General features: G+C 33.2%; 52 protein-coding genes (1 of these 52 running past the window's edge). 25 read left to right on the forward strand and 27 right to left on the reverse strand.

Annotated features, from left to right (window positions below; all coding sequences use genetic code 11):
- The 6 genes in view from AC2A1D_RS01390 to AC2A1D_RS01415 are tightly spaced (at most 56 nt apart) and all read left to right on the forward strand, a layout consistent with a single transcriptional unit that may run on beyond the window.
- Positions 1–1,103 carry the 3' portion of an ATP-grasp domain-containing protein gene (locus AC2A1D_RS01390; RefSeq protein ID WP_484041878.1) on the forward strand. The gene continues 109 nt to the left of window position 1, outside the view, so the window shows 1,103 of its 1,212 coding nt (coding positions 110–1,212); the start codon falls outside the window, past its left edge; the stop codon is at positions 1,101–1,103.
- A gap of 31 nt (positions 1,104–1,134) precedes the next feature.
- Complete coding sequence (locus AC2A1D_RS01395) at positions 1,135–1,848, forward strand: alpha/beta hydrolase-fold protein (RefSeq protein WP_484041879.1); 714 nt, start codon at positions 1,135–1,137, stop codon at positions 1,846–1,848.
- Between the two features lie 49 nt (positions 1,849–1,897).
- Complete coding sequence (locus tag AC2A1D_RS01400; RefSeq protein ID WP_484041880.1) at positions 1,898–2,851, forward strand: ATP-grasp domain-containing protein; 954 nt, start codon at positions 1,898–1,900, stop codon at positions 2,849–2,851.
- 6 nt (positions 2,852–2,857) lie between these two features.
- Complete coding sequence (locus AC2A1D_RS01405; RefSeq protein ID WP_484041881.1) at positions 2,858–3,994, forward strand: carboxylate-amine ligase; 1,137 nt, start codon at positions 2,858–2,860, stop codon at positions 3,992–3,994.
- A 31-nt stretch (positions 3,995–4,025) separates the two neighbouring features.
- The gene (locus tag AC2A1D_RS01410) at positions 4,026–4,853 is read left to right on the forward strand and encodes a type 1 glutamine amidotransferase (RefSeq protein ID WP_484041882.1); all 828 of its coding nucleotides are present in this window, start codon (positions 4,026–4,028) and stop codon (positions 4,851–4,853) included.
- A 56-nt stretch (positions 4,854–4,909) separates the two neighbouring features.
- Positions 4,910–6,094: a hypothetical protein gene (locus tag AC2A1D_RS01415; protein ID WP_484041883.1), complete on the forward strand. Its 1,185-nt coding sequence runs from the start codon at positions 4,910–4,912 to the stop codon at positions 6,092–6,094.
- A 54-nt stretch (positions 6,095–6,148) separates the two neighbouring features.
- Here the strand turns inward: AC2A1D_RS01415 and cphA are convergent, their stop codons facing one another.
- On the reverse strand, positions 6,149–8,779 hold the full coding sequence (gene cphA / locus AC2A1D_RS01420) for a cyanophycin synthetase (RefSeq protein WP_484041884.1): 2,631 nt from the start codon (positions 8,777–8,779) through the stop codon (positions 6,149–6,151).
- A 198-nt stretch (positions 8,780–8,977) separates the two neighbouring features.
- Here cphA and AC2A1D_RS01425 point away from each other — a divergent pair, with 198 nt between their 5' ends.
- From AC2A1D_RS01425 to AC2A1D_RS01435, 3 genes are all read left to right on the forward strand, one after another.
- The gene (locus tag AC2A1D_RS01425) at positions 8,978–9,862 is read left to right on the forward strand and encodes a cyanophycinase (RefSeq protein ID WP_484041885.1); all 885 of its coding nucleotides are present in this window, start codon (positions 8,978–8,980) and stop codon (positions 9,860–9,862) included.
- A gap of 40 nt (positions 9,863–9,902) precedes the next feature.
- A complete protein-coding gene (locus AC2A1D_RS01430) occupies positions 9,903–10,745 on the forward strand; it encodes an isoaspartyl peptidase/L-asparaginase (protein WP_484041886.1) in 843 nt (280 codons plus the stop codon).
- 116 nt (positions 10,746–10,861) lie between these two features.
- Positions 10,862–11,104, forward strand: a complete 243-nt coding sequence (locus AC2A1D_RS01435; protein WP_484041887.1) for a YtxH domain-containing protein — start codon at positions 10,862–10,864, stop codon at positions 11,102–11,104.
- 50 nt (positions 11,105–11,154) lie between these two features.
- On the opposite strand, the gene AC2A1D_RS01440 is transcribed toward AC2A1D_RS01435, so the two are convergent.
- On the reverse strand, positions 11,155–11,946 hold the full coding sequence (locus tag AC2A1D_RS01440; protein WP_484041888.1) for a class I SAM-dependent methyltransferase: 792 nt from the start codon (positions 11,944–11,946) through the stop codon (positions 11,155–11,157).
- A gap of 288 nt (positions 11,947–12,234) precedes the next feature.
- Here AC2A1D_RS01440 and AC2A1D_RS01445 point away from each other — a divergent pair, with 288 nt between their 5' ends.
- On the forward strand, positions 12,235–12,879 hold the full coding sequence (locus AC2A1D_RS01445) for a TerD family protein (RefSeq protein WP_484041889.1): 645 nt from the start codon (positions 12,235–12,237) through the stop codon (positions 12,877–12,879).
- A 585-nt stretch (positions 12,880–13,464) separates the two neighbouring features.
- On the opposite strand, the gene hisS is transcribed toward AC2A1D_RS01445, so the two are convergent.
- The 3 genes from hisS to AC2A1D_RS01460 form a co-directional block, all read right to left on the reverse strand.
- Positions 13,465–14,814: a histidine--tRNA ligase gene (gene hisS / locus AC2A1D_RS01450; RefSeq protein WP_484041890.1), complete on the reverse strand. Its 1,350-nt coding sequence runs from the start codon at positions 14,812–14,814 to the stop codon at positions 13,465–13,467.
- Between the two features lie 143 nt (positions 14,815–14,957).
- Positions 14,958–15,410 (reverse strand): HRDC domain-containing protein, encoded by a 453-nt coding sequence (locus AC2A1D_RS01455; RefSeq protein ID WP_484041891.1) that lies wholly within the window; start codon positions 15,408–15,410, stop codon positions 14,958–14,960.
- A 17-nt stretch (positions 15,411–15,427) separates the two neighbouring features.
- Positions 15,428–15,763: a single-stranded DNA-binding protein gene (locus AC2A1D_RS01460; RefSeq protein ID WP_484041892.1), complete on the reverse strand. Its 336-nt coding sequence runs from the start codon at positions 15,761–15,763 to the stop codon at positions 15,428–15,430.
- Positions 15,764–16,024: 261 nt separating this feature from the next.
- Between AC2A1D_RS01460 and AC2A1D_RS01465 the strand changes: the two genes are divergently transcribed.
- The 5 genes from AC2A1D_RS01465 to AC2A1D_RS01485 all read left to right on the forward strand — a co-directional run bounded on the left by AC2A1D_RS01465 (position 16,025) and on the right by AC2A1D_RS01485 (position 19,074).
- Positions 16,025–16,168, forward strand: coding sequence for a hypothetical protein (locus tag AC2A1D_RS01465; protein WP_484041893.1), 144 nt, complete (start codon positions 16,025–16,027; stop codon positions 16,166–16,168).
- Between the two features lie 4 nt (positions 16,169–16,172).
- Positions 16,173–16,559 carry a hypothetical protein gene (locus AC2A1D_RS01470; protein ID WP_484041894.1) on the forward strand — a complete coding sequence of 129 codons (387 nt, stop codon included), beginning with the start codon at positions 16,173–16,175 and terminating at the stop codon, positions 16,557–16,559.
- Between the two features lie 287 nt (positions 16,560–16,846).
- Complete coding sequence (locus AC2A1D_RS01475) at positions 16,847–17,944, forward strand: serine hydrolase domain-containing protein (protein ID WP_484041895.1); 1,098 nt, start codon at positions 16,847–16,849, stop codon at positions 17,942–17,944.
- A gap of 23 nt (positions 17,945–17,967) precedes the next feature.
- Positions 17,968–18,414: a DUF1569 domain-containing protein gene (locus AC2A1D_RS01480; RefSeq protein ID WP_484041896.1), complete on the forward strand. Its 447-nt coding sequence runs from the start codon at positions 17,968–17,970 to the stop codon at positions 18,412–18,414.
- Between the two features lie 36 nt (positions 18,415–18,450).
- A complete protein-coding gene (locus AC2A1D_RS01485; protein ID WP_484041897.1) occupies positions 18,451–19,074 on the forward strand; it encodes a hypothetical protein in 624 nt (207 codons plus the stop codon).
- Between the two features lie 508 nt (positions 19,075–19,582).
- Here AC2A1D_RS01485 and AC2A1D_RS01490 read toward each other — a convergent pair.
- Together AC2A1D_RS01490 and pnuC are read right to left on the reverse strand one after the other, a co-directional pair.
- The gene (locus AC2A1D_RS01490) at positions 19,583–20,593 is read right to left on the reverse strand and encodes an acyl-CoA dehydrogenase family protein (RefSeq protein WP_484041898.1); all 1,011 of its coding nucleotides are present in this window, start codon (positions 20,591–20,593) and stop codon (positions 19,583–19,585) included.
- Positions 20,594–20,644: 51 nt separating this feature from the next.
- On the reverse strand, positions 20,645–21,241 hold the full coding sequence (gene pnuC / locus AC2A1D_RS01495) for a nicotinamide riboside transporter PnuC (RefSeq protein ID WP_484041899.1): 597 nt from the start codon (positions 21,239–21,241) through the stop codon (positions 20,645–20,647).
- A gap of 243 nt (positions 21,242–21,484) precedes the next feature.
- On the opposite strand from pnuC, the gene AC2A1D_RS01500 reads away from it, so the two are divergent.
- From AC2A1D_RS01500 to AC2A1D_RS01515, 4 genes are all read left to right on the forward strand, one after another.
- Positions 21,485–21,823 (forward strand): hypothetical protein, encoded by a 339-nt coding sequence (locus AC2A1D_RS01500; RefSeq protein WP_484041900.1) that lies wholly within the window; start codon positions 21,485–21,487, stop codon positions 21,821–21,823.
- 5 nt (positions 21,824–21,828) lie between these two features.
- Positions 21,829–22,734, forward strand: coding sequence for a TIGR01777 family oxidoreductase (locus tag AC2A1D_RS01505; RefSeq protein WP_484041901.1), 906 nt, complete (start codon positions 21,829–21,831; stop codon positions 22,732–22,734).
- 24 nt (positions 22,735–22,758) lie between these two features.
- The gene (locus tag AC2A1D_RS01510) at positions 22,759–23,340 is read left to right on the forward strand and encodes a hypothetical protein (RefSeq protein WP_484041902.1); all 582 of its coding nucleotides are present in this window, start codon (positions 22,759–22,761) and stop codon (positions 23,338–23,340) included.
- Positions 23,341–23,565: 225 nt separating this feature from the next.
- On the forward strand, positions 23,566–24,330 hold the full coding sequence (locus tag AC2A1D_RS01515) for an Eco47II family restriction endonuclease (RefSeq protein WP_484041903.1): 765 nt from the start codon (positions 23,566–23,568) through the stop codon (positions 24,328–24,330).
- Here AC2A1D_RS01515 and dcm read toward each other — a convergent pair.
- A complete protein-coding gene (gene dcm, locus AC2A1D_RS01520) occupies positions 24,306–25,547 on the reverse strand; it encodes a DNA (cytosine-5-)-methyltransferase (protein ID WP_484042323.1) in 1,242 nt (413 codons plus the stop codon). The two genes, AC2A1D_RS01515 and dcm, sit on opposite strands and share 25 nt — an antisense overlap.
- A gap of 219 nt (positions 25,548–25,766) precedes the next feature.
- On the opposite strand from dcm, the gene AC2A1D_RS01525 reads away from it, so the two are divergent.
- A complete protein-coding gene (locus AC2A1D_RS01525) occupies positions 25,767–26,213 on the forward strand; it encodes a KTSC domain-containing protein (protein WP_484041904.1) in 447 nt (148 codons plus the stop codon).
- A gap of 203 nt (positions 26,214–26,416) precedes the next feature.
- Here AC2A1D_RS01525 and AC2A1D_RS01530 read toward each other — a convergent pair whose 3' ends face one another.
- From AC2A1D_RS01530 to recQ, 11 genes are all read right to left on the reverse strand, one after another.
- Complete coding sequence (locus AC2A1D_RS01530; RefSeq protein ID WP_484041905.1) at positions 26,417–27,793, reverse strand: hypothetical protein; 1,377 nt, start codon at positions 27,791–27,793, stop codon at positions 26,417–26,419.
- A gap of 1,396 nt (positions 27,794–29,189) precedes the next feature.
- Entirely contained in the window at positions 29,190–32,381 is a 3,192-nt protein-coding gene (locus AC2A1D_RS01535; RefSeq protein ID WP_484041906.1) for an efflux RND transporter permease subunit, read from the reverse strand.
- Positions 32,382–32,388: 7 nt separating this feature from the next.
- Positions 32,389–33,450: an efflux RND transporter periplasmic adaptor subunit gene (locus AC2A1D_RS01540; protein WP_484041907.1), complete on the reverse strand. Its 1,062-nt coding sequence runs from the start codon at positions 33,448–33,450 to the stop codon at positions 32,389–32,391.
- Positions 33,451–33,454: 4 nt separating this feature from the next.
- Positions 33,455–34,807, reverse strand: a complete 1,353-nt coding sequence (locus tag AC2A1D_RS01545) for a TolC family protein (protein WP_484041908.1) — start codon at positions 34,805–34,807, stop codon at positions 33,455–33,457.
- Positions 34,808–34,900: 93 nt separating this feature from the next.
- On the reverse strand, positions 34,901–35,425 hold the full coding sequence (locus AC2A1D_RS01550) for a TetR/AcrR family transcriptional regulator (protein ID WP_484041909.1): 525 nt from the start codon (positions 35,423–35,425) through the stop codon (positions 34,901–34,903).
- A 228-nt stretch (positions 35,426–35,653) separates the two neighbouring features.
- Positions 35,654–36,478 carry a CvfB family protein gene (locus AC2A1D_RS01555; RefSeq protein ID WP_484041910.1) on the reverse strand — a complete coding sequence of 275 codons (825 nt, stop codon included), beginning with the start codon at positions 36,476–36,478 and terminating at the stop codon, positions 35,654–35,656.
- Positions 36,479–36,700: 222 nt separating this feature from the next.
- The gene (locus AC2A1D_RS01560) at positions 36,701–37,603 is read right to left on the reverse strand and encodes a proline and serine-rich protein 1 family protein (protein ID WP_484041911.1); all 903 of its coding nucleotides are present in this window, start codon (positions 37,601–37,603) and stop codon (positions 36,701–36,703) included.
- A gap of 187 nt (positions 37,604–37,790) precedes the next feature.
- Complete coding sequence (gene lpdA, locus AC2A1D_RS01565; protein ID WP_484041912.1) at positions 37,791–39,194, reverse strand: dihydrolipoyl dehydrogenase; 1,404 nt, start codon at positions 39,192–39,194, stop codon at positions 37,791–37,793.
- Positions 39,195–39,383: 189 nt separating this feature from the next.
- Positions 39,384–39,737: a hypothetical protein gene (locus AC2A1D_RS01570; RefSeq protein WP_484041913.1), complete on the reverse strand. Its 354-nt coding sequence runs from the start codon at positions 39,735–39,737 to the stop codon at positions 39,384–39,386.
- A gap of 153 nt (positions 39,738–39,890) precedes the next feature.
- On the reverse strand, positions 39,891–40,976 hold the full coding sequence (locus AC2A1D_RS01575; RefSeq protein WP_484041914.1) for a glycosyltransferase: 1,086 nt from the start codon (positions 40,974–40,976) through the stop codon (positions 39,891–39,893).
- 42 nt (positions 40,977–41,018) lie between these two features.
- Positions 41,019–43,223 (reverse strand): DNA helicase RecQ, encoded by a 2,205-nt coding sequence (gene recQ / locus AC2A1D_RS01580; protein ID WP_484041915.1) that lies wholly within the window; start codon positions 43,221–43,223, stop codon positions 41,019–41,021.
- 147 nt (positions 43,224–43,370) lie between these two features.
- Between recQ and AC2A1D_RS01585 the strand changes: the two genes are divergently transcribed.
- The 4 genes from AC2A1D_RS01585 (at position 43,371) to AC2A1D_RS01600 (ending at position 49,032) form a co-directional block, all read left to right on the forward strand.
- On the forward strand, positions 43,371–44,330 hold the full coding sequence (locus AC2A1D_RS01585; protein ID WP_484041916.1) for a KpsF/GutQ family sugar-phosphate isomerase: 960 nt from the start codon (positions 43,371–43,373) through the stop codon (positions 44,328–44,330).
- Between the two features lie 133 nt (positions 44,331–44,463).
- On the forward strand, positions 44,464–45,288 hold the full coding sequence (gene tatC, locus AC2A1D_RS01590) for a twin-arginine translocase subunit TatC (protein WP_484041917.1): 825 nt from the start codon (positions 44,464–44,466) through the stop codon (positions 45,286–45,288).
- 136 nt (positions 45,289–45,424) lie between these two features.
- On the forward strand, positions 45,425–47,056 hold the full coding sequence (locus AC2A1D_RS01595) for a M1 family metallopeptidase (protein WP_484041918.1): 1,632 nt from the start codon (positions 45,425–45,427) through the stop codon (positions 47,054–47,056).
- A gap of 119 nt (positions 47,057–47,175) precedes the next feature.
- On the forward strand, positions 47,176–49,032 hold the full coding sequence (locus AC2A1D_RS01600) for a M61 family metallopeptidase (protein ID WP_484041919.1): 1,857 nt from the start codon (positions 47,176–47,178) through the stop codon (positions 49,030–49,032).
- A 174-nt stretch (positions 49,033–49,206) separates the two neighbouring features.
- Here AC2A1D_RS01600 and AC2A1D_RS01605 read toward each other — a convergent pair whose 3' ends face one another.
- The 7 genes from AC2A1D_RS01605 to AC2A1D_RS01635 all read right to left on the reverse strand — a co-directional run bounded on the left by AC2A1D_RS01605 (position 49,207) and on the right by AC2A1D_RS01635 (position 56,251).
- On the reverse strand, positions 49,207–49,791 hold the full coding sequence (locus AC2A1D_RS01605; RefSeq protein ID WP_484041920.1) for a DUF6624 domain-containing protein: 585 nt from the start codon (positions 49,789–49,791) through the stop codon (positions 49,207–49,209).
- Positions 49,792–50,141: 350 nt separating this feature from the next.
- Positions 50,142–50,504 carry a hypothetical protein gene (locus tag AC2A1D_RS01610; protein WP_484041921.1) on the reverse strand — a complete coding sequence of 121 codons (363 nt, stop codon included), beginning with the start codon at positions 50,502–50,504 and terminating at the stop codon, positions 50,142–50,144.
- A 146-nt stretch (positions 50,505–50,650) separates the two neighbouring features.
- Positions 50,651–51,064, reverse strand: coding sequence for a hypothetical protein (locus tag AC2A1D_RS01615; RefSeq protein WP_484041922.1), 414 nt, complete (start codon positions 51,062–51,064; stop codon positions 50,651–50,653).
- Between the two features lie 251 nt (positions 51,065–51,315).
- A complete protein-coding gene (locus AC2A1D_RS01620; RefSeq protein WP_484041923.1) occupies positions 51,316–52,218 on the reverse strand; it encodes a GLPGLI family protein in 903 nt (300 codons plus the stop codon).
- Between the two features lie 12 nt (positions 52,219–52,230).
- A complete protein-coding gene (locus AC2A1D_RS01625; protein WP_484041924.1) occupies positions 52,231–53,934 on the reverse strand; it encodes a M56 family metallopeptidase in 1,704 nt (567 codons plus the stop codon).
- 18 nt (positions 53,935–53,952) lie between these two features.
- Entirely contained in the window at positions 53,953–55,884 is a 1,932-nt protein-coding gene (locus AC2A1D_RS01630; protein ID WP_484041925.1) for a M56 family metallopeptidase, read from the reverse strand.
- Position 55,885: 1 nt separating this feature from the next.
- Complete coding sequence (locus AC2A1D_RS01635; RefSeq protein ID WP_484041926.1) at positions 55,886–56,251, reverse strand: BlaI/MecI/CopY family transcriptional regulator; 366 nt, start codon at positions 56,249–56,251, stop codon at positions 55,886–55,888.
- Between the two features lie 298 nt (positions 56,252–56,549).
- On the opposite strand from AC2A1D_RS01635, the gene AC2A1D_RS01640 reads away from it, so the two are divergent.
- Complete coding sequence (locus AC2A1D_RS01640; protein ID WP_484041927.1) at positions 56,550–57,119, forward strand: hypothetical protein; 570 nt, start codon at positions 56,550–56,552, stop codon at positions 57,117–57,119.
- Between the two features lie 95 nt (positions 57,120–57,214).
- On the opposite strand, the gene AC2A1D_RS01645 is transcribed toward AC2A1D_RS01640, so the two are convergent.
- Positions 57,215–57,619: a hypothetical protein gene (locus AC2A1D_RS01645; RefSeq protein WP_484041928.1), complete on the reverse strand. Its 405-nt coding sequence runs from the start codon at positions 57,617–57,619 to the stop codon at positions 57,215–57,217.
- Between the last annotated feature and the right edge of the window lie 52 nt (positions 57,620–57,671).

Genomic DNA, 57,671 nt, shown 5'->3' on the forward strand with positions numbered 1-57,671 from the left:
TTAAGGAAAAAGACTGGCCTTGGCATGCAATAGACGAAGTTTTCTACATGCGCGAAGTAAAACCTTCTGTCTGGAATCTAGACCATCTCGTTCAAGGATTTTCACACCTTATGAAAACACGAAAAGTAGACGCTGTAATCGCATTAGATGATTACGACGTAGAAAAAGCCGCCCTCATAAGAGAAACCTTTAGAATTCCCGGAATGGGACAAACTACACACAGATATTTCCGTGACAAACTTGCAATGAGGCAGAAAGCCAAAAGTTCTGGCATTAATGTGCCAGAATTCACCGCAGTTTTTAACGACCAAGAAGTAGCCGATTTTGCAAAAAACGTACCTGCTCCTTGGGTTTTAAAACCAAGATCAGAAGCTTCAGCTAGCGGAATAAAAAAGATAAAAACAGAAAAAGAATTATGGCAAGCCTTAGAAACTTTAGGTGAGGAAAGACATTTATTCTTGCTAGAAAGTTTCAAACCTGGAGATGTCTATCATGTTGATAGTTTAACCTTTAATCAAGAAACAATTTTCACATCGTCCTCACGATATTTAGCACCTCCAATGCAGGTTTCGCACGAAGGAGGAGTTTTCCGAACACGAACTTTAGGCAGGTATTCTGACGAATTTAAAGATTTGGAAGAAGCGAACGTTGCTCTTCTTACAAGTTTTGGATTACAAAACGGAGCAACACACACCGAATTTATTCGTGGAAAAGAAGATGGAAAATGGTATTTTTTAGAAACATCCTCAAGAGTTGGAGGAGCTCACATCCCCGATCTTGTAGAAGCTTCGAGCGGAATCAATATTTGGCGCGAATGGGCAAAAATTGAAAATGCATTACTCAAAGGTTTAGAATACAGCATCTCTAAACCAACAGGATATTACGCTGGATTAATAATCGCTTTAATTAAAGAAAAACATCCAGATTACCAACACTTTGAATCAGAGGAAACGGTGAAATTTTTGCCAATTGATTATCACGTAGGAATTGTTTACAAATCTTCAGATTCAGACACAATTCAAGCAAGATTAGATGAAACGGCAGAGAAAATACACTCTGAAATGCTGAGTATTATCCCTCCAAAAGACAAACCGACGTCGTAAATTCATTTTTAATTTTAAAAGATTTAAACTAATGCCACAGATTACGCATACAGATTATTATTCGCATATTTTAGGAACGAGCCTTAAAGTAGAAGTAACGGGACATTACGGTTATCCAATCATCATGTTTCCTACTTCGCAAGGACAATATACCCAAAACCATGATTTTCATCTTAACGGAAGCATCAATTGGTTTATTGAACAGGGAAAAGTAAAACTATACAATATTGAAACTATCGATAAATGGAGTTTTTACGACAATAATATTTCGCCAAAACAGAGAATTAGAAACTATGAATTGTACGTACAGTTTCTTTTAAAGGAATTTATTCCTTACATCCAGAAAATGCATCAAACACATCGTGTTGCTATTGCAGGAGCAAGTTTTGGAGGTTATCATGCAGCAAATTTCGCCTTTAGATTTCCAGATTTAATTTCACATTTATTTTGCTTATCGGGCGCGTTTAGCATTAGAAATTTTATGGATGGTTACAACGATGATCTTGTATATTTTAACTGTCCAAGAGAATTTGTAAAAAATGATGAAGCTTGGAAATACAAACACATGCACATTGTTCTAAGCACTTCGGATGAAGATATATGCAAAGACAAAAACGTAGAAATGGCAGAAATCTTAAGTGCAAAAGGAATTGATTTTTGGTACGACGAAAGAAAATGGATCAATCACGATTGGCCACTTTGGAGAATGGTTTTCCCAGTATTTATCGGAAGATTTTTCTCTTGATTAAAAATATAACTCTAAACAAAAATAAACACATTAAAACTTTAAAATTATGGCAAAAAAAGTAGGAATTCTATTTGGTATGGAAGACACATTTCCGTGGGCATTCATCGACAAGGTAAACGAATTGGGTAAAGGAGAAATCGTTGCTGAACCAGTAATGATCGATAAACTTGAGCAGGGTGCAGACTACGGATATGCTGTGATTATCGACAGAATTTCTCAGGATGTTCCTTTTTACAGAGCATATTTAAAAAATGCAGCATTAAACGGAACTTACGTCATCAACAACCCTTTCTGGTGGAGTGCCGATGAGAAATTTTTCAATAATGCACTCATGTCTAAACTCGGCATTCCACTTCCGAAGACCGTTTTACTTCCTTCAGCAGAAAGACCAACCAACACCTCTGAAACGTCTTTCAGAAACTTAAAATTCCCTCACGATTGGGATTATATTTTTGATTATGTTGGTTTCCCAGCTTATATGAAACCTCATGACGGAGGCGGATGGAGAAATGTTTACCGTGTAGACAGTCCGGAAGATTTATGGACAAAATTGGGAGAAACAGAACAATTGGTAATGATGGTACAAGAAGAAATTGTATTTGAAGATTATTACAGAGTATACTGTTTAGGCAAAAAATACGTGCATATTATGCCTTACGAACCGAGAAACGAGCACCATTTAAGATATGCAACAACCCATAAAACTGAAGGAGCAAAGCTAAAAAAACTCTTAAAAACAATTGAGGATTATACGATTAAAATGAATCAAGCTTTAGGATATGATTTCAACACTGTAGAATTTGCAGTAAGAGACGGAATTCCTTACGCTATCGACTTCTGTAATCCTGCTCCAGATGCTGATAAAAACTCTGTAGGAGAAGAAAATTTTGCTTGGATTGTAGAACATGCTGCAAAACTAGCAATAGAAAAAGCTAAAGAATATGTTCCAGGAAAAGCTAATATTTCTTGGGGAACTTTCGTAAAAGATTCTGCGAAATAATTGTTAATGAAAAAAAACACAAGTATGCACACATTCACCATAGGAATTGAAGAAGAGTACCAGATTATCGATGTTGAAAGTCGTGACCTCATTTCCCATGTATCAAAAATTATTGAAGGCGGAAAAGCTGTTTTAAGTGAAAACCTAAAACACGAAATGCACGAATCGATGATTGAAATGGAAACTGGAATTTGCCAAAATATCCAGCAAGCCAAAGAAGAACTTACCAGTTTGCGCAAACATCTTATTGCAACAGCTCACGAACAAGGACTTCGCGTTTCGGGAGGTGGCACACATCCTTTCTCTAATTGGGAACACAATACAATTACCAACGGAGAACGCTACCTAAAAATCGTGGATGATATGGGAGATGTTGCACGAGGAAACCTAATTTTTGGGCTTCACGTTCACATCGGAATTCCAAACCGTGAAGAAGGGGTAAGAATTCAGAATGTGATGCGTTATTTCTTGCCACATATTTATGCTTTGTCTACCAACTCTCCTTTTTGGATTGGAAGAAATACAGGTTTCAAATCTTACAGACAAGAGGTTTTTGTGAAATTCCCAAGAACCGGAATTCCAAGTTACTTCAACTCATTAGCAGAATTTGATAGCTATGTAGACCTTCTTGTAAAAACAGGAACGATAGACAATGCCAAAAAGATTTGGTGGGACTTGCGTGTGCATCCTTTTTATCCAACAATAGAGTTCAGAATTTGTGATATGCCTTTACGAATCGATGAAACGGTTTGTTTGGCAGCAATTATGCAAAGTTTGGTGGCTAAAATTTATAAGTTACATCAACAAAATTTAAGTTTCAGAAGCTACAGAAGACTCCTTCTTGCGGAAAATAAATGGAGAGCTTCAAAAGACGGTATTCATTCTAAATTGATTGATTTTGGTAAAGAAGAATCTGTACCTTATGCACAGCTTTTAAAAGAACTTCTTGAATTTATTGACGATGTAGTAGATGAATTAGGCTGCAGAAAAGAAGTAGAATACGCATGGACAATTTTAGAAAACGGAACTGGTGCAGATCGCCAATTACAAGCGTTCCGCGAAACTGGAGACCTTTCAAAAGTAGTAGATTATATGATTTCTGAAACAGAATTTGGCATCACACATAGCCAAGCAGCTTTGTAATTTTTTATAACTTTGCGCAAATTATGAAGTTATGAGTGAGATTAGAATAGCGTTGCTGGATATGAATAACAACAAGAAAAATCAAGGATTTAAAAATATCCGCGAGATTTCTGAAAACTTTAAAGCAAATTCTGAAGAAGAAATACACATTACAACCTTTGATGTAAGACACTTGAATGAAATGCCCAAAATTGAAGATTTTGACATTTTTATTTCATCAGGAGGTCCGGGAAACCCACATAAGGAAGGTCATGAATGGGAACAAAAATTTGCCAATCTTTTAGATGGAATTTTTGAACATAATAAAAACTCTGTTCAGAAAAAATTTCTATTCCTGATTTGCCATTCTTTCCAAATTGCAAGTATTCATTGGAAATTAGGCAATATATGTTTAAGAAAATCTTATTCTTTTGGAGTAATGCCTATCCACAAATCGGAAGAAGGTGAAAATGATTATCTTTTTAAAAATCTTCCAGAACCTTTTTATGCTGTAGATTCTAGAGCCTATCAATTTATAGAACCTAATCAGCAAAGGTTTGATGAATTAGGAATGACAATTGTGGCTCTTGAGAAAGTAAGGCCACACATTAATCTTGAAAGAGCGGTAATGGCAGTTCGTTTTTCAGAAGAGATTTTTGGAACCCAGTTTCATCCTGAAGCCAATCATGAAGGAATGCTAGAAAACCTGAAAGAGGAAGAGAACAAAATTGCGATGATAGAAAATTATGGTGAAGAAAAATATTTAGAAACCATCGACAGAATTGACGACGACGACAAAATAAAACTCACTCAATCGCAAATTCTACCAAGATTTCTAGCTAAAGCAAAACAAAAAATTCTACAGCCGGAAACTGTTTAGAAATACAGCAAAATCGGGCATCTTTTGCCCGATTTTTTAATTTTAAAACATCAAATATGATCAAAAAATACAGAGAAAAATTCAATAGCCAATTTTCATCAGAAAATTATGACCAGGTAAAAGAAATTCTAAAGGATAAAAGCGGAATTTACACGAGTTTTAGACTATCTGAAAGTCCTATTTTCCTAACCGCAGATTTTAAAGACAAACTTTTGGATGCGAGCAACAGTATCTTAGATCAAATTATTGGTATGCCTCCCCAAACTCTACAAAAAGCAATACCAGATAACTGTAGAGTTCCTAAAGACACGATAAAACCACATTTTTTCACTATCGATTTTGGGATTTGTAAAAATTTGAACGGAGAAATTGAACCTCAACTTATCGAGCTTCAAGCATTTCCGTCTTTATACGCATTTCAAAAAGCTTATGAAAATACTTTTTGCCAAGTGTACCCTTTTTTAGATGAGATTAAAAGCGAAATGAGTGACGACGAATACGTTATCCATTTCAAAAAATTAATTCTAGGAAACGAAAACCCCGAAAACGTAATTCTTCTTGAAATCTACCCCGAAAAACAGAAAACCGCCATAGATTTTTTAATAACAGAAAAATATCTCGGTATTAAAACTGTTTGCCTTACTAAAATTAAAAAGGAAGGAACTAAACTTCTCTATGAAAACGATGGAAAACTCATTGAAATTAAAAGAATCTACAACCGAGTAATTTTTGATGAGCTTGATAAAATTCCTGATTTAAAAACAGGATTCGACTTTAGAGAAGAGGTTGATGTAACTTGGGTAACGCATCCAAACTGGTTTTTTAAAATTTCAAAGTTCCTTTTACCATTGCTTCAACATCAATTTGTACCAAAAAGTTATTTCCTAAATGAATTTCCTGACGATGAAAACTTAGAAAATTTTGTTCTAAAACCACTCTTTTCATTTGCTGGAAGTGGTGTAAATCTTCACCCAACAAAGGAAATTACAGACAAAATTACAGACAAAGAAAATTACATTCTTCAAAGAAAGGTAGAGTATGCTCCTATTTTTGAAGATATTAATGGGGAATTTTCGAGAGCCGAAATTAGGCTTCTCTATGTTTGGCACGAAGACGAAAAAAGACCTTTTTTAGTACAAAATCTTGTAAGAATGACTAAAGCAGCGATGGTAAATGTTGATTTTAATAAAAAAGACGCAATCTGGATTGGCAGTTCGCACGCTTTTTTCGGAAAGGAATAAAAAATTTCGGGCTCGCCTTTGGCGAGCCCGAAATTTTTATCATTAAAGACTTTTTTAAAGCCTATTGTTTTCTTCAAGCAATTCTCTGGCTTGATATTCTTGCACCAAATCTATTGCATTTGAAATTACATCACTCAAAGCTGTGATAAAAGTACCTTCTTCAGCCATGCTCATTGCATGCTTCAAAGCTTCAATTTCCTTTGGGATAATTTCGTAGCTTACATCTCTACCAGACTGATGTATGCCGTCGATAATTAAACCGTTGATTTCTTCTTCGGTTCTTCCACGAAGATGTTTTTCGTTTCTGATGATAATATAATCGAACATTCTTCCTGCGATTTTTCCGCATTCGCGAATATCTTCATCACGACGATCTCCTACTCCACTAATAATACCAATTTTCTTGGTAGATTCTACATTTTTCAGATAATCCTCAATAGCTTCATAACCTGAAGGATTGTGTGCAAAATCTATTAATACTTTGAAGTTTTTAAATTTAAAAACATTCAATCTTCCTGGTGTAAGCTGTGCACTTGGTATAAAAGTTCTCAAAGAATTTGAGATATCTTCAATCGCAAAACCATAGAGATAGCAAGCCAAACTTGCAGCAAGAACATTTTCAATCATAAACTTCGCCTTTCCTTCCATCGTAATAGGGAAATCTTTGGCTTTCCCGATTCTAATTTTCCAATCTCCTTTCTTTATAGTAACGTAACCTTCTTCGTACACGCATGTTGTTTTACCCTCTTTAGCAAACTTTTTAATGAAGGGATTATTTTCATCCATACTAAAAATCGCAACATTACTATCAACATCATTTACGATTTTCATAGAATACTCATCATCGGCATTCATTACACTCCATCCGTTTTTCTTTACGCTATCAAGAATAACGCGTTTTACTCTTGTTAAATCTTTTAGTGAATGAATATCATTAATACCTAAATGATCTTCTTTAATATTCGTAAGAACACCAATATCACAATTTGAAAAACCAAGTCCAGATCTTAGAATTCCTCCACGTGCAGTTTCTAATACGGCAAATTCTACAGTAGGATCTTTCAGAATAAATTCGGCAGAAATAGGTCCTGTTGTATCACCTTTGGTAAGCATTGTATTTTGAATATAAATACCATCTGAAGTTGTAAAACCAACACGGTATCCATTATTTTTAACGATATGAGAAATTAATCTTGTCGTAGTTGTTTTCCCATTAGTACCCGTTACAGCAATAATAGGAATTGTAAATGGTTTTCCTGGTGGATAAAGCATATCTACTACGGGAGCAGCTACATTTCTTGGTAAACCTTCGCTTGGAGCCAAATGCATTCTAAAACCAGGAGCTGCATTTACCTCAATAATAGCACCTCCACTTTCTTTCAATGGTTGAGTGAGATTCTCAGCCATTATATCTATTCCGCAAACATCTAGACCGATTATCTTTGAAATCCTTTCCGCCATCGTAATATTTTCAGGATGTACCATATCGGTCACATCAATAGAAGTTCCGCCAGTAGAAAGATTTGCAGTTGATTTCAAGTATACAATTTCTCCCTTTTGAGGAACTGTTTCTAATGTATATTGAAGTTTCTCTAGAAGCTCGGTGGTGTCTTTATCAACATCAATTTCGGTCAATACATTTTCATGTCCATATCCTCTTCTAGGATCTTTATTTTCTATTGCGATTAATTGTTCAAGATTATGTTCGCCATCTCCTACAACATGTGCAGGAACTCTTCTTGCTGCTGCAACCATTTTGTTGTTGATAACCAAAACCCTAAAATCATATCCCGTAATATACTTTTCAACAATCACACGTCTTGAGTACTTCTGTGCATGCTCCAAACCAATTTTAGCAGATTCCCAATCTGTAACGTTAATCGAAGAACCCTTTCCGTGATTCCCATCCAATGGTTTAATTACAACAGGATAGCCAATTTTTCTTATTACAGACTGCAAACCTTCTTCATCTGTAATTAAATCTCCAATCGGAACTGGTATTGCGGCATCATGAAGCATTCTTTTAGTCTGCTCTTTATTACATGCAATATCAACCCCTATACAGCTTGTATTTCCTGTGATAGTTGCTTGAAACCTTTGCTGATTGACCCCATAACCCAACTGCACCAACGAATTGGTTCCTAATCTTATCCATGGAATATTTCTAGAAACCGCTTCTTCTACAATACTTCCTGTAGAAGGTCCCAATCTTACTTTTTCCCTAATTTCTTTTAGCTTTTGTATGCATGCGGGAAGATCATAATCTCTACCTTCTATTAAAGCTTCCGCAATTTTCACAGACTCTTCTGCTGCAAAAACCCCTGCATTTTCTTCCAGATAATTAAAAACTACGTTATAAACTCCTGGTGTTTTTGTTTCTCTGGTTCTTCCAAAACCTACATCCATTCCTGCTAAAGTTTGAATTTCGAGAGCAATATGTTCAATCACATGCCCCATCCAAGTACCTTCTTCAACTCTATGGAAGAAACCACCTTCAACCCCTTCAGAGCAACGATGTGAAATTAATGATGGAATCAGTTTTTCGATTCTTTCTCTGAATCCATCAATTTTGTTGGTAGGAAAATTTTCCATCTCCTGCAAATCGAGCCTCATCTGAATAAGCTTTTTTCTTCTAATGCTCCAGATGTTTGGGCCTCTCAACGCTTGTATTTTCTCAATGTTCATATAAATGGTATCAGATTTTATTTATCAAATTTATGTTCTATACTCAAAGATAATGCAAAACATTAAACGATTGCAAAATCGGGTTAAATATTTGTTAACAATTTAATTAATATCATAATCAATCTCCAATGAAAATCAATCTGTTAAATTGAGATTAACATTTCATTAACCCAGTAATATTTTTTACTTTTGCACACTATGAAACCTGTTGGAAAATTAATTATTATTGGAGGAGCTGTAAATAAAGGCAGCTTTACGGAAACTGAGTACGACCAAAATGTAGAAAAAAATCTGAATTTTTTTGAAAGAGGAATTTTAAGAAAAATCATCACAGAATCTAAACACAAAGAAGATTCGGTTATTGAAATTATTACTACAGCTTCCCAAATTCCGCATATCGTAGGAGCAGAATACAAAAAAGCTTTTGAATATCTTGGTGCTAAAAATGTAAACATTTTAGATATCCACAACCGCGAAGAAGCAAATTCTGACGCTATTGTTGCAAGAGCAAATGCAGCAGATGTCGTGATGTTTACTGGAGGGGATCAACTGAGATTAACCTCGATTCTTGGCGGTACAAGATTTCACGATACTATATTACTTAAATATCAAGAACAAGACTTTATCTATTCGGGAACTTCTGCAGGCGCTGCAGCTGCATCCGAAAATATGATTTACCAAGGAAGTAGCTCTGAAGCTTTACTAAAAGGCGAAATTAAAACCACACAAGGTTTAGGGCTTATCGATAATGTAATTGTTGATACCCACTTTGTACAACGAGGCAGAATTGGACGTCTGTTTCAGGCAGTTGTAAACAATCCTAGAACTTTAGGAATTGGTTTAGGTGAAGATACAGGTCTTTTTATTCATAATGACGTAATGACCGCGGTAGGATCTGGTCTTGTGATTTTGGTAGACGGAAGATTTATTAAAGATACCAATCTTACCAATATTAATTTAGGAGAACCCATTTCTATTGAAAATCTTACGGTACATGTAATGTCTATGAACGATCATTACGACCTTAAAACCAAGGAAATGACCATTGAAAACTCGCAATTTAACCCAATACCACAGGTTTAAATTTCACTATAGAAAATTATATACACCTTATTAAAATTTAATGAAACTAATTATCCACGGCGGATTTTTTTCTGAAAGCAGCCAAACTATAGAAGTAAAAATAGCCAAGCAAAACGCTTTAAAAGAAATTGCGGCACAATCGTTCGAATTTTTACAAAATCATTCAGCGGTAGAAACAGTAGCTTTTGCGGTATCGCTTTTAGAAAATGATGACCTTTTCAACGCGGGGATTGGATCGCAAATTCAAAGTGATGGAATCATTAGAATGAGCGCTGCCATAATGGATGGAGAAACTCAAAAAATGAGTGGAGTTATTAACATTGAAAACGTTAAAAACCCTGTTTTTGTCGCTCAAAAATTAATGTCAGAAGACGACAGAGTTTTAGGAGGAAGTGGTGCAAAAAAATTCGCTTCCGATAATGGTTTCGACGATTTTTCTACTGAAATACCACAAAGAAGAAAAGAGTACGAAGAAAAACTAAAAAACGGTGGAAAAGGAACAGTAGGATGTGTTGCCCTTGATAAATATGGCAAATTGGCTGTCGCTACCTCTACTGGCGGAAAAGGCTTTGAAATCCCAGGAAGAATCTCCGACTCTGCCACAGTGGCAGGAAATTTTGCCAACGAAATATGTGCCGTAAGCTGTACAGGCGTTGGTGAAGATATTGTGAGTAATGCAACTGCCGCAAAAATCGTCACAAGAGTTACAGATGGAATGAATATTCGGGAAGCTTTCGAAAAAACATTCACCGAACTTAAAATGATTGATGGCTTTGCAGGAGCGATTGCTATTGATAAAAACGGAAATATTTTCCATCAAGATTCTCATCCAAAAATGGTTTTCGCGAGCTATGATGGGAATGAATTCGAAATTTTCGACTAAAAACCTAAACTATTAAAATCTAATTTTAACAAAACTTTATGCAGACAAAAAATCTTTTGGCATAGATTTTACATATTTCTAAACATCAATTAATTAACAATTAAAAAATAGAAATCATGGGAAACAAAACAAAAGGTTTATTAGCCTTAATCGGATTGGGAGCTTTAGCATTTTGGAGATACAAAAAAGCAACTCCAGAAGAAAAACAAGCGGTAAAAGATAAACTAAACACAGCGAAAGATAACCTTAATAAATGGGGAAGCGAGCTGAAAGATAAAGCTAATGAAGTTGCGTCGCAGGTGCAAAGTAAAGTAGATGAGGCCAAAAATTCTGTTGAGCAAAAAGTAAATCAGAACTAGAAATTAGTTAACATTCATATACAGTAGAAAAGGTAAGTTTTTTATAAAGCTTACCTTTTCTTTGCTTTTAATGCATAAACCATCGGGATTTTATTTCCAAATTTTTCAATTCTCCACTTCCCTTCTTCAAACTCTTCAATATGGCGGAAACATGGATATGGCGAATAATTATACTCCTTAAACTTTGTAATCTCCAAACCTGCCCCTATAAGACTTTCCACTATTTCGGTAATGGCATGATTCCAAGTCATTGTATGATTTACTATAGGAGCATCAGGATTTGCATATGTTCCTTCACAAATTTCAACGATAGGTTCTTCTTTAAAATAGCTGTATTTTACCTCCTCAAAATCATCATCAAACATCCAAATTACGGGATGAAACTCAGCAAAAACAAGCTCTCCTCCAGGTTTTAAAAAATGATAGATAACTTCTGCCCATTTTTGTAAATCCGGAAGCCAGCCTACAACTCCAAAAGACGTGTAAACCATATCAAACTTCTCTTCTAAAACTTCAGGAAGACTATACACATCCGAAACCAAAAATTTAGAGTTAGAACCTATCTCATTCGCCAACTCCTGCGCTTTCAGTATCGCTTCCTCAGAGAAATCTATTCCGGTAGAATAAGCGCCTAATCTGGACAGTGAAATTGTATCCATTCCAAAATGGCACTGTAAATGAAGAATTTTTTTGCCTTCGATTGTACCCAAAATTTCCAAATCAATTTCTGTGAGAGATGATTTCCCTTCTAGAAACGACTTCACATCATAGAAATCAGAATCAACATGGGTTTGAACTTTGGAATTCCAAGACGTTTTGTTAATTTTTATATAATCATCCATGAAGTAAATATAAATTTTTTATTAAATAAAATTATCAATGACAAATAAAAAATCCGCTTACAAAATTCGTTAAAAATAATTTTTGTGAAAAAATAAACGTTTACTCATATTGATAATGTTAAAAATAATAAAAAATTAATGTAAAAATTATGAATATCGATATTTTTCTGTTTAACTTTGAACAAAAACAATTAATTACTAAGAAACGCAATATAATTCTCTATTAAAAGAATAAATTTTTAACAGAAAATGCAAACCTTGGTGATTAAAAACTAAAACTGTAAACCTATGACTTCACCCTTATTGAAAAATGAGACAATTGACCTGTCTCAAAATTTCGATGTGCCGTTAGAACAATTATCGATAGCCACCAATTGGAACCCTACAAACATCTATTACCGTAATTTTTTAGGTATTAAAACAAAAAAAGTTGTTGAAAATGTAGATCTTGATTTTACATGTTTTATGTTTAATGAAAACCAAACATTGGTGGATTCTATATACTCTCCCAAACACAACAGCTGGCTTATAAGAAATAATTTCCCACTGGGAAAAACTGCTTCAAATGATGGAGCAATACAGTATCATGACTTTGAGTCTGAGTCTGAAAACACTTTCAAAAAAGCCATGACTATTGATACTAAAAAAATTAATAACGAAATTGATTCTATCTTTTTCTACCTTACATTTGATCTTAGAAAAGTAAAATCTCCAGATTTTTCGTCTGTAAAAGAGTTACAGATGACCTTTTTCGGAGATAAAAATCTACAGAAAAAAGTTTCTGAATACAACATCAGTACAGAACAGAGCCCTTCAAAAAATGAAGGAATTTTGGTTTTGGGAAAATTGGTTCGTAAAAATGGCAACTGGAAATTTAAAACAATCGGAAAAACAATCGAAGAAAGCGATTTTATACAAACAAAAGGAATTTAGTCTTAAAAAAAAATCAAATTACGGAAAACCGTAAAAATCTTCGAACAAGCTGTTTTACATTTGCCAATGAGAATCTAAAACACAAAATCATGCCTCTTTTTTGATTAGCAGTTATGATGAAAAAATTCCGGCTCGAAGAGCCGGAATTCTTATTATATAGCTTTAAAATTGATGCCTTGAATAAAAAGAATTAAAAGCATAACTCCAAGGTAATAACAGGATTAAAAGAACTATGAGAAGAAAATTTCTGTTGCTTTTTCGCTTTTCATAGTTGTACACGTATTCATCATACTTTTTCAGATAAAAAACAGGGATATAGGAATTTACAGGATATTTTTCACAAACACCCGAGCTTAATTTTATATTATAATCTTTATGCTGAACATTTATTGTAATACTTGACTGTGATTTTGGCGAGTACCTACAAGTTTGGTTTATAACTTTTTGCAAACTTCCTACCCCAAATTCAATAGTTTCATTGTATTTATTATCCTGATACTTTGAGTATATTAAACCAATAATCACCATTCCAATAATGAAAAGGTGATTATTCGTATAATATTTTTGTCTTTGAAACTTCAAGATTTACCCCAAAAACTCATGTCTAGAAACCGTCGTTTGCTCTCCTTTTTCAAGGTTTTTAAAGGTTACTGTATTGTTTTTCAACTCTTCTTCACCTAAGAAAACTAAGTTTTTAATTCCTTTCTTTTCTGCGTAAGTAAACTGTTTTCCGATTTTTGCAGCTTCAGGATATAACTCTGCGGAAATTCCTTTTTCTCTTAATTCGCGAACTAATTTTAGAGCTTCAATCGTTTCTTCACCTCCAAAATTGGCGAAAAGATATTCTACGTTTGAACTTGCATCTTCTGGGAAAAGATTAAGCTCTTCCAACACCAAATAAATTCTATCCAAACCAAAAGAAATCCCAATTCCCGGAATGTTTTTTACGCCAAAAACCTCCGTAAGATTGTCGTAACGACCTCCTCCACCGATAGAACCCATCTGAACGCCTTCCGCTTTCACCTCGAAAATCGCTCCTGTGTAATAATCTAAACCACGAGCCAAAGTAATATCGAAAACTAAATTTTCAGATTGTACACCCAATTTCTGAGCTTGAGTTAAAACAAATTCTAATTCTTCAACACCTTTTAAACCAGTTTCGTTGCCTTCAAATTTAGATTTTAACTGTTCTAAATTTTGAAGCGCATTCTCGGTTTGACTGAAAAGGAAATCTAATTTATCAATAGATTCCTGAGAAATTTCTCTTTCTAAAAGTTCTTTTACAACTCCATCTTTTCCAATTTTATCCAGTTTGTCTAAAGCTACTGTAAAATCGATTAATTTATCGGTGATTTCTGCATATTCTGCTAAACCAGAAAGAATCTTTCTGTTGTTCATGTGGATTTTTACAGAAACTTTTAACTCTTCAAAAGACTTCAAATACAATTGAACCAAATCTACTTCCTGCCAAAGACTTTCACTACCTACAACATCGGCATCACATTGATAAAACTCTCTGAATCTACCTTTTGCGGGTCTATCTGCTCTCCAAACCGGCTGAATTTGATAACGCTTGAAAGGGAACGTGAGTTTCCCATGATTCATCGCTACAAATCTTGCAAAAGGAACTGTTAAATCATAACGAAGGGCTTTCTCAGATATTTTTTTTGTTAATGCTTGATGATTTTCAACAGTTAATTCTTCAGGAGAAACTTTATCTAAATAGTTTCCAGAATTTAAAATCTTAAAAATTAAACGGTCTCCTTCTTCACCGTATTTCCCTGTTAAAGTTGATAAGTTTTCAAAACTTGGTGTTTCCAAAGGCTGAAAACCAAAAAGTTCAAAATTCTTTTGTAGAATATTAGTGATGTATCTTCTTCTTATAACTTCCTGTGCAGTAAAATCTCTCGTTCCTCTAGCTAAGCTTGGCTTCATATTTATGAGTAATGTGTAAATTTAATGAGTAATAATTGGCAAAAATACGCATTTACAAGGGATTCTGAAAACTGAAAAGTTTGCAAAAAACTATTTGCAAACTTTTCTAAAATCATTTATTTCCATGGTTTTGTGTTTTTACCCTAAACGCTTTCCAAAATATCGATAATTTCTTCGCCGTAGTTTTCAATTTTATGTTTTCCGAAACCTTTAATTTCTAGAAGTTCTTCTTTTTTTGCGGGTTTATATTTCGCAACAGACAGCAGTTCTTTATTACTGGCGATAAAATAAGTGGGCAAATTTTGTTCTTTTGCTTTTTCTGAACGCCAAAGTTTAAGAGCATCCAAAATTTTAGCTTCGTCCAAACTCAAAGTTTCTTCTTCCGCAGAATATTTCTGTGTTTTGGCATCTTTCACAGAATTTACAAATCCTGAAAACTGTCTGTAATACAATATTACCGACCAAAACTGATCTTCCTGTACAAAAGCAGTTTCAAATTTTATAATTTCGTTTTCTACCAAAAACTGATCTACTTTTTGCTGATCTTCGTATAAAAATTCATCAGCAATTCTTACTTTAAAAACTTTTATATACATGGCGAAAGTTTTATCCGTTAAACATTTTTATTGCCCAAAAGCAACAATTCGTCTACTCTAATTTCGGTAATAAATCTCTTATTTCCGTCTTTATCGTCGTAGGATCTGTACATCAATTTTCCTTCTACGGAAATTTCTTTGCCTTTGTGTACATATTTCTCCATGATGTCTGCCAATTTCCCGTTCACAACGAGATTGTGCCATTGTGTTTCTTCTACTCTTTCGCCTTTGGCGTTGGTGTAATAATCGTTGGTAGCCAAAGAAACTTTAGCAACTTTACCATTTGCGAAGTTTACGATTTCTACTTCTTTTCCTGTGTAACCGATTAATGTTACGCGATTTCTTAGTGACATAGCTTTGTATTTTTTTTATTGAACATTTAGAAATGAGAGGCTCACTGTTTTTCTCAAATCTCTGTTGCAAAGATTCATCACCATGAGAAAATTAGTCGGTTATAAACTATTTAAATTCGTTTGTAGTCGTTTGTAAATGGATGTTGATAATAATATTTTTTTTATTACAATTATATTGTTATATTTAATTCAAATTCAATTTAAGTTAAAAAATATCCTTTCATTTTTAATTCCAGATAAAATAATTAAAAAAAAAACACTATGAAGAAAATTACGACAATGGTAATCATTATTGGGTTATCAAGTTATTATTATGGCCAAAAAAAAGTTGATTTTGATTTCAAGAAATATCCTGCAAAGGTTATATCTGTAAAAAAAAAATGCGCCATTAAAAAATTTAACTAATAGTTTGACAAAATCATACGCAACTGAATCAAAAAAGATGTACTATGGACGAAGTCCTAATTTTGGAGGCCATTATATCTTAATTGAAATTGGTGATGGTTCAGAATCTAAAGCTGTGATTGCAGACATAAACACTGGAAAAATTTATGATACTCCTGACAATTATGGTGATGACTTTCTATATTCAAATGACGTATATTACTGTATAAAACAAAACGCTATTCATTACGAAAAGTATAGCAACTTATTGGTAATAAACAAAGGTGGTTATTATAACGAGGATAAAACCGTTAATAGAAATTATTATTTATGGAATGATAAAACTAAAACATTTAAAAAAATAAAGTCAGAAAATCAAAAATGCTTAAAAGAATCAGAAATCAACTATTAATATTAAAGCTCATAAACTATGATATTAATATAATTATTATTTTGGCTACCAAAAAGTTCAAAAGCGAGAAAGGAACTATTGAATTTCTTTCACGAACAATGGCTACTCCAGAGCTTGAGCATCATGAGGAGAAAGAGGTTTTGAAATAATTAACAATATTTTTTTTCTAAACAAATGCAACAGTTTTAATTTTTTTTAAAATTTAAAACTGATTTTATTTTACAAATATTTACATATTGAAATAAAAAACTTTAATTAGTCAAATTTTCACAAACCAAAAACACAAAATGACAGACATCAAAAGAAAGGGCGCAAAATCTGCCAAAGATATTACGGATGACATTTCAGAAACATTCAACACAAAAATGATAAAACTCTTAAGCCCTTTATTCATCGGGATTTCTTTCTTAAGTTTCGGGCAATCTGCGAAACTTGCCAAAAAAATTGATAGCCTTGTGGAAACTAAAAATCCGAGACTTTTCAACGGCGTGATTCTAATTTCTAAAAACGGAAAAACAAAATATACAAAAGCACACGGTTTTGCTAATGTTAACGACAAAAAACTAGTTACGCAAGAAAATCAGTTCGAGATTATGTCGAACACCAAACTTTTTACCGCAGTTTTAATTCTAAAAGAAGTCGAAAAAGGTAAAATTAATCTAAAATCTTCCATCAAAACTTATCTTCCGGAGCTTAGTCAGAACTGGGCTGAAACGGTTACCGTTCATCAATTACTGAACCATACACACGGAATTTCAGACACAGAAAAACCTTTACTTTTCGCAGCCGGAACTCAGTTTAAATATGGCAATATTTCTAATATTCTTCTCGGAAAAATTTTAAAAAACCTTAATAAAAAGACCTATTCTGAACAGGCAAATGATTTTTTTACAACAATTGGTTTAAAAAACACGTTCTGCTATTCTGAAACCGACAAAAAGAACCTCGCAAAAGGCTATATGAACAAAAATAATATTCTTACGGCTGTTGAAAAAACCTTTATCAACGAAGAAAATATTCCTGCAGACGGCGTAATTTCTACCGCCAAAGATTTAGCTATTTGGGACGCCAAACTTCATCAAGGGAAAATTTTAAAACCAGAAACCTACCAACTTCTCATTCATCCCGATGTTTTGTCGGAGCACGATACTTTTGGAACTGAAAAACATGGATATGGTTACGGAATAAGAATTACCAAAGAAAAAGGTATCGATTATCTTGGTCACACTGGTTTAGGCGACGGTTTTTCTTCGATGAATATTTACATTCCTTCAAAAAAAATTAGTTTAATTATCCTCGAAAATCAAATGAGCGAAGACGATAAAATCTACTACTATATGGAAAAAGAAATTAAAAACTTACTTTTGGAAGATTTAAAAAACTGATATAAACAACAAAAAAAACACTCATGAAATCTATTTTTAACATTGAAACGGAAAACGAACTTATTGAAAGAATTAAAACCTTAACTCCTGAAAACAAAGCGCTTTGGGGAAAAATGAATGTGTATCAAATGGTAAAACATTGCACTTTATGTGAAGATATGTATCTTGGAAAGCTAAAAATTAAGCGAGTTTTTATCGGAAAATTAATCGGAGGAATGGTTTTAAAACAAGTTTTAAAAGACGACAAACCATTTTCTAAAGGCTCTCCTACAAGCAAACTTCTGACCACAACAGTAGACAGCGGTGATTTGGAACAACAAAAATCGGAGTGGATTAACCGAATCCGAGAGTACAAAAACTACCAAGAACAAAACTTTGTGCACCCGTTTTTCGGTCCCATGACGAAAGAGCAAATCGGCTATTTAGACTATAAACACATCGACCATCATTTGAGACAGTTTGGAGCTTAAATTTTTCGTTCCATTTTATCAAAAAACTTTTATCTCATGAGAAATATTAATATTAAAATACTTAATATTTTTACTTTAATATTTTCAAAACTCTTGTTTTCACAAATAGTTATTGGAGATGATTTTAAAAAAATTCCTGATAATTTATATAGTAAGAAAAATAATTACCAGTTTATTATTCCAAAAGAAAAATATCAGTATTGGAAAGTTTCTCAAAAAAAGGGTGAAATAAATGAGGATTTGATTTATGAAAATAAAAGTTCGAAAAACATACATTATCTCACAAAATACTCTCCTGAAGAAGGATTTTTTGGAGAATGTTTACCTGATTGGTGTTTTTCATATATAGTTGCTTACAAAAACAGAAAACCACAATACATTACCAATGAAAAAGATTTAATAGATTTTATCGGGTATGTAGATAATCTCTCTGAAGCTCTTTTAATTTCCAAAACATATGATTTCTGGATTGATAAAAGAGACAAAGTTGGAAGTTCTTACAAAATAGACAAAGACTATATATATTTATACCTTACAAGGTTTAAGAGTTGCTTAGTAACTAAAGAATCCTTTTTCATTAAAATTAACAGAAAAACCCAAGAAATATATTATGAGAGTAATGGAATATACTATAAAAGTAATGATTGTTTTTCTCATTAGCACCTACAATCAGTTGCAAAGTCAAACAGCCGAAAAAAATAGATACGAACTTGCTTACAATACAATAACAGAAAAGACAAAAGATACGAAACCTTTTTGAGAAGAGTTTCAATGCGATGCTTCAGGAACGAAAATAATTCCGAAAACGTATCAATATAAAGGCATTTATGAAAACTATATTTTTGATAATGAAAGCAAAGAATCTAAAAACTTAAAAATTTATCTAAAAAATATTCAAAATCAAACTGGCGAAAAGACAAAAAATACAAAACTCTAAAACCCAATGAAGTTAAAGATTTTCATGGTCCTTTAAATTACATCTATTTTACTGAAATTAAAAATGATACTTAAAAGCGCAAATTATCTCAAATCCATTCGGAAAATATGAAATGACAACTTGCGAAAATTATCTTTTGGTCTTTGAAAACAACAAAATAAAATCGTTAAAAAAATGGCTTGGTTATTACGAATAAACGAAACTTCATAAATTCATTACTTGAGTTATTTTTTAAAGAATTCTCCTAAAATTTGAATGTTGCGTTGCCGTAAAATAATCACAAAACACTTGATAGATTGATGAATCTGTATGTGTTGCTTTTACGCCCAACTGAAAGTAAATATCCAAAATATGATGTGATAATTTCTCCAATTCGCTTTCACAGAAATGATGAATTTCTGTTTGTTTTTCAGAAGAAATGACTTGAAAGGATTCTAAAATTGCTTCAACTTCTTCTGCAAAATTAATGATTTGATGAAAAGTTTCTTTTACCGATTCTTCAAATGTTTCCAGATTCAATTGCGGTCTTATCTGCAAAGCTTCTTCGGAAAAATGATGAGCCATACCGAGGTAATTAACCATTAAAGTAAGGTCTGCAAAAATTCTAAAAGGAACTGAATCTAAGATGTCTTCCGTAAAAAACTCGTCGTAAACGAAGCTAAAATCTGCCTGAACTTTCACCTCTTTTACCTCGAAAGAGTAAGTTCCGGTTGCTTTCATACCCATCGATTTCCAATCCCGAATCACTTTCGCATCTTTTTGTGGAATCACAAACGAACGAATCATTTCTTCGCCGTTTTCGTTCAATAAAGGCTTTCCATTTTCCGTAAGTTTAGCGTTTAAAGTAAAATGACTTAAATGTGGAGCTCCTGTTGCAAAATGCCACAATCCGTTGATGAGAAAAGTCCCGTCTTGTTGTCTTTCAGCGGTTCCGCCAATCATTCCGCTTCCTCCAAAACAGGTTTTAGAATTTGAAAAAAGCTCTTTGGCAATAGAAGGTTTCAGATTTCTTGAGAAAAAATTCGCGCCAGAACACAAAGTAAGCATCCATCCTAAACTTCCATCAATTTTCGCCCAATCATAAAGAATTTTTAACCCTTGATGAAGACGCAAACCTAAACCACCATACTTTTTCGGAACCCAAATCTGAAGCAATCTTTCCTGATGAATTTGCCTCATAATTTCAGAAGAAACCTCTGTTGCTCCTTGCATTTTTGTTCTTATTTCGTCGGGCGTAAACATTTTTATATAATTATTTTTAAAGGTATTTTTTAAAACTTTGCGTTTAAATAATTAGTCTAAAACTATTGTTTTAGATTTCAAAATTTTCCTCCATTCTAAAAACCCAGAAATTGCAACCACGAATAAAAAAGCGGTTAAACCTGCATACAAATACAATTCTTTATGAATTAACAGCGGAATAGCGATCATATTGCTGATGTTTAATAAAATCCAGTTCTCAATTTTTCTTTTTGCCATTAACCACATTCCTGCCCACGCAAAAGCACTTACCAAAGAATCGAAAATCGGAACATCTGAATCGGTAAAATGAGTAAGAAAATACCAAAATAAAGCGAAAGTTCCTGTAACAATTCCAATCGTAATCAGTTTTTCTGAGCCAGAAGTTTCAGTAATGGTAGTTTCTGTCTGTTTTTTTCCAAATTTCCAGTACAACCAACCGTAAACGCTCATCACTAAATAATAGAGATTGAGTGTAAATTCAGCATAAAGTTTTGCGAAAAACATCACGTAAAGCGAAAGCAAAATTCCCGCAATACCAAAAAGATAGTTGTTTGAATTGTTTTTTCTTGCCAATAAAACCTGTACAATCGAAAAAGAAACACCCAGCCATTCTTGCCAAGTTGTTTGCTGTAAAATTTCCTGCATCAAATTAACTTTTAAAAAATTAAATGATGAGATGATAAATCAAAAAAATCCCTACGTCGGCATTACCCGAATCAGGTGCGGAAAAATTTCCCGGGTATCATCTCAGCCGCTTTCGCAGCACCCCATTGATGGCGCAAATGTGAGACTTTTTTTTGAAAGATAAAAGCAATTAGCTCAAGTATCTTTTCGTTTAGCCGTTTACAAACGTATAAATTTTGTATCTTCCGTATACAAAACACAAAGTTTATGGAATGCCTAGAATGTGGCGAAAAAATAATCGGTCGGTCTGATAAAAAATTCTGCAATGACGCCTGTAGAAACGCTTTCAATAATAAACAGAATAAAGATTCTACCAATTTAATGCGCAATGTAAACAATAAACTGCGCAAAAACCATCGTATTTTGGAAGAGCTTAATATAGAAGGCAAAACAAAAGTTTCTAAAGCTAAATTAGATGGCTTAGGTTTTGATTTTAATTTTTTCACCAATATTAAAGTATATAAAAACGGCTCAGAATACAAATTTGTCTACGACCAAGGATATAAAATGTTGGAAGATGAATTTATTTTGCTCGTAAAAAACTAAATCTAATGAAAGAAATCGTTCTGATAACAGGCGGTGGCGGAACAATTGCCAAAAAACTCTCCGAAAAATTAAAGTCTGATTTCGAAGTAAGATTTCTTACCCGAAAGAAAAAAAATCCAAATGATTTTGAATGGGATTTAAAAGCAAAAACCATCGACGAAGCGGCTTTAGAAAAAGTTTCACACATCATTCATTTAGCCGGTGCAAATATTGCCGAAAAAAAATGGACAGATGAACGAAAAAAAGAAATTATCTCGAGCCGGGTAGATTCAGCAAAACTTCTTTTAGATACTTTAAAAAAGAAAAATTTAAAGCTAAAATCTTTCATTTCTGCTTCCGGAATTAATTATTATGGAACAGAAACTTCAGAAATAATATTCAAGGAAAATGACGCTCCAGGAAAAGATTTCCTTGCCGAAGTTGTTGTAGTTTGGGAAAAAGCTGCAGACGAATTTACAATAGAAAATATTGCTGAAAGAGTAGTAAAAATAAGAACCGCAGTAGTTCTTTCGAATGAAGAAGGTGCACTTCCCAAAATGTCGGCGCCAATAAAAATGGGTATTGGTTCTCCGATTGGAAGTGGAAAACAATTTATGCCATGGATTCACATTAATGATATTTGCAGAATTTATGAATGGGCCATTAAAGACAATTCGGTTTCAGGGGCTTACAACGCGGTAGCTCCGGAACATTGCGACAATAAAAATTTCACAAAAAAAATTGCAAAAATTCTAAAAAAACCACTATTTATGCCAAATGTTCCATCATTGGTGCTAAAATTGCTATTTGGGGAACTATCGGTTGCACTTTTGGAAGGCTCTAGAGCTTCTTCAGAAAAGATCGAAAAGGAAGGATTTCAGTTTGAGTTCCCTACTCTAGATGGTGCACTCCGGAATCTTTTAACACAATAAACGCTAAATAAACACTTTTATATTATGAAACTTCAGTATTCATTCATTCTATGTTTAATGCTTTCCACGGGAGTTTTTGCACAGAAAAATGAAACATTGTCTTCTAAAGACAAAAAGATAATTGCATATTTTGAAAAAAATTACAAGAAGAAAAATTATAAAAAATTTGATGGAAAAATTACCGTCAACAAAAATTATGTAAGTTTTGATTCTAAAACAGTAACTTTTGATACCAACGAAAAAACAATTCAGAATATTTTAAAAAATGGCTTAATCTATCCTCAACTTATTTCGGATTATCAAGCAGAGAAATATAAAGAAGAAACTACAGACCGTACCCAAAAGAGGTTTATGAAACTTCAAAAAGACTGGAAAGCGGCTTTTGATATCCAAAGTTTGAAGATGAGCCAACTTCAGGAACTTACTTATTTTAAAGGAAATGAAAAGGTGAAACGTTTTAAAGTAATTTCTAAAAACAGTAATTTACCTAATTCTGTAACGTATTTTTTCGAACTTACCAACGATAAAGCCGATGCCAAAACTTCTCTTGAAGATTTTATAAACGGTGCAAAACTTACCTATTTTGAGCAGGAATGGTATGATTAAGAAATTAGATTCTATATCTCCTTAATATTAACAGAAGCCTTTTTTAGCTTCTGTTATTTTTTTAGTTAAAATTTATGTAAATTTAAAAAAGGCATTAAAATATTTGCATTGTGAAAAATCTCAATAATATAAGTTATTTTATTTTTAGTTTACATACTATACAATAGTTTTTTAGCTTTTAACAAAATTTATTCTATTTTTGAAGAAATATTAATATCATTGATTATGTCCAATAAATATATAAGCTATGTTTCAGATGAACATCTTTTAGAATGCATTAAAAATCTTCACAATTCATATTTAAAGGCAAAAAATAATGTTTCGAAAAAAAGCTTCTACTCCAACAAAGTCGATACTATCAAACTTACTTTTGATTCAAAATTTAACAATATCAATGAAGAAAATTTAATTCAAGCTGAAATTTTAAGACAAATAGATAAGTCTATTAATAATTCTATTGGAACATTTCATGAGCAAGTTTTAGGTGGAATTGAGGGATATGAAGTTGGTAATCTAAGTGGTTTTGACATTAAAGCGAAGGATGAGACTCTTTTTGCTGATATTAAAAATAAGCACAATACTATGAATAGCAGTTCAGCTGAAGCTTTATTTCAAAAGCTGGCTCGATATGCAGATACTTACAAAAAAGCAAAATGCTATTGGGTTCAAATTTTAGCAAAAGGAAGCTTTAATGAAAGCTGGAAAGGGGAAATTAATGGTAAAGAGTATAGTCATAGCAGAGTTTTTAAAATCTCTGGTGACCAATTTTACGCACTTCTTTCAGGAGAAAAAAATGCTCTTTTCCAATTGTACAGATCTTTACCCTTCGCAATTTCCGATTATCTTCAATCTATTGAGGAGAAAGGTTCTAAAAAAGAAAATTCAGCTTTAGAAGAAATAACCTCAGAAACCGAAAAAACTAATAGAACTATCTTAGACCAAATCACCTTTGAAAATTATAGTTATTATCTAGGATTTAATGAATTATAATACGAGTTTAAAAATTTAACAATAGAATAACCGACTTCTCGTCCCAGATTAACAGGAACTGCATTTCCAATTTGTTTATATTGTTGAGCTAAAGAACCTGCAAAATCCCAATCATCCGGAAAAGTTTGAATTCTTGCGTATTCACGTACTGTAAACGGACGAGTTTCATCTGGATGACATCTTTCTGTTTGTTTTTGAGCAGGGCTACAAGTAAGTGTTAAACATGGTTCATCCCAACCAATTCTTCTAGCCATCCCTGTTTTACCGCCCCCCAAATGAAAACTTCCTCCCATGTATTCTTTTTGAATTTCAATGGGTAAATCTCTCCAATATCCTTTTGGTGGAACTAAATCTAAAACGTCTTTTTTACTTTGAGGATATTTTGCACCTCCTGAAACAGGAACATCAGTATCAAACAATTCCCCTTTTTTTAAAGCATCTCTCAAATTATAAATCTTTGAAAAAGGCTTAGGATAATTAAATTTAATTGAAATATCTTTTCTAATTCCTACCAAAATTAACCTTTCCCTTTTTTGAGGAACTTTATAATCAATAGCTCTTAAAACTTCTATAGGAACTACATTATAACCAATCTCATCAAGAATAGAAATCATTCCTTTGAGAGTATTTCCATTATCATGGTTTAAAAGTCCTTTTACATTTTCTCCGATACAAATTGGTGGATTAACTTCTTTTACAGCTCGAGCAAACTCATAAAACAATGTTCCTCTTGCATCTTCAAATCCTAATCTTTTACCGGCATAGCTAAAAGCTTGGCAAGGGAAGCCACCTGTAACCACATCAACCCTATCTTTGTACTCTAGAAAGCTAAAATTTCTAATATCTCCCTCAAGCACATTCCAATGAGGACGATTTTTTCTTAAAGTTTGACACGCAAATTTGTCAATTTCATTTAAAGCTTCACATTTCAAACCTGCTTTTTCCAAACCAATTGCTAATCCTCCTGCACCTGCAAAAAGTTCTAATACTTTATAATCCTTTTCAGCTTTATGAAAGTTATCTGTAATGTTTAAATTATTGTTTAAAAATTCGGGAAATAAATTTTCAATATCATGTCTATGATAAACACGATAATTGCTTATAGGCTCTCTTACAGCTACTAATTTCCCTTCATCATCCCATCTCCTAAGTGTTTTAGTGCTTTTATTTAATAATTCTGCTGCTTCAGAAATTGTATAAAATTCTTTAATAACCATATTAGACAACATTAGACATTGGTTACAAATTTATTTTAATTTTATTTAAATAACAATATAAATTTTAGCAAAAAAAGTTTAAGAGTAAAATTCAATCTGAAATAATATCCGATTATAAAGATCAAGAAAAACATTACAAAAAATTAATATTCAACATCTTACAATTTTTACGATAAAAAACCTTACTTTTGCACCGCGAAAAATTTAAAGGATAAAGCAATGAAAAAAATTGGTGAATACAGAAAACTTCTTGAAGTTGACCAAAAAGTAACTTTAAAAGAGTTGAAAACCATTTACAGAAATGCGATGAAAGACACGCATCCTGATAAATTCATCAATGATGAAGATGGAAAACTAGAAGCGGAAGAAAAAAGCAAATCTGTGATTGAAGCCTACCATTTTTTAGTAAGCATCAACCCAGAAACACAGGAAAAATACAAAGAAGAATATACAGAAACGATTACAAAATCTAATATTCAGGATTTTTATTTGGAGAAATCTATTCTTACGGTTCAGCATTTAAATGGGGTAAGCTACGAATACATGGGCGTTCCGAGAAATACTTATATCAAAATGATTAATTCTGATTCTCCGAGCCGTTTTGCAAGAAGACACATTTACGGAAACTTCGTATACAGAAAAGCAGGTGAAGTAATGCAGGACTAACTGTTTTCTGTTTTAAAATATCAAGAGCTTTCAAAAATTTTGGAAGCTTTTTTTGTTTCTAAAAAGAAACCTATATAAACGTCACTGCATTAAACTTAAAATGAAAGACTTTTCCCTAAACAAACAATTTGTTTAATTTCTAAAAAAAAAGCTTTCGAATCTCTTCGAAAGCTCATCGTTTAGTATTTATGAAGTAAAAAAATTTATAAGTTGAGTCGTTTTGCCAGTTCTTCATTTTCTGGCGTGTTTATTTTTTTCTTGAGTCTGTATTTTTTGCTTTCTACCGACTTTATTGAGGTATTGGTATACAAAGCAATTTCTTTTACGGTGTATTTCATGCTTAGATACATGCAGAATTTCACCTCAGAATCCGAAAGTTTGGGCAAGAAAGCCGTCAAATCTTTTATAAGTAGTGGGTTGTAATCTGAAAATTTCAAATAAAACGCATTTTCATTGTTTTTAGAAAGTTCTACCAACTCATACAAATCATCTGGTGAAAGAACATCTACAACGGGAGGAAATGAAACAGTTTCTACTTGTACTTCCGGCTTACTTCTTCGAAGTTTTTTAATTGAAAAATATAATAACACAAGCACCGCTAGAACAGACAAAACACTGATAATAAACATCTTTCTTTTTGTTTTTCCTTCTGCTTCCTTTTCTTTTGCGTTTACAAAATTGGTTGCTTCACGTTGTGTGCTTAGAATTGTATCGTTTGTCATTTTGTACTTCAACATATATTTAGCGGCAGATTGAAAATCTCCCAATTCGTTGTAAGAAGTATTTAACACTGGATAAATATTTCTTAAAAAACGGGTAGAATGGTACTTTTCAGAGATATGAATAATTTTATGGTAATATGTAAGCGCTTCATGTGGCTTTTTTTTGTTGGCAAGAATTAATCCTTGTATGTAATAGGGATAAACTTTGTAATATTCAACATTCGTAGAATCAAGATATTCTTTGGTTAAATCATTATAATATTGCGCTTTATCATAATCTTTATGATCTATAAAATATTCTGCCAAAAGATAGGTAGAACTTCCTTTTTTAAAATAATAATTGGCATCTCTATAAGCTTTATCAACATGCTCTAAAGTGTCTAAAGACTTCATCAACAGCTTCCTTAATTGCGGCTGATCTAGATTACTTGTAGCAAAAAATTTATTTTCTAAAAGACAATAATCCAGCATAATTTTTTGCGCGGGATGCTGCACAGATTGCGCAATTTTAAGCAGACGTGCATCTTCTTCCTGATAATTTTTACTATCATTAATTTCTTCAAAAAGTAAACCTTTGTAGTAAACCAAAACTCCCATATCGTAAGAGTTTTCTTTAAGTTTAGGCTCAAGATTATAAATAAGCTGAGCTAGTTTTACCAGTTTATACTGTCGATAATAAATTTGCAAACTGTCTACTTTAGCAGAATATTTTGTTCTAAAAGCAGAAACAGCTTTCTTTTGATCTTGCTTTGCTGTATTTTCGGCTTTCGAGGCATCGTTACAACTTATAATTAAAAAAATAATTACACTTATATAAATGCTAATCTTTTTAGCGAAACTAGTAGAGTTTAAAATCATATATTTTCTTTAACAAAAAGCACTTCCAACCTTATTAAGAAAACTTTATTTCTTTAAAATGAATGACCGAAGTGCGTATAAAAAACTACAAATACACAATTGACACATTAATTGCAATAATTCAAAATAAATTAATATCAAACAATAAATATTGCTTTTCATTAATTATTCAACTACTATAATTAATATTATCAAAATAAAAAAATTTTGATCGCGATAATTAAAGTTACAAAAAAAATAAACTTGAAAACTGTTTAATAATTAAGTTTATTTTTACCAATCATCAATCTTTTCCAAACCATAATTTGAGAAAATCATTATTCTATTGGAATAAAATAATTTTAATATTTAGATTTTTTTATTAAAATTCAAACAGAAATAATGACAGAATTAGGACTTATTTCTTCAGCAAAGATGTATGAAAACCGCAGCAAAAAGATAGTAACAGATCTGAAATGCAATTAAATAGCCGATAAATAGAAATGAAAAAAGCAGCATTTTAGGTTTAAAATTGCTAGACGCTTTAGCAATGAACTATCAAAATTTCCTAAAGCGTCTTCACAATTCCACTCAAAATTCAACATCTTGAGTCTCAATTTAAGAGGGTAAAACACATATCATACATCTGATTTCTAAAAATCTTTTTTTTGCTTTCTCGATGTTTTCTCATGCTCTTTGAAATAAAAAGTAGGGCTCGGAAAAGACAAAAATAATCACAGCCTAAATACCAAGATTCTATGAAAGCTTGAAATGGCAACGGAAGCTGTTTTTGGTTTTGAAGAAATTTTGGAAACGAGGAAAGTTCTAATCTTCGTTTTGAAATCTTGTATTTTTCTTAATGCAAAAACGTTTGTTTTTACAATTTGCGTATATGAAAAAGAGACGCACAGTACGAAACAACTAATAATAGATTTTATTAGAGGCACTTGTTTTTTTCTCATCATTTTGTTTTTATATTTTTTTTGATTGTTCTAGCTCATTATATTCTATTTTAATCAATTAATATTACGCTTTGATGTTTTGCACTTTCTTAAAATTACCTTCGCAGGTTATTTTTTTGATAGTGGACAAAATTAGCAACAACCCCAATAATACAATCATTTAGAAACCCTTGTTTACCCTCATTTTTACACTTGAGTGTCCTCAAACTACTTATTTTAACGAATTCAGGCAGTTCTTAGCACTAAGGTAATATGTATTATCTGAGAAAAATTTAAAATTATAGCAATTGTATACATTAAATATCTTAGAGATAATTGTTTTGTTTAAAAGCTATCACATTTTATTTATTAAAAAAAATACTTGTTTTATATATTGTATTATTTAAAATATTTAAACAAAAAACCGCATCATTTCTGATACGGTTTACAAGGTTAATGTAAGGTTGTTATATTAATTAATCTACGTGTTTTGGGGTAAACCCATCTTCACTTAGCTCTCTTTTTTTATAATCAGCTTTCATTTCAGCATCATAATCTATTGTTTCATTCTTACCCATTCTTCTTAGAACAGAGTCGAATAAAGAGTACACTACTGGTACAATAATCAAGGTAAGGAATAATGACGATGTAAGACCACCGATAATTACCCACGCCAAACCGTTGTTCATCTCCGCTCCTGCTCCTTTTGCTATCGCAATTGGAATCATCCCGAAGATCATCGCAATAGTCGTCATCAAGATCGGACGAAGACGTGCATGGTTTGCCTGAATTAAAGCATCATATGTACTTGCTCCTTCTGCTTTTCTCATGTTGGCAAAATCGACAATCATAATCGCGTTTTTCGCCACCAAACCAATCAACATAATCATCCCCAACATCGTAAAGATGTTTAATGAATTTCCTGTAATGGCAAGAATCAACATTACACCAATTAAAGCCAAAGGAATTGAGAACAATACCACAAAAGGATATACAAAAGAGTCGTACAATGATACCATTACCAGATAAACCAATACGATAGCTGCTGCTAAAGCAATTCCTAATGTGCCGAAACCTTCGGTTTGGTTCTCCATATCACCACTCCAAATGTAGCTTACTCCGGCAGGTTTTGTTTTTTCGTTTTCCATAAACATTGCCGCCCATTCATTAGCAACATCTCCTACAGGACGACCTACTACTTTAGATTTTACCTTTACAGAAGGAGCTTTATCTCTACGTTCTAGCAAACTTGGACCAGAACCCATTTTAACATCTGCAAACTGACTTAGTCTAATTTGCTCTCCTTGAGGATTTGTAAACATCAAGTTTCTTACATCTTCAATAGATTGTCTGTTGGCATCTCCGAAACGAATGTTGATATCGTACTCGTACTCTCCTGCCCTGAATTTTCCGTCTGTGTTTCCACTGAATGCAGTCTGCATCGTTTGTCCTACACTTGAAAGATTCAATCCCAGAGAAGCCATTTTATCTCTGTCGATATTTACCTGAACTTCCGGATTCCCTGAATCTGTTGACAATTCTGCGTCTACTGCTCCCGGAACTTTTTTAAGCAATTCTAAAATTCTGTTCGCTTCTTTATTTGCAGTTGCGTTATCTTGTGCAGTTACTACCAATTCGATTGGTGCATTATCTGCTCCCATCAAACCGATTGGTGCCGTTTTGAATTCAACGCCTGTGAATTTTTCTTCTAACGCTCTTTTAATTTTAGCTGATTTAATATCTGTACTTTCTGTACGTTCAGATTTATCCGTTAAGATTACCTGAATTTCTGATTGATACAAAGTAGCTTGAGCTCCTCCGAAACCAGAAGATTGTTGACCAACCGTCGTAATCATATTTACAACATCTTTGTCGTTTCTTAAGAATTTTTCAACTTCTAGAGTAACTTGGTTGGTTTTTTCAACAGAAGCGTCTTTTGGCAACTCCATCTGAACAAGGAACTGACCTCTATCCATCTTCGGGAAGAATTCTCCTCCGATGTAACCACCTCCCATTAATCCGATAGTTGTAACGATAAGTACAATGAATGTAAACACTACTGTTAATACTCTTCTAAGGGTTGTTTTCAGACACCATTCAAGAATTCCGCTAATCCAGTGTGTGAATTTATCCAACTGCTTTTCAAACCAAAGAATAAATTTCTCGAAAGGATTTTTACCTGTAAGATGTACCAGTTTTCCGAATCTTGAAGACAACCAAGGAATAATGGTAAATGAAGCCAATAATGATAACAAGGTAGCAATTACTACCGTTACACAGAACTGAGCCAAAATGTTTGATACCAAACCAGAACTCATCGCAATCGGCAAGAATACCACCACAATTACCATCGTAATCGCTGTTACCGTAAAGCCAATTTCTGAAGCACCATCATAAGCTGCACGAATTCTGCTTTTCCCCATCTCCATGTGACGGTACACGTTTTCCAAAACTACAATTGCATCATCCACAAGAATACCTACAACTAGCGAAAGTCCTAATAAACTCATCAAGTTGAGGGTGTACCCCATTAAATACATTCCAATTACCGTCGCAATCAAAGACATCGGGATAGAAACCATTACAATAAATGCGTTTCTGATATTGTGAAGGAATAATAACATTACCACCGCCACAAGAATAATCGCCAAGAATAAATCGAAGATTACGTGATCTGCTGCTTCTAGAGTAAAGTCTGTAGTATCATCCACAATATTTACTTCAAGCGCTTGAACTGCATAATTTTTTTCTACCTCACCAATTGTTTTCTTTATCAATTCTGAAACCGAAACAGCGTTCGCATCAGACTGCTTTTTTACCTGAAGTAAAATTGTTGGCAACTGGTTGTATCTCGCTACTTTCTCTACATCTTTTTGAGTATCGAAAACTGTAGCAATATCAGACAAACGTACTTGTGCTCCGTTGGTATTAGAAACCACAAGATTGTTCATCTCTTCTACATTTTTATATTTTCCAGAAAGTCTAATGGTAGACCTAGACGTTCTCGTTTTTAAAGCTCCTGTAGGAAAATCTAAGTTGGAAGACAAAATCGCCTGCTGAACATTGGCAATAGAAAGCCCATATCCCTGCATTTTCTTTTCATCTAAATTTACCTGAATTTCTCTTTCCTGACCTCCAACTAAATCTACTTGAGCCACCCCGTTTACACGAGAAAATACGGGTTCAATTTTTTTATCTAAAAGGTCATAAAGCTCTTTATTATTCAGTTTATCACTCGAAATACTCAAAGTCATGATAGGTAAATCATCCAAAGAGAATTTCTGTAAAGAAGGTGCATCTGCATCTTCCGGAAGGTCTGCTAAAATTGCATTTACCTTTCTTTGAGCATCATTCAATGCATAGTTTACATCCGCTCCAGGATTCAACTGAACCATGATTACAGATAAACTTTCGTAAGAAGAAGATTCTACTTTTTTTACGTTTTCCAAAGCACCAACGGCGTCTTCAATCTTTCGGGTTACCGAAGTTTCTACCTCACTTGGCGAAGCTCCCGGATATACCGTAGAAATGGTTACCATGTTGGTTTCAAACTTAGGAATCAACTCGTACCCCATCATGGAGTAGCTTAATAAACCACCCAGCGTAAGAATCGTAAAGAGTACGATTACCAGCGATGGTCTTTTAATGGATATTTCTGCTAACTTCATCTTCTGCTTACTTTACGATGTTGATTTTTGAACCGTTGTCTAGGTTAATTTGTCCACTGGTAATTACTTGCTCACCACCGTTTAATCCGCTAAGGATTTGAACTTTATCTCCGTAAACTTTTCCAGTTTGTACTTTAATTAATTTTGCAGTACCGTTACTTACGATAAACAATTGCCCAGAACTTACTCCGTTTACGAAAGCTTCTGCAGGTACGGTAAGCATATTTTGAGTTTCAGCACCATGATTGGTTTTGAAAATTGCTGTTGCATACATCCCTGCTTTTAGGTTTCCTCTGTTTTGAACCTCAATTTCTACTGGGAAATTTAGATTAGCATCACTTTTAGGAGCAATGAAGGTAATTCTTCCGCTGAAAGATTCGTCTGGTAAAACGTTTACGTTAATGGCAACTTCCTGTCCAAGAGAAATTTTTCCAACCTGGCTTTCGTCTACCAAAACTGAAAGTTTTAAAGAATTAATGTTTACAATTTCGAAAAGAGCCGTTCCCGGAGCAACTACCATTCCCGGTTCTACCATTTTTTTGTTGATAGTACCACTAATTCCTGCTCTTACGCTTGTATCATTCATTTTTACGCTTTGTGCTCTTACGGCAGCTTGAGCGTTTTTCAATTGCAATCTTGAGTTATCCAACTGTTGTTTTGTAACACCTCCTGTTTTGAAAGCATTTTCATAACGTTGGTTGTCCATAATTGCATTTTGCAAATTATTTTGAGCCTGAGTAACATCTACTTCGATGGCATCTCTTTTAATGGTTGCTAAAACTTGTCCAGCTCCTACTCTAGAACCTTCTTTCACCAAAACGCTTACAATACGCCCTGAAATTTCAGAAGATTGATTAGACTCTTGTTTTGGAATAAACGTTCCATTTGCAGAATAATCTGTATCGATATTTGTTCTTGATGCTGTTACAACATTTACGTTGATTTTATCAACCTGTTTTGCAACTTCTTTTACTTCAGTTTCCTGTTTCTTTTTATTGTCTGTAATTTTCCAAGCGGCTAAACCAACCAGTACAGCTGCTACAACGATATATATTAAAGTTTTTTTCATGTTCCTATGGGTTTTGTAAAGTATTGAGTTCTCCTTTAGCTTTTATTAATTTAATTTCCGCTTGTTTATAGTCTAATAAAGCATTGGCGTGGTTTTGTTTTGCCTGAGTTAAAGCATTATCTGCATCTAAAACTTCAGTAAGCGTCGCTAAACCGTAACGATAGTTTGATTCTGTATCTGCTCTCACTTTTTCGGCAAGAGTAACGTTGTTTTCCATGCTTTCGATGTTGATTAAAGCATTTTCCATATTGGTAATTGCATTTTTATAATCAAGATTTAAGGAAAGCTCAGTGTTTTCGATATCCAAATCTAAATCATCAATATCCATCTGTGCCTGTGCAATTTTAGATTTCGTAGAACCTCCTGTAAAAATTGGAATATTTACATTAAGACCTATCGCAGAATAGTCACTCCAAAGTACACCGTTATTCAAGCCGTTGGTTAAAGGAAATTTAGCACCAGTTGCGCCCCATCCATAATTTCCTACTAAACTTACAGTTGGATACAAATAAGCTTCTGTTGCTTTTTTGTTGTACTGCAGAAGCTCTCTGTTTTTCTCTAAAACTTTAATTTCTGAACGATTTTTAACATCTAAAGTAGAAGCTAATAATTCTGGTCTTGGCTGAATTTCCTTTTGTTCAAGCGTAATATCTGTCTCAATAGGAATTCCCATGTAGAATTTCAAAGCATTTTTAGAAAGCTCTAAACCGTTGATGATGGTTTGTTTGCTAGAACTTACGTTGGTTAAACGCACATCGGTTCTATCCAAATCGATTTTCTTTGCTAAACCGTTATCTACCAAACTTTTAATTACTTTTCTAACTTTTTCAGTGTTGGTAAAGCTTTCATTTATCGTTCTTAAATTTTCTTCCTGAACGAAAACCTGATAATAAGCGGTTGCTACATTTTCAATCAATTGTTCGTTGGTAAGCTGTGCATTAAGAATATAAAATTCTCTTGTAGATTTTGCCGCTTTTAAACCTGTGAAAACTCTTTGGTCGAAAATCGCTTGCTGAACCTGTACGGAAGCAGAAGAGTTCCAAGGTTGACCCAATTGCGCTCTGATTTTTTGGCCGCCAAACTCCAGCAAAGACTCCTGAATAATAGGATTGTAGGTAAGACCTGCCGTTGCAGTAACCTGTGGTAAAGCACTTGCTCTTGCTTCATCTATTTTAGCTTCCGCTTTTTTTATCTGTAGACTTGCTTTTTTAGCCTCCGCTTTGTTTTGAAGCGCCTGCTTAATGGCTTCTTGCAAAGAAATCTGCTGTTGTGCAAAAACAGATGTAGAGCCGAAAATCATAAATGCTGCAGCTATTCCTAGTCTTAGCTTTTTAGCAGATATTATTTTTCTTTTCATAAATATAATTACTTCGTTAATTTTTCTGTTTATATTCCTAATAGTTTTTATTCCTAAAAGACGATTGGTTTTCCGTTTTACTTTAAAGAATTTTTATTTTTTAAATAACATGTTGAGGATAATCTCTTTGCGGTCGGCAATAAGACGGTCAAATTCTTTATCATCAATCATCATATTTTCTTTAAATAGTGGTCTTACCGCACTCGGAAAAACCAGAAGGGAAATCATATTAAAAATGAACTGTACTGGTTCCATTTTTTCTATAGTTCCCGCTTCCATTTCCGCTTCGATGTCTTTATAGAATTTTTTAAGTTGTTCCTGAGAGATTTCTCTTTCTTGGCAATTCCCTTTATTAATTTGCGAAACGATATAAGTTTCTAAATAAGGGTACTTAAGACTTGTCTGAAGACTATTAGTGATGAATTTGGTAATTTTTTCTTTGAAAGCAAGATCAGAATCCATAATAAGCTCCGACTTTTGCTTTTCTACTTTCTGAGCGTCTTGAAAAATAATCTGCAACAGATTATCACGCGACCTGAAGTAGTAATTTATAAGCGTTCTATTGACACCTGCCTCATCTGCAATCTCCTGCGTAGTAGCGTCAAACCTTCCCTGCACGAAGAAAAGTTTCTTAGCAGTTTCTTTTATCAGCTCTTGCGTCTGGTCTTTTTTTTGTTTGATTTGACATTTTTGTTAAACAATTTTGTGCAAATATATATCAATCATTTGTTTTGACAAAATTGTTAAACAAAAAAATTAAAATGATAATAATCAGTTTACATAAAAAAATAACGGGCAAAAACATCGTTTCTGCCCGGACCATAGTATAAACTGTTAAAAAACCTTTTACAACAATCTAACTTTATCTTCCAAAATATCAATTACTTTGTCTTTATAAAGACCGCCGATTGCTTTTTTGAAGTTCTTTTTACTCATTTGTACCTCATCTTTAATTTCTTCTGGTGTAGATTTGTCTGAAAGATAAAGTAAACCGTAATTTTCTTCTAGCTTGTTAAGAATTTTCTGCTTGAATTCGTCGATATTTTCAAAACCTTGTGGTTGTAGAGAAACATCAATTTTGCCGTCTTCTCTAATTTCTTTAATGTAGCCACTTTCTTCCGATAAAGGATATAGTTTTTTGAAAACATCTGAAGCATAAATCAATCCGATATATTTTTTGTTGATGACTACGTTCCAGCCTAGTTCGCTTTCATTCATCATGATTAAATCTACTTTATCGCCTTTCTGAAAAGGCAAATCTGTATATTGCGGATTTCTTTTAAACTTCGTTGTACCGGTAATCAATTGATGTTCATCATCAATGTATAAATAAACCAAATATCTCTTCCCTTCAACAATTTTTGTTTTCTGTTGTTTGTATGGGATAAAAAGGTCTTTAATAATTCCCCAATCCATAAAAGCTCCACTTGGAAGGCTTTCCACACAAGTCATTACCGCAAACTCACCTACTTCCGCCAAAGGAATTTCTGTGGTTGCTTTCAATTTATTATCGTCTTGATAAATGAACGCCTCTACTTCGTCTCCAACTTCTTTCTCTTCCTGAATGAATACTTTTGGTAAAAATGCTTTCCATTCGGTATCATCTACCAACATCCAGCCTGAACTATTTTTTTCTGAAATTTTTAAAGTTTGAGTTCTTCCGATTTTCATTAATGATCAAATTAGTCTACAAAGGTAAGGAAATAAGTTGGAGGGTTTTAGAATTGTTGAATTTTAGCATTGAAAAACCTTTGCTAAGGCTAAATCAAAACTAATAATCAGCTAAAAAATTCACTAAAATCCAGATTCATAACTCTGTAAAATTATTGTGAAGTTTTGAAATTAAATTTTAAGCATAAAAAAACCGCTGCCCTTCAACAACGGTTTTCTATATTAAGAATTGGCTACAAACTCTCTCAATTGTCTTTTGGTACTTTCAAAATCAAAAGCTTCACCCACGACAAAGTATTTTTGCTTGTCTACACATCTTGAGAATAAAGTTTTCGCTAAAGTAAGTCGATTTTTATCAAAACTTAAATCTTTCACCATTATACTGATTTGGTCTGAAGTAAACATGGCATGACGAGCTTGTTGAGCAATAAAAGTAATTTTCTTATCATCGAACCACGCTTCATTTTTCATCTGAGCCAAAAACTGTGTAAAAGTTTGAGGATCCATTACGTTGGGATAATTTATGTAACCATTTCCCATTGAGCCTCCGTTTCCGTAAGGATTATTCCACACATCGTTCCAATTATCAAAACCGTAATAACCATTTTGAATTGGATATGAATCTAAAAGATACAAGCCTTCATTGCTGAAAAAATCTAATACCAATCTGCTGTTATTTCTCACATTTAATGTGGTTTTATACATCAAAAAACCATTATTGTAAATAGAGATAGGAATTCTTCCTGAAGGCAAATCAAAAAATCTATATCTTCCAGAATTATTTGAAATCACTTGATCTGCAAGTTCAACACTAAAATATCCTTGTTCCGGAATTCTCAGAAAAACTTCAGAATATCCATAGTTTTGATTCCATTGATAGTTCGGAGTTCCAGGTCTTCTCCTTTGATTATTTTGACTGTTCTGATTGTTTTGACCATTCGGATTTCTAAATCCCCAAGAATTATTTCCAGCCCCATTTCTATCTGAATTTTGTTTTTTTACATTTGCAGATTCCATTTCACTTTTTGAAGCTTCATTTTTCAGAAGCTCTCCTGCTTTTCCTGCTTCTTGTGCAAAAGAAGCAATACTACCGAAAAGCATCAAACCAATAAATATATTTTTCATAACAAAAATTTTATTTATGAACCTCTATTTTCATGCCATAAATAGGGGATTTTATCAAAATTAAAAATAAAATTTAATCCATTTAACTTACATTAAAATTACGAATCAAAGTGATTTTTAAACAAAAAAAAGAGAAGCCGAAACTTCTCTTTTATAAAATACCAATATTTGGTTTTTCTACTTTTTATTACACGTGAAGTGCTCTTTTCCCTGTAGCATCCAAAGCAGCTTCTTTAATCGCTTCTGCATACGTTGGGTGAGCGTGAGAACTTCTTGCGATATCTTCTGCACTTGCACGGAATTCCATAGCAATAACCCCTTCAGCAACCAAATCTGCCGCTCTCGCTCCTATCATGTGGAAACCTAAAACCTCATCGGTTTTTTCGTCTGCAATAATTTTCACCAAACCATCGATATCCCCACTTGCACGGCTTCTTCCTAAAGCTCTCATTGGGAAAGTTCCTACTTTGTAAGCAACACCTTCTTCTTTCAATTGCTCTTCAGTTTTACCAACACCTGCAACTTCTGGCCAAGTGTACACAACACCAGGAATTAAGTTATAATTGATGTGTGGTTTTTGCCCTGCTAAAGTTTCAGCAACGAAAACTCCTTCTTCTTCAGCTTTGTGAGCCAACATTGCGCCTTTAATTACATCACCAATTGCATAAATGTTTGCAACATTGGTTTGTAGGTGGTCGTTAGTTTTAATTCTTCCTCTTTCGTCTAATTCTACTCCTGCTTTTTCAAGACCAAGACCATCTGTATAAGGTCTTCTTCCGACAGAAACTAGACAGTAATCTCCTTCAACAACTACTTCTTCTCCTTTTTTATCTTTAGCTGTGATTTTTACAGAATCTCCGTTTCTTTCCACTGCAGAAACAGCTGTAGAAAGCATGAACTTCATCCCTTGCTTTTTAAGAACTTTTTGAAGCTCTTTGCTTAGAGCGCCATCCATTGTAGGGATAATTTTATCCATAAACTCAACAACAGTAACTTGAGCTCCTAATCTTAGATAAACTGAACCTAATTCTAGCCCAATTACACCCCCTCCAATTACTACTAAATGCTTAGGAATTTCTTTTAAATTTAAAGCTTCAGTAGAAGTAATTACTCTTTCTTTATCTAAAGTAATGAAAGGCAAAGAAGATGGTTTAGAACCAGTTGCAATAATAGTATATTTAGAATCGATAAGTTCTGTAGAACCATCGTTTTTTGTTACTTTAATCTGAGTTGCAGATTCGAAGCTACCAACACCTTCAAAAACAGTGATTTTGTTTTTGTCCATCAAAAACTGAATACCTTTAGTAGTTTGGTCTACTACTTCATTTTTTCTGGCAACCATTCTAGCAATATCCGCTTGTGGCTCGTTGATGATAATCCCATGGTTTTCGAAATTATGTTTTGCGTTTTCGAAATGTTCAGAACTGTCTAAAAGCGCTTTTGAAGGAATACATCCTACGTTAAGACAAGTTCCGCCTAAAGTAGAATATTTTTCAATAATTGCTGTTTTGAAACCTAGCTGTGCTGCACGAATAGCCGCTACATACCCTCCAGGACCGGAACCGATTACGGTAACATCGAATTGACTCATTGTATATTGTTATTTATTATTATCTGAAGATTAATTCTTACAAATTTACAGATTAATTGGCATTCGGGAAAGTGAGTTTTGTCAAGTTTTTATTAAGCGAGAAGATAGAAGTTGGATGATGGAAGTTTACGTTATTGAGAATGCATTTTATTAGGCTAAATCTTCCTGCGCCTTGCTTCGGGCTTCCAACTAATGTAAATCAAGATTCAAGTTTCCTTCTCCAAAAACTTCCTTATCCCCAAAAAATTCTCCTCCACAAACATACCACGGAAGATTTTCCAAATATTCTACGGCATTTTCGGGCTTCATTTCTGCAACTTCTTTCTTGGCAATTATTCCTTTGAACCATCTATTTTGTTCGGTTGAATTTGAATTTTCAACAGAATATTTAAGCCAGATTCTTTGGCACAATCTACATTGGATAATGCTTACTTCAGCATTTCTACCATCGGTAGAATCTGTTCCAACAATTGAAGTTCTATATTCTGACTCCACTAAATCGTGTTTTTCGCAAGCACAACCTAATTTTGGAAGTTTTTTCATGATTTTTTTGTTTGAATTTTAAAGTTTCAAAAGTAAGGAAATATAAAAAATCAAGGGATAAGAATTCCGTCACTTATCCAATCAAACTTAAGAAGAAAGAAACCTACCGAAAATACAGACAACGATAAGAGTTTCAATATAATTTTCACCGATCTATTTTTTCATTACATCCAACAAAACTCTTTCATAAGTATCCAAAATTATTTCTTTAGAAAATCTAGATTTTATGGAGTTTTTAATAGATTCTGCGTTGTAATCTCTATGGATAAGCGTAAGTATTTTTTGAGAAAAATCTTCGTAATTTTCGATATCGGCAATCTCACCATTGGTGTTATGCTGAATAATTTCATTAATCCCTCCCGGACAATTATTGGCTAAAGAATAAGTTCCGCAAGCACCGGCTTCAAGCAAAACATTAGGAAAACCTTCGTAACGTGACGACAAAATAAAAAGGTCTGCAAACTTTAAAAACTGATACGGATTCTCTTGTCTTCCATGAAAAACGACGTTATGCAAACCAAGAAAATCCTTCATTTGGTGAAGCATTTCTCTGTCTTTACCGTCTCCTAAAATATGGAGTATAATTTTTTCATTTTTAAGCCTCGAAAAGACTTTCAAAAGGTTATCGAACCCTTTTCTGGCAGAAAGATTACCAATTGCGACTACGTTTTTGTAATTCAGTTTAAAACTTTCGGGTTTGTGAGCGGTATGTAGTTTAGCTTCAATAAAATCAAAATCTACAGGATTGTTAATTTTTATAATTTTCTCTTTTTTAATCCCGAAACTTTGGATTAAATCCCTTTGCATATCATCGCTTTGCGCAATAATCTGTTGATAATTATTGTAAAAATGGTAGAAAAATTTGATTTCTTTTCGGGTAACGTGTTGGGAAACAACATTGGTTTCTCTTGCTATAAATTTTGTAGAAGGAAAAAGCTTTATAAACAACGATAAATACGCATTTACTTCACCAAATCCCGAAAAAACGATGTCTGGTTTTCGCTTATAAATTTCTTTTAAAATAGGTTTAAGCGAATGTCTGATTCTTTCGGTATCAATATCGATAATTTCTACATCTTTTCTGAGGATATTTAAGTAGCCACCTTGTTTACGAAGAAGCAAAATCTTAGGTTCAAAACGATCTCTAGAGAGATGATTTGCAATGGTGGTAACGATTCTTTCTGCACCTCCGGTTTCCAAATCCGGCAGAATAAATATGACAGAAATTTTCTTGTTCATAATAAAAAAACCTTACCCTAAAATTGGATAAGGCTGTATTTTCTAGTTAGCAACGTCGCTGATGAATTTAATTCTCAACATTCTTACTTCTTCATCAGACAATTCGTCTCCGAACTCATCAAGAAGTACTTTCATACTGTCGCTTTCGGATTCGTTCATAAATTCCATGAAACCGTCTACAATATCTTCATCAAAATTATCTTCAATGTAATAATCGATATTAAGTTTTGTACCTTGGTAAACGATACGTTCCATTTCTTTCAAAAGCTCGTCCATTGATAGATTTTTTGCTCTTGCAATATCTTCAAGGTCAATTTTTTTATCGGTACTTTGGATGATGAAAACTTTGTGGCTCGATTTGTTTGCCACCTGTTTAATCACCATATCCTGGGTTCGCTCAATGTTGTTTTCTTCAACATAAGCTTTGATAAAATCGGCAAATTCTTTCCCGTATTTTTTTGCTTTACCTTCGCCTACACCGTAGATTTTGGCAATTTCATCCAAAGAAATAGGATATTGCACCGTCATATCTTCCAAGCTTGGATCCATGAAAACCGTATAAGGCGGAATTCCATGTTTTTTAGCAACTTTCTTACGAAGCTCTTTTAGCTGATTGAAAAGATTCTGATCCAATCCGCCACCACTTTGCATTTGTACTTGGTCGCTTTCTGCCTTGGTTTGAGAAAGGTCGAATTCACGGTCTTCGGCAATAATAAATGAATGTTCAAGTTCTCCACTTAAAACTTTCTTACCTTTTTCAGAAATTTTTAAAACACCGTACGTTTCAATATCTTTTTGAAGAAAATTCTGTACAGTTGCCTGTCTAATGATGGTTTTCCAGTAATTTTCTTTTTCTTCTTTTCCAAAACCGAAATGATCCGTTTGTTCCAATTTATACGACTTCGTAACCGCATTTTCTTTCCCAACAATCGTCGAAATCAAGTCTTTTGCTTTGAATTTTTCTCCTGTATCTTTTATCAGTTCTAAAACTTTCTTCAAATCGTCGGTTGCATCCTTCAATTTTGGAGGGTTTGATGAATTGTCGCACATTTTTGCCCCATCTCCTTTTTCAGGATCAAAACTTTCTCCGAAATAATAAAGAATATATTGTCTTCTGCTCATTGAAGTTTCGGCATAACCTACAACTTCATTCAGCAACTGAAGACCAATTTCTCTTTCAGACACTGGTTTTTGAGCTAAGAATTTCTCAAGTTTTTCAATATCTTTTGGATCATAGAACGCCAAACAATGACCTTCACCACCGTCTCTTCCTGCTCTACCCGTTTCCTGGTAATAGCTTTCCAAAGATTTAGGGAAATCGTAATGAATTACAAAACGTACATCCGGTTTATCGATTCCCATTCCAAAAGCGATGGTTGCTACAATTACATCTACCTCTTCCATCAAGAATTTATCCTGATTGGCTACACGTATTTTTTGGTCTAAACCAGCGTGATAAGGCAATGCGTTAATTCCGTTTACCTGAAGAAGTTGGGCAAATTCTTCCACTTTTCTTCGGCTTAAACAATAAACGATTCCAGATTTGCCTTTATGTTGATTGATAAATTTTACAATTTCTTTATCAACATTCACTTTTGGGCGTACTTCGTAGTAAAGATTGGGTCTGTTGAAACTTTCTTTATACACCACCGCAGAAGTCATTCCCAAAGTTTTTTGGATATCATCCTGTACTTTCGGTGTAGCGGTTGCAGTAAGTGCAATTACTGGTACGTCTGCAATTTTATCAATTATAAATTTCAAATTTCTATATTCCGGACGGAAATCGTGTCCCCATTCAGAAATACAGTGCGCTTCATCAATTGCAAAGAAAGAAATCTTTACATCTTTGAAAAATTCGAGATAATCTTCTTTAATTAACGATTCTGGTGCTACATAAAGCAGTTTGGTTTTACCTCCTTTAATATCATCAAAGACCTTTTTGGTCTGCGTTTTATTGAGTGAAGAATTCAAAACGTGGGCTACTCCGTCATCTGAAGAAAGACCGTTTACCGCATCTACTTGATTTTTCATCAAAGCAATTAGCGGAGATACAACGATTGCTGTACCTTCAGATATCAATGCTGGAAGTTGGTAGCAAAGAGATTTACCACCACCTGTAGGCATGAGTACAAACACATCCTTTCCTTCTAGAAGGTCTCCTATGATCTGCTCTTGCTGACCTTTGAAAGTAGAAAACCCAAAATATTTTTTTAATTCGCCCGATAAATTGGCTTTTTTTGCGCTCATCTAATTTTGTATTGTTAAATTTGCATCTATCCCAAAGTTACAAAAATTTTGCTTAAAATAAAAGCGAGCGAATTTATTAAAATTATATTTATAGTGAATACAAATTGGCTTGGGATCTTTTTTTTCACAAGAAATTAAATACAAAAAATGCAGGCAACCGATATTATTTCAACCGCAAAAAAAACTCTTGAAATAGAAATTTCTGAACTACAGAAGCTTAAGAACAGAATCGACAACAATTTTGTAAAAGCTGTGGAAACCATACATGCCGCAACCGGAAAATTAATTATTGTAGGCATAGGAAAATCTGCACACATTGCCAATAAAATGGTCGCTACATTAAACTCTACCGGTACTCCTTCTCAATTTTTACATGCTTCCGAGGCAATTCATGGGGATTTGGGTGTGATTCAGAAACAGGATGTCGTATTATGTATTTCAAATTCTGGAAACTCTCCGGAAATTGTAAGCATTGTTCCTTATTTGAAGGATTATTCTTCGTGCCTAATTGGAATGACGGGAAATAAAAACAGTAAATTGGCAGAGTTTTCAGACATTATTTTAGATACTTTTGTGGAAGTTGAAGCATGCCCTATTCAATTGGCGCCAACAAGTTCTACCACGGTTCAGATTGCATTGGGAGATGCTTTAGCTGTAAGTTTAATGGAATTAAAAGACTTTAAAGCAAATGATTTTGCTAAATTTCATCCCGGTGGAAGTTTAGGAAAAAATTTAATTTCTAAAGTTGATGATTTCCTTTCTTCACAAAAACCTCAGGTTTCTGAAAACGACAGTGTAAAAGACGTAATTATCTCCATCAGCAGTTCCAGACACGGAATTACGGTTGTGACTGAAGAAAACAACATTATCGGCGTAATTACCGACGGAGATTTGCGTAGAATGCTTCTAAAAGGTGATGATATTTCTAAAGTTTTAGCCAAAGATATTATGTCTTCCCATCCGAAAACCGTTGAAAAAACAGCTTTAGCAAAAGAAGCGATGAAAATCCTGAAAGACAACAACATCGGACAATTAATTGTAACCGAAAACGGAAAATATTTCGGAATTATCGATTTGCATAAACTGTTGGATGAAGGGATTAATTAGATTGCGGTTAAGGTTAAGGTTAAGGTTAAGGTTAAGGTTAAGGTTGAAGTTAATACCACATTTCTAAATCTTCAATTATAAATTTTGAATCCTAAACATTAAACCATAAATTTGAACTCTTAAAAAAAATTCTGTGAGTGAAGGGAAAGACATGTCTTTTTGGGGACACATTGGCGAACTGAGAGCGCATCTCATTCGTTCTATTATTGCGATCATCATTGCGGCATTTATTATCGGTTATAATATTGAATGGATTATGGACCACGTATTTTTTGGTCCCACAAGAAACGATTTTCCAACCTTTAGAGTAGCCAATCATTTTTCTAGAATGATTTTAGGAGAAGACAGCATTACTCTTCCAAAAGACTTTCCGGTGCGTGTGCAAAGATTGTATCAGCAATTTAATGTAATGATGGCAGTTTCTATTTTTGGCGGAATTGTAGCTGCTTTTCCTTATATTGTATGGGAACTTTGGAGATTTATCAGCCCAGCTTTACATCCTAAAGAAAGAAAAAATTCAATTTTCATCATCAATTCTGTGTGGATGTTGTTTATGGCAGGAGTTCTTTGCGGATATTATTTAATTTTACCTTTCGCAGTAAACTTTGGAGTAATTTTTAAAATTTCAAATATTATTGTCCCGCTTTATGATTTAAGCGACTATACTACTTTATTTTTACAGGTAGTTTTAGGAATGGGAGTGGTATTTTTATTCCCTATCTTAATTTATTTCCTTACTTCCATTGGGATCTTAACCCCAACATTCATGCGTACCTATCGCCGTCACGCCATCGTTTTAATTATGGTAGTTGCTGCTATTATTACACCTGCAGACGTTTTAAGTATGATGATGGCTGCATTACCGCTATTATTCCTTTACGAATTTAGCATTCTTGCATCCTCTTACACGTATAAAAAAGTACAAAAGAGAAACGAAAATCTCCCTGTACAGAGCTAAAAAATTCTTATAAAATTATATTGAAGCAGTTTTACATCGTAAAGCTGCTTTTTTATTTTCTTCACGGCTGTTACTTTCAGCAATAATTAACGACTAACAAAAATTAATTCTATTTTTGAAATACAAAATATCCGTTATGAAAAAACTTACTTTCTCGCTTCTTTTCGCCTCTTCAATCGCTTTCGGGCAGTTTTTTGAGCACGATAAGAAATTCACCAAAGAAGATACTTTAAAGGGTTCAAACACTTCATACAGAAACTTTTGGGATGTAAAAAAATACGACCTTTCTGTAGAACCTGATTTCGATTCTAAAAGTATAAAAGGAAATAATAAAATCACTTTTGAAATTACAAAAGACATTTTAAACCCCGTATTTCAGGTTGATTTACAAAAACCTATGAAAGCCGATAAAGTGGAATGTAGCTTCCCAACAATTGACGGCTTTAAGCAAGAAGGCGATTTTATATTCATTTCAGCTAAAAAAAGTTTCAAAAAGGGAGAAAAATACACCATCAACATTATGTATTCTGGAAAACCTACAATTGCTAAAAACGCTCCTTGGGACGGCGGTTGGGTTTTTAAAAAAGACAAAAACGGCAATCCGTGGATGAGCGTTGCCGATGAAGGAATTGGCGCATCAATCTGGCTTCCAACAAAAGACATTTGGAGCGATGAACCTGATAACGGAATCACCATGAAAATCATTACCGCCAACGATTTGGTAGGTATTGGAAACGGAAAACTCATCAGCAAAAAAGCTGAAGGCAGCAAAACCGCTTACACTTGGGAAGTAAAAAACCCAATTAACGCCTACTCTATCATCCCGAACATCGGTAAATATGTGAATTTTAATGAAGTTTATGAAGGCGAAAAAGGAAAATTAGATTTAGATTATTGGGTAATCGACTATAATTTAGACAAAGCTAAAAAGCAATTTACGCAGGTAAAACCAATGATGAAAGCATTTGAATTTTGGTTCGGACCTTATCCTTTTTATGAAGATTCTTACAAATTGGTAGAATCTCCTTATTTGGGAATGGAACACCAAAGTAATGTTGCGTATGGAAATAAATTTGAGAACGGGTATTTGGGAAGTGATCTTTCCGGAACGGGTGTTGGTCTAAACTGGGATTACATCATTATTCACGAAAGCGGGCACGAATGGTTTGCCAATAATATTACAGCGAAAGATCAGGCAGATATGTGGGTTCACGAAGGTTTTACCATGTATTCTGAAGTACTTTTCACTGAAAAATTCATGGATAAAAAATCCGCAGATATTTATGCACAAGGAATACAAAGATCGGTTCAAAATGATGCTCCGATTATCGGGAAATACGGCGTTCGAAACGAAGGAAGTGGCGATATGTATCCGAAAGGAGCAAGTATGCTTCACACCATTCGACAAGTGATTGATAATGACGAAAAATTCAGACAGATTTTAAGAGGAATCAACAAAGATTTTTATCATCAAACGGTAACAACAGAGCAGATTGAGAAATACATCTCAGACAAAGCCGGAATCGATTTCTCTACTGTTTTCGACCAATATCTTAGAACAACAAAAGTACCTGTCTTAGAATATTCTCAAAAAGGAAAAGAATTGAAATTCAAATATTCTAACGCAGTTAAAAACTTCCAGCTTCCAGTAAAAATCGATGGAAAATGGTTAAAACCAACCGAAAATTGGCAAACAGTACAATTACAATCTGAAGAACCGGTAGAGTTTAATAAAAACTATTACGTTTATTTTAAAGAAGTGAGGTAGATTAAGGTTAAGGTTAAGGTTAAGCTAAATATATAGTTTTAGTTTTAAAGCATTTCTAAAATAATTTTTGTAACAAAATCAATTTTAAAACAACTATTTAATCAAAATAATAAATCCGAATGAAAAAAATTGCAATAAGCTTAGGTCTTTTATCGGCTTTCGTATTGAATGCCCAATCGATAAAGACACAAATAGATTTAGTAAACGTAAAAGACGACAAAATAAATGTAAGCCTAGAATTTCCTAAAATGAAATCGGGCGACGTAAAGTTCCACTTCCCAAAAACCGTTCCAGGAACGTATTCTGTGGATGATTACGGAAGATTTGTGGAAGGTATTAAATTTTTAGACAACAAAGGAAAAGAACTGGCTTTCACAAAGGTGAATGACAATTCTTACACCTTAAAAAACGCTCAAAATTTAAGCAAAATTACGTATCAAGTAAACGACAGTTTTGATGACGAAATGGTGAACACAGCGCACAAAGCTGTTTTCTCGCCTTCTGGGACAGACATTGAAGAAGGGAAAATTTATTTAATCAACACTCATGGTTTTGTAGGCTACATCGATAATATGCAAGATGTTCCGTATCAACTTATCGTAAAAAAACCAAAAGATTTCTACGGAACAACCGCTTTGGTAGATCAAGATAAATCTGAAGACACGGACACCTTTACATTAGCCAACTACGCCAAACTTACAGATTCTCCTTTAATGTACACAAAGCCAGACTACATCACCTTCAATGCAGGAGGAATGGATTTGGTTTTAGGCGTTTACTCACCAACAGGAAAATATAAAGCAGCAGATTTTAAAGAAAATCTTGAAAAAATGGTAGTGGCGCAAAAGAAATTCTTGGGCGACATGAATACCAATAAAAAATACGCCATCATGCTGTATCTTGCAGGCGCAGATGGGCCTCAAATAAAAGGTTTTGGAGCTTTGGAACATCACGAATCTACAAGTGTTGTTTTACCAGAAATGATGCCAAAAGAAGCCATCGACCAAACCATTACAGATGTGGTTTCTCACGAGTTTTTCCATACGGTAAACCCACTGAAAACACATTCAGAAGAAATTCATTATTTCGATTATGCAGATCCTAAAATGTCTCAGCATTTATGGATGTATGAAGGGGGGACTGAATATTTTGCTAATCTTTTCCAAATTCAGGAAGGTTTAATTTCTAGAGATGAATTTTTAAAAAGAATTGGTGATAAAATTGCGAATTCTAAAAGCTACAACGACACCATGCCTTTCACGGTTATGAGTAAAAACATTCTGAAAGAAGAATATAAAGACCAGTACAGAAACGTGTACGAAAAAGGTGCTTTGCTTACAATGTGTCTAGATATTGAGCTTAGAAAATTATCTAATGGTGAAATGGGATACCGCGACATGATTAGAAAACTGTCGCAAAGATTTGGGGAAAACAAACCTTTTAAAGACGACAAATTAATTGATGAATTGGTAGAAATTACGGGATATCCACAAATAAGAGATTTTTACAATAAATATATTGCAGGAAGCCAACCAACACCTTACGAACAATATCTAAATATGGTAGGTGTGGAAATTCAGAAGCAAGAAACTCCGCCTATTTTTTGGTTTGTAAAAGACCCACAACAAACGGGCTACAACGATAAAAACAACACTTTTATCTTTGATGAAAGCACAGCGCTTTCTCCTTTCGGAAAATCTATTGGTTTTAAAGCAACAGATGAAGTCTATGCTTTAGACGGAAAAACCATTAATATTCAGAACATACAAGAGTTTATTGAGTATGCAAAATCGATTAAAGAAGGGCAAAACGTAACCGTAACCATCCAAAGAAACAACAACGGAAAATCTGAAAAAATAGACCTAAAAGGAAAAGCTATTTTGGATAAAATGACTGTTGAAACTTTAGGATTTAAAGCCAATCCTACTGCTGCAGAAAAGAAACTTCAAGACCAGTGGATTACCGGAAAAAAATAATTATTTAATTTCCCATAAAAAACGAAACCCAACCTTTTTGAAGGTTGGGTTTTTGTTTGTTTTATAGATGATAAAATCTTTGATAAATATTTTTTTTTATAGCGGGAATTTCAACAGGGTTTTCTTTGCTGATTTTGCAAGCCCGACGAAAATTTGGTTATTATATGTAATATTTTAATTCGGATTGAACTGAATATTGAAACGCTTTAAATAATCCTCTATTGGTTCCAGTCCCATTTCTTTTCTTCTTTCGTTCACAGTTTCAGGATTTTCTAATTTATACAATTTACCATTTTTTATTTGTGAACCATATATTTGGGGGTTTCCTTCGTCCATTAACATCCTATCTTTCATCAATGCGTATTGTTGTTTAGATAAGTCTCCATTTTTAACCGCTTTTTCTACATAAGGAAAATACTTTATTCTGATTTCTTTAGTACTATGTTGCAGTCCCAACCAGATAGCATCCATTCCTCGTTGCCCCACCTCCTTTAATGTTGGCATACCACACTTTTCAATAATGCTAATCACTAATTCCTGATTCCTATGATCTTCTTTAGCATATTTGATGAGTTCATTTGATTTTCTAATCCTTTGGTCACTTTCAAAAACTTCGCTCAAGATTTGAAGTTTTTTGCTGCAATCGACTTCAATAATATCTACTGAACCTACGTAGACAAATTTATCCCTATTCATATAAAGGAATATTGATATCACTAAAACAAGAGCGGTTAATATACTGAATAATATTTTTTTCATTTCTATTTTTGTTTTATACTCACATAACATCCATCTTCACGCACTGCGTAAAGTCATTGGATTGAGGCGTTGCTTCAATCCAAACAAAATTTTGTCTAAAACTAATGAAATAAAAAATAATGGCAAATTAATTTTATTACAACAACCCCGTCTTAATTTTCTCTGAAAAATAATCCACCCCTCCAAAGGAGGGGAATTTTGAGTATAATTTTGAGTTAACTTGGTTGTTTTATTTTTGAAGGTCGGGTTCAATTGGGGTTTGCGGATTGTAAATTTGCGGCATCGGGGTTTAATGCAGGAATTCTGGTTGCTAAGCTTTTCGAAGTAAAGCCCGCTTTTTGAGAATGCGATTAGCTGTAGTTTTTTCTTTTTAAGGTATTTGTTAGAAATTTTATTAGCCAAATAAATGAAATCAAAATAACGCTTAAAATCAAGTTAATTATAATATATTTTGGTTCAGCTCTACTTTGAAAAATATTTGTATCCAATTGTAAATCTATTGTTATTGCACTTGTAGGAAAACCAAGCCGTATTCTGTACCATTTTTCTATATCGTCAATTTTGCCTTTCGATTTTATTATAATGTCATTTGTTTTGGTAGATTTTGTAAAATTGTCATAAGTCCATAAATTATCTTGATACGCATTTTCATAAATCGTAAATTTTGGAAAAAATAAAAATAGTGTTACTATAATAATTGCTAAATTTTTCATTTATCCTTTCGATAGAGCACATTTGTAAGCTTGTTTTCTACTAAAGTGAATGCCACGGATTGTAAATTTGCGACATTGGGCTTTTTATTATTGGCTTTGAAAGCATATTTAAAACTTGGTTATTAGCTGAAAGCAAAGTTTACTATTTAGTTGTCTCTGCCGTATAAAATTGCTACGCCATTATTATTTTGCCCAATATAAAACAAAGCTTTTCGAAATTCATCGATTGCATTTGGTTCTACAATTATCTCAAATTGAATTTTGTACTTTTCTTCATCTCTTACGTGTTTTTCTGTTTCCATTATTATTTGAACACCAATATGAGAAATTGAATCTGGAGGATAAAATTTTATTGAAAAATAAGAATCATTCCATTCTTTTGTTCCTAATTCAAAAAAAATTAAATCATTAATATTTTTAGGAAAGTCTGTTAATTTATTAGAGAAATCAATTAATAATTCATTTTTAGCAAAAACATTTGTTTCACCCATAAAATAACAGTTAGAACCAACAATTTCTAAAAATAATGTTCCATCAACATATTCAGTTTCAATTTTCAAAAATGATTTTAGAGTCATATTGTCACAATTTTGGTTTTGCTTTCAGCTAACTTTCATCTTCACGCATAGCATAAAGTCGTTGGATTGCCTCTTTTAATCAATCCAAAATATATTTGTCTAAAACTAATGAAATAAAAAATAATGGCAAATTAAATTTATTACAACCACCCCGTCTTAATTTTCTCTGAAAATTAAGAAACCCCTCCAAAGGAGAGGAATTTAAAATATTGTTTTGAGTTAGCTCGGTTGTTTTATTTTTGAAGGTCGGGTTCAATCGGGTTATTATTCTTTTTGAAACCTTCTTTTGCGTTTTTCTCCATTTCTCTAAAGACTTGATTGGGGTCTGAAATCTCTCTTCCATCCGAAGTTTTAGTTCTAAAAACCACTTTATTGGTATCTGAATTTTTCGACATCATTTCACGCATATTTTTTGTAGGGTCATTCACGTAGGCTTTCCAAACTTTTCGAAACTGGTCTTCGGTTACTTCAATTTCGTTTCCTCCAAACCCGTAAACACGCATGTTTGAAGGGATATTCAAATCCTTTTCTTCGGTTGGATTATTTATTTTTTTATTCCCGGTTAAAGTCATGATGTGCGAACCGGTTGTATCTTCAATTTTCACAATCAAACCTGGCAAACCATAGAATTTATACGGTCCATCTTGAAAAGGAATCTCCTGTGTAAACCAAGCAATCCAATCTCTTCCGCCAAAACTTGTGGTGGCTTTTTGGGTATTGTACTCTCCTATTTTCTGTTTTTCGCTGCTAATTTTCCATTCCGGTCTAGAATCTTCGGCAATTTTATAACGGTCGCTTGAAATCTTTCGATACAGAAAAGTGGTGTAATCCGGATAACTTTTAGTTACCTTAAAATTAATTTGTCCGGGTTTATCTGTTCGTTTAATATTGATGCTTCCCGGAGTCATTTGCATTTGCTTTTCGATGTCTGCTCTTTGGGTAGAATCTGCCACAAAACTTGCATGGCTAAAGTAAGAAGAACCTTTTGCGTTAATATCCAAAACCATCAAATCCGACTTTACATCTTCTCTATTGTTGCTATCCGGAATGTATTTGTAATCGTAAAAGAAGCGGTTGGTTTGTGCTTGCAACGCCAAAATCCCAAGAACAAAACCTAAGGTTAGTATTTTTTTCATGTTTAAAATTACTTAATTTTTAGTAATAATTTCCATTCTTCTTGCGTAAGACCTTTGTGAGTTTCCAATTCTATCTATTTTTAAAGTTTTCACGTTACTTGGTGCGTCATTTTTAAAATCATCATCGCTCATTTTATATTTTAAAAATTCTTCTTTCGTCACTTTCACTCCATTTACAAATAGTTCAGGAGCATCTATAGCAATTCCAAACATTTCAGATTTCCCCGAGTTGAATTTTGAAGTTTCGTTTTTCAATTGACGACCATCCAAATCATAAACTTTGTTTTCAACAACATCTACTCTAAAAAAACCTACACTATTTTTACCAATATTGTTTCTGCTTTCTTTCGCTAAATCTTCAATGCTTTTCGCATCTTTTTTCAGCAAAGCAATTTCACTTTCTGTTAAAGGATTTTTATCGTAGTTTCTGCTTTCTGGGAAGGTTTTACGAAAATTCGTTTTCAATCTTGCTTCTTCAATACTTTTCTGCATTTCAAATTGAGCTTCTTTCCTTTTCAAAGCAGCTTCTTGTCTTTTTACTTCAGCTTCTTTGTAGAATTTTTCGGATTCGTTTTTGGCTTTATCGGCTTCTAATTTCGCCTTTGCAACTTCATGTTGAGATTTTTCTGCCGCCAATTGCTCTTCTTGCGCTTTTTGTTGTTCTGAAAAAGCTTTTTGCATTTCAATTTCAGCTTTTTTCATCTCGATTTCAGCGGTTTTCATTTCAGCTTCTGCCTTTTTCATTTCTTTTTCGGCTTTCGCTTGTTCTTTTCGGATTTGTCTTTCTTCCTTCTTTGAAAGAGGTATCGTATCATTTTTAATGACTTTCACCATTTCTGAAATCACCAGATTTGTAGCTTCTATTTCTTTATTTTTAGCATTCACGAGGTAGACAAAAGCAACCGTGAAAACCAATGGCAATGCCAAAATTCTTGTAGCATAACCAGATTTAGTATTGGGTTTTTGTAACATTTGTAGTCTTTTTTTAATATTTGAACTCAAAAAAGGGCTCGTCGCAGGAAGCTGAACTCCGGAAAACTGACTCGCCAAAAGCATTTGTGCAAAAGCTTTAGTATCGTTTTTCTCCACCGCTTTGTTGTCGGCAAGATATTCGTGAAGCAAACTAATTTCTTTTTTAATTAAATGAAAAAACGGATTGAACCAAAACAGAGCCGTAAAAACCTCCACAATCAATTTATCTAAAGTGTGATTTTGTTCAATATGAACCATTTCGTGTTTCAAAATTTGTTTTCCGAGATCAGATTCCAGTTCGATAGAATCTTTCCAGAAAAGGTTTTTGAAATAAGAAAAAGGCGCGTTGTGAAGATTAGTACGGTAAAATGTAAGCTTTTGAAAAGTTTCACCTTGAAAACTCTTTTTCAACCTTTGAATTTTAATAATTCCTGAAATAAATTTCATCATTAATACTAAAGAAACGACAAGCAAAATAGCGACAGGAAGCCAATAGAAAAGAGGTTTTTCTGTTTCAGTTTGAAATTGTACAGTTTCTAAAAATTGATAGATTTCTGGGTTGACTTCAATCGTAAAATCTTCAACATTAATTATGGGAAGAATGATAGAAATCGCCATACTTCCCAACAAATAAAAGCGGTTGTAATGATGGTAAGTTTTGTCTCGCAACGCCAGAAAATAATATCCAAACAGCACTGCAGAGAAAATACAAACTTTCAAAAGGTAGAAAAAAAGAGTTTCCATGGTGAGTTTATTTGTAATTTATTTGGTTTCCACCCAAATTTCTCCTGATTTTCTATTATCTGTATTATTTTTTTTAACAGTCATGCTTTTAATATTTTTAGTATCAATGCTTTTGAAATCAGATTCTTTAATTTCTTTTCCGTTAAGATAATACTTTATATTTTCGTCTATATAAGATTTCAAATCAGCTTTATAATTAAAGTCATACTGTCTTCCAAGGTCAATTTTCGGAGTTGCAGGAGCATCTGGAGTGAACTGTGAAGTTGCTACATAAGTTGAAGTCTTTTTAGGATAAGCGTTCACAGAAACAATCCACGGATTTCCTTTGATGTCTCTTTCTTCTTTTCTGATTTCTTTCAGCTTGCTTTCAATTTCGGCTCTTTCTTTCGCTAGTTTTTCAAGTTTTCGTTGCTCTTTTTTGCTAAGTTCTTTTCGTGGAATTGTAGGAGAAATACTCAACGGACTTGTCCCGGAATAAACTTTCGCAAGTTTTTCAGCATTTTTTGCATCTGTAGAAACTCCAACTCCGTTAATATAAAATCTATTCACTTTTGCTAAGTTTTCTCTAAACTCAGGAGTGTTTAAACTTTCTTTAAACTTCTTGAATTTCTCTTCGCTAAAACCAAGTCTTTCTTTAAATTCTTTAGAATCAAACAATTTATCTAAATCAAGATTTTTTTCACCTTTTACAATAATTGTGTTTTCACCTTTTGGAAACTTCGATTTTAAATCTGTAATGATGATTTTTTGGTCATCATTCATCACATCATCAAATTCAAAAACTTGTGTGCTTCTTGACACCTTGTCCATTTCTGCGGAAAGCTGTTTCAATTCTTTTGCTTTTAGCTCAAAATCGTAGCTTTTTTCGCCTTTTTCTTTGGCTATTTTTTGAAGTTCTGCTGCTTTTTCTTTAGATTTTTCGCTTAATGTTTTCAATTTATCAGACTGAATTTTAAGCTTTTCGTTGGCTTTAGAAATTTTTTCTTCTTGTAATTTTACAATTCTATCGGTTTCATTTTTAGGTGAAATTGTATCTTTTTTAAGTTCTGCAACTGCTTTTTCAATTTCGATATTGGTTTTTGCGATTTCTTTATTTTTTGCATTCACCAAATACGCAAAAGCAACGGTGAAAACGATTGGCAAAGCCATTATTCTTCGGGCATACCCGAATTTTGTATTGGGTTTTTGTAACATTTGTAATCTTTTTTTGAGATTTGAATTAAGAAAAGGACTTGCTCCTGGAATTGCAGCTGTAGAAAAATGACTGGCTAAAAGCATCTGCGCAAATGCTTTCGTGTCTTTTTTCTCTACCGCTTTGTTGTCGGCAAGATATTCGTGTATTAAACTGATTTCTTTTTTAATTAAATAGAAGAACGGATTGAACCAAAACACCGCCGTAATAACTTCTGCAAAGATTTTATCGATGCTGTGTTTTTGCTCAATGTGCACCATTTCATGTTTTAAGATTTGCTTTCCAACATCAGAATCTAACGTAATGCTGTCTTTCCAGAAAAGGTTTCTGAAATAAGAAAATGGCGCGTTTATAAGGTCTGTCTGATAAAAGTTGATGCCTTTTATCTCCTCTTTTTTGAAACTGCTCTTTAGTTTTTGAATTCTAAAAATTCCCAGAAGAATTTTCCCTACAAAAAAGAAAGAAACCAGTCCCAGAGACGAAAAAATAATTCTAAAATAAATGTGGTCATTGGTATTGTTTTTTTGGTTTTTAAATTCTTGCACCTGCTCCAAAAGAAGATAGATGCGGTTGCTCACTTCTATGGTAAAGTCTTCAATCTTCAACAAAGGAAGAAAGATAGACACCAACATCGTCCCTAAAAGATAAAATCTGTTGTAGTGATGAAAGGTCTTGTCTTTTAAAGACAACTGATAATACAGAAACATTACACCAGAGCAAACGGTAAGTTTCAAAAAGTAAATCAATAAATTTTCCATATCAGCTTTTGTTTTTTAATTCGTTTAGAAGCATTTCTAAGTCTTCAACGCTCATTTGGTTTTCTTCTACTAAAAAAGATACGGCACTTTTATAAGAACCTTTAAAATAATTTTTCACCAAACTTTTCATGGTTTTACCAGAATATTGTTCCTTAGAAATCAAGGCAAAATATTCGTGTTGTCTTCCTACAACGCTATAATCCACAAAGTTTTTTTCTTTTAAAACTTTTAAAATTGTAGAAACTGTATTGGTGTGAGGTTTTGGCTCAGGAAATAAATCGAGAATATCTTTTAGAAAACCTTTTTCAAGTTTCCATAAATATTGCATGATTTGTTCTTCTGCTTTTGTAAGGGTCTGTATTTTCATTGAGATCGAGTCTGATTATTATCACTAATTAATTAGTTATACAAATGTAGAAATTAATCCAATCCTTACAACTAATTTTATAGTGATACAAAGTAAACTAAATATAAAACACTGATTATCAACATTAAAATTTTAAAATTTAACACAAATTAATACTTAGTTTAAACTAACAAATCTTCATTTATAACCAATAACCAGTCTGAAATTCTTAAAACTTGTTAAAATTTATTAAATAAAATGGTTATGAATTTGTAAAAAACAAGAAAAAATATTTATTTTAGTGCTCTAAAAAAAATTTATGAAAAGATATACTCTATTGGTTGTGGTATTAATGTGCGTTTCTTCGTTCAGTTTTGCACAATCATCTGTGTTTGGATCGATTACTGAAGCAAAGTCTAAAATTGAAGGAACTGTACCTGTTGTAATGGATTACCTGAAGAAGACTAGCGAAAAAGAGAGTAACCAAGACATTTTAAATAATGGTACAGAAGCTCTAAGAAAACAATATAATGCGGTATCTCAGGAGTTTGATTTATACAAAGGTAATTTAGCCAGCTGTTTGGTAAACCAAAAAAAGAAAAAAGCTACTAAATGCTTAAATTATCATACACAATATTTCAGAAATACATTAATTAACTATGATAATTTCATTTCTTACCTTACAAAGAAAAATGGATATTTAGGAGTGGATGATGAAGAAGTAAAAAAAGATTTTAAACCTACAGAGATTGCCACAACAATCGATAAAGACTTTACTGCTGCTGCAGGTGCGGTAGAAGAAATGAAAGGAAGCGAAAAAGCAAGATATTTTGATAATTTAAAAGCAGACGATTTGAAATTACAAGATTTCAATACTTTGATAAACTAAAAAAAATAAAAATCCGTTTTCAGAAAACGGATTTTTTGGATCATAAAAAAAGAGAATCTTCTGTGAGATTCTCTTTTTTCATTTTACCATGTGGTTTAAGATAAACTTACCAAATATTCCGAGATAACTGGTTTTTCGTTCTTACTGTCCCAGAAAAGTTTCCAGTCTTCTATTACCTCCATATCGATATTGGCTTGCTTCATATTGGCAATGTAATGTACTTTAAAATTAACATCAAATTGATCTCTCTCAATTTCTTTAATCTTGATATTAGAAATATCATGCGTTGTATTACCGAGCATATTGTTTTTCGAATCTGTAAACCAATCGCAAAATGCTTCGTGGCCAATAAACAAATCATTCCCCGGAAATTTCATTTTCACGTCGTTTGACAAGTACTGAAGAAAGAATTTATTTTCGTCTAAATGATCAAAATGTTTAAACCAATTATTCATAAACTCTTCAATCTTCTTCTCTTTTGTTTGTTTTAAATCCTCCATAGATCTTTTATTTAGTATGAAAATTAAGTTACAATACACCTTCAGCTAAACC

Source organism: Chryseobacterium sp. HNCC26DJ239 (assembly GCF_057180445.1).

Bases quoted from the DNA above. Each gene is read 5' to 3' on its own strand.
- AC2A1D_RS01405 (WP_484041881.1), top strand. From the start codon at position 2,858: ATGAAAAAAAACACAAGTATGCACACATTCACCATAGGAATTGAAGAA.
- AC2A1D_RS01595 (WP_484041918.1), top strand. From the start codon at position 45,425: ATGAAAAAACTTACTTTCTCGCTTCTTTTCGCCTCTTCAATCGCTTTC.
- AC2A1D_RS01620 (WP_484041923.1), bottom strand. From the start codon at position 52,218: ATGAAAAAAATACTAACCTTAGGTTTTGTTCTTGGGATTTTGGCGTTG.
- AC2A1D_RS01645 (WP_484041928.1), bottom strand. From the start codon at position 57,619: ATGGAGGATTTAAAACAAACAAAAGAGAAGAAGATTGAAGAGTTTATG.
- AC2A1D_RS01430 (WP_484041886.1), top strand. From the start codon at position 9,903: ATGAAACTAATTATCCACGGCGGATTTTTTTCTGAAAGCAGCCAAACT.
- AC2A1D_RS01600 (WP_484041919.1), top strand. From the start codon at position 47,176: ATGAAAAAAATTGCAATAAGCTTAGGTCTTTTATCGGCTTTCGTATTG.
- AC2A1D_RS01530 (WP_484041905.1), bottom strand. From the start codon at position 27,793: ATGATTTTAAACTCTACTAGTTTCGCTAAAAAGATTAGCATTTATATA.
- AC2A1D_RS01490 (WP_484041898.1), bottom strand. From the start codon at position 20,593: ATGTTTACGCCCGACGAAATAAGAACAAAAATGCAAGGAGCAACAGAG.
- AC2A1D_RS01575 (WP_484041914.1), bottom strand. From the start codon at position 40,976: ATGAACAAGAAAATTTCTGTCATATTTATTCTGCCGGATTTGGAAACC.
- AC2A1D_RS01485 (WP_484041897.1), top strand. From the start codon at position 18,451: ATGAGAAATATTAATATTAAAATACTTAATATTTTTACTTTAATATTT.
- AC2A1D_RS01555 (WP_484041910.1), bottom strand. From the start codon at position 36,478: ATGAAAATCGGAAGAACTCAAACTTTAAAAATTTCAGAAAAAAATAGT.
- AC2A1D_RS01425 (WP_484041885.1), top strand. From the start codon at position 8,978: ATGAAACCTGTTGGAAAATTAATTATTATTGGAGGAGCTGTAAATAAA.
- AC2A1D_RS01445 (WP_484041889.1), top strand. From the start codon at position 12,235: ATGACTTCACCCTTATTGAAAAATGAGACAATTGACCTGTCTCAAAAT.
- dcm (WP_484042323.1), bottom strand. From the start codon at position 25,547: ATGGTTATTAAAGAATTTTATACAATTTCTGAAGCAGCAGAATTATTA.
- AC2A1D_RS01560 (WP_484041911.1), bottom strand. From the start codon at position 37,603: ATGAAAAATATATTTATTGGTTTGATGCTTTTCGGTAGTATTGCTTCT.
- AC2A1D_RS01400 (WP_484041880.1), top strand. From the start codon at position 1,898: ATGGCAAAAAAAGTAGGAATTCTATTTGGTATGGAAGACACATTTCCG.
- AC2A1D_RS01525 (WP_484041904.1), top strand. From the start codon at position 25,767: ATGAAAAAAATTGGTGAATACAGAAAACTTCTTGAAGTTGACCAAAAA.
- AC2A1D_RS01570 (WP_484041913.1), bottom strand. From the start codon at position 39,737: ATGAAAAAACTTCCAAAATTAGGTTGTGCTTGCGAAAAACACGATTTA.
- AC2A1D_RS01515 (WP_484041903.1), top strand. From the start codon at position 23,566: ATGTCCAATAAATATATAAGCTATGTTTCAGATGAACATCTTTTAGAA.
- AC2A1D_RS01410 (WP_484041882.1), top strand. From the start codon at position 4,026: ATGAGTGAGATTAGAATAGCGTTGCTGGATATGAATAACAACAAGAAA.
- AC2A1D_RS01585 (WP_484041916.1), top strand. From the start codon at position 43,371: ATGCAGGCAACCGATATTATTTCAACCGCAAAAAAAACTCTTGAAATA.
- AC2A1D_RS01605 (WP_484041920.1), bottom strand. From the start codon at position 49,791: ATGAAAAAAATATTATTCAGTATATTAACCGCTCTTGTTTTAGTGATA.
- AC2A1D_RS01625 (WP_484041924.1), bottom strand. From the start codon at position 53,934: ATGGAAACTCTTTTTTTCTACCTTTTGAAAGTTTGTATTTTCTCTGCA.
- AC2A1D_RS01435 (WP_484041887.1), top strand. From the start codon at position 10,862: ATGGGAAACAAAACAAAAGGTTTATTAGCCTTAATCGGATTGGGAGCT.
- AC2A1D_RS01540 (WP_484041907.1), bottom strand. From the start codon at position 33,450: ATGAAAAAAACTTTAATATATATCGTTGTAGCAGCTGTACTGGTTGGT.
- lpdA (WP_484041912.1), bottom strand. From the start codon at position 39,194: ATGAGTCAATTCGATGTTACCGTAATCGGTTCCGGTCCTGGAGGGTAT.
- AC2A1D_RS01535 (WP_484041906.1), bottom strand. From the start codon at position 32,381: ATGAAGTTAGCAGAAATATCCATTAAAAGACCATCGCTGGTAATCGTA.
- AC2A1D_RS01465 (WP_484041893.1), top strand. From the start codon at position 16,025: ATGAAGAAAATTACGACAATGGTAATCATTATTGGGTTATCAAGTTAT.
- AC2A1D_RS01635 (WP_484041926.1), bottom strand. From the start codon at position 56,251: ATGAAAATACAGACCCTTACAAAAGCAGAAGAACAAATCATGCAATAT.
- cphA (WP_484041884.1), bottom strand. From the start codon at position 8,779: ATGAACATTGAGAAAATACAAGCGTTGAGAGGCCCAAACATCTGGAGC.
- AC2A1D_RS01395 (WP_484041879.1), top strand. From the start codon at position 1,135: ATGCCACAGATTACGCATACAGATTATTATTCGCATATTTTAGGAACG.
- AC2A1D_RS01415 (WP_484041883.1), top strand. From the start codon at position 4,910: ATGATCAAAAAATACAGAGAAAAATTCAATAGCCAATTTTCATCAGAA.
- AC2A1D_RS01510 (WP_484041902.1), top strand. From the start codon at position 22,759: ATGAAACTTCAGTATTCATTCATTCTATGTTTAATGCTTTCCACGGGA.
- AC2A1D_RS01505 (WP_484041901.1), top strand. From the start codon at position 21,829: ATGAAAGAAATCGTTCTGATAACAGGCGGTGGCGGAACAATTGCCAAA.
- AC2A1D_RS01630 (WP_484041925.1), bottom strand. From the start codon at position 55,884: ATGGAAAATTTATTGATTTACTTTTTGAAACTTACCGTTTGCTCTGGT.
- AC2A1D_RS01460 (WP_484041892.1), bottom strand. From the start codon at position 15,763: ATGTCACTAAGAAATCGCGTAACATTAATCGGTTACACAGGAAAAGAA.
- AC2A1D_RS01610 (WP_484041921.1), bottom strand. From the start codon at position 50,504: ATGAAAAATTTAGCAATTATTATAGTAACACTATTTTTATTTTTTCCA.
- AC2A1D_RS01455 (WP_484041891.1), bottom strand. From the start codon at position 15,410: ATGTATATAAAAGTTTTTAAAGTAAGAATTGCTGATGAATTTTTATAC.
- AC2A1D_RS01545 (WP_484041908.1), bottom strand. From the start codon at position 34,807: ATGAAAAGAAAAATAATATCTGCTAAAAAGCTAAGACTAGGAATAGCT.
- AC2A1D_RS01475 (WP_484041895.1), top strand. From the start codon at position 16,847: ATGACAGACATCAAAAGAAAGGGCGCAAAATCTGCCAAAGATATTACG.
- AC2A1D_RS01640 (WP_484041927.1), top strand. From the start codon at position 56,550: ATGAAAAGATATACTCTATTGGTTGTGGTATTAATGTGCGTTTCTTCG.
- AC2A1D_RS01440 (WP_484041888.1), bottom strand. From the start codon at position 11,946: ATGGATGATTATATAAAAATTAACAAAACGTCTTGGAATTCCAAAGTT.
- hisS (WP_484041890.1), bottom strand. From the start codon at position 14,814: ATGAAGCCAAGCTTAGCTAGAGGAACGAGAGATTTTACTGCACAGGAA.
- recQ (WP_484041915.1), bottom strand. From the start codon at position 43,223: ATGAGCGCAAAAAAAGCCAATTTATCGGGCGAATTAAAAAAATATTTT.
- AC2A1D_RS01500 (WP_484041900.1), top strand. From the start codon at position 21,485: ATGGAATGCCTAGAATGTGGCGAAAAAATAATCGGTCGGTCTGATAAA.
- AC2A1D_RS01480 (WP_484041896.1), top strand. From the start codon at position 17,968: ATGAAATCTATTTTTAACATTGAAACGGAAAACGAACTTATTGAAAGA.